The organism is Agromyces ramosus (assembly GCF_004216665.1).
Classification (GTDB): domain Bacteria; phylum Actinomycetota; class Actinomycetes; order Actinomycetales; family Microbacteriaceae; genus Agromyces; species Agromyces ramosus.
Window position 1 is genome coordinate 57,672 of record NZ_SGWY01000001.1, and the last position, 56,020, is coordinate 113,691.

At 71.4% G+C, this 56,020-nt stretch carries 56 protein-coding genes (2 of these 56 only partly in view); 17 read left to right on the forward strand and 39 right to left on the reverse strand.

Annotated elements, in window-relative coordinates; genetic code table 11:
- The 6 genes from recA to EV187_RS00270 all read right to left on the reverse strand — a co-directional run.
- On the reverse strand, positions 1-263 hold the 5' portion of the coding sequence (gene recA, locus EV187_RS00245) for a recombinase RecA (RefSeq protein WP_130351051.1). It extends 805 nt beyond the left edge of the window; 263 of the gene's 1,068 nt are visible here — the first part of the coding sequence; it begins with the start codon at positions 261-263; its stop codon lies beyond the left edge, outside the window.
- A gap of 262 nt (positions 264-525) precedes the next feature.
- Positions 526-756, reverse strand: coding sequence for a DUF3046 domain-containing protein (locus EV187_RS00250; protein WP_130351052.1), 231 nt, complete (start codon positions 754-756; stop codon positions 526-528).
- 64 nt (positions 757-820) lie between these two features.
- Positions 821-1,129: a helix-turn-helix domain-containing protein gene (locus EV187_RS00255; RefSeq protein ID WP_130351053.1), complete on the reverse strand. Its 309-nt coding sequence runs from the start codon at positions 1,127-1,129 to the stop codon at positions 821-823.
- 180 nt (positions 1,130-1,309) lie between these two features.
- The gene (locus EV187_RS00260; RefSeq protein ID WP_130351054.1) at positions 1,310-2,875 is read right to left on the reverse strand and encodes a tripartite tricarboxylate transporter permease; all 1,566 of its coding nucleotides are present in this window, start codon (positions 2,873-2,875) and stop codon (positions 1,310-1,312) included.
- A complete protein-coding gene (locus EV187_RS00265) occupies positions 2,868-3,458 on the reverse strand; it encodes a tripartite tricarboxylate transporter TctB family protein (RefSeq protein WP_130351055.1) in 591 nt (196 codons plus the stop codon). Before EV187_RS00265 ends, EV187_RS00260 begins: the two co-directional genes overlap by 8 nt.
- Complete coding sequence (locus tag EV187_RS00270) at positions 3,455-4,519, reverse strand: Bug family tripartite tricarboxylate transporter substrate binding protein (RefSeq protein WP_242609361.1); 1,065 nt, start codon at positions 4,517-4,519, stop codon at positions 3,455-3,457. The genes EV187_RS00265 and EV187_RS00270 overlap by 4 nt, the downstream gene beginning before the upstream one ends.
- Positions 4,520-4,719: 200 nt before the next feature.
- Here EV187_RS00270 and EV187_RS00275 point away from each other — a divergent pair, with 200 nt between their 5' ends.
- Together EV187_RS00275 and EV187_RS00280 are read left to right on the forward strand one after the other, a co-directional pair.
- Complete coding sequence (locus tag EV187_RS00275) at positions 4,720-6,336, forward strand: ATP-binding protein (RefSeq protein WP_130351056.1); 1,617 nt, start codon at positions 4,720-4,722, stop codon at positions 6,334-6,336.
- Positions 6,333-7,025, forward strand: coding sequence for a response regulator (locus tag EV187_RS00280; RefSeq protein WP_242609362.1), 693 nt, complete (start codon positions 6,333-6,335; stop codon positions 7,023-7,025). The genes EV187_RS00275 and EV187_RS00280 overlap by 4 nt, the downstream gene beginning before the upstream one ends.
- A 7-nt stretch (positions 7,026-7,032) precedes the next feature.
- Here the strand turns inward: EV187_RS00280 and EV187_RS00285 are convergent, their stop codons facing one another.
- The 9 genes from EV187_RS00285 to EV187_RS00320 form a co-directional block, all read right to left on the reverse strand.
- Positions 7,033-7,545 carry a CinA family protein gene (locus EV187_RS00285; protein ID WP_130351057.1) on the reverse strand — a complete coding sequence of 171 codons (513 nt, stop codon included), beginning with the start codon at positions 7,543-7,545 and terminating at the stop codon, positions 7,033-7,035.
- Positions 7,546-7,568: 23 nt separating this feature from the next.
- Positions 7,569-8,183: a CDP-diacylglycerol--glycerol-3-phosphate 3-phosphatidyltransferase gene (gene pgsA / locus EV187_RS00290; RefSeq protein WP_130351058.1), complete on the reverse strand. Its 615-nt coding sequence runs from the start codon at positions 8,181-8,183 to the stop codon at positions 7,569-7,571.
- Positions 8,184-8,249: 66 nt separating this feature from the next.
- On the reverse strand, positions 8,250-11,093 hold the full coding sequence (locus EV187_RS00295; protein ID WP_130351059.1) for an FtsK/SpoIIIE family DNA translocase: 2,844 nt from the start codon (positions 11,091-11,093) through the stop codon (positions 8,250-8,252).
- A 126-nt stretch (positions 11,094-11,219) separates the two neighbouring features.
- Entirely contained in the window at positions 11,220-11,711 is a 492-nt protein-coding gene (locus tag EV187_RS00300) for a GNAT family N-acetyltransferase (protein ID WP_130351060.1), read from the reverse strand.
- Between the two features lie 49 nt (positions 11,712-11,760).
- Positions 11,761-13,437 (reverse strand): ribonuclease J, encoded by a 1,677-nt coding sequence (locus EV187_RS00305; protein ID WP_130351061.1) that lies wholly within the window; start codon positions 13,435-13,437, stop codon positions 11,761-11,763.
- Between the two features lie 64 nt (positions 13,438-13,501).
- Positions 13,502-14,476, reverse strand: a complete 975-nt coding sequence (gene dapA, locus EV187_RS00310; RefSeq protein WP_130351062.1) for a 4-hydroxy-tetrahydrodipicolinate synthase — start codon at positions 14,474-14,476, stop codon at positions 13,502-13,504.
- 10 nt (positions 14,477-14,486) lie between these two features.
- Positions 14,487-15,188: a type IV toxin-antitoxin system AbiEi family antitoxin domain-containing protein gene (locus EV187_RS18915; RefSeq protein ID WP_423190861.1), complete on the reverse strand. Its 702-nt coding sequence runs from the start codon at positions 15,186-15,188 to the stop codon at positions 14,487-14,489.
- Between the two features lie 578 nt (positions 15,189-15,766).
- Positions 15,767-16,339, reverse strand: coding sequence for a dihydrofolate reductase (locus tag EV187_RS00315; RefSeq protein ID WP_130351063.1), 573 nt, complete (start codon positions 16,337-16,339; stop codon positions 15,767-15,769).
- Positions 16,336-17,145 (reverse strand): thymidylate synthase, encoded by an 810-nt coding sequence (locus EV187_RS00320; RefSeq protein ID WP_130351064.1) that lies wholly within the window; start codon positions 17,143-17,145, stop codon positions 16,336-16,338. Before EV187_RS00320 ends, EV187_RS00315 begins: the two co-directional genes overlap by 4 nt.
- Before the next feature lie 116 nt (positions 17,146-17,261).
- Here EV187_RS00320 and EV187_RS00325 point away from each other — a divergent pair, with 116 nt between their 5' ends.
- Genes EV187_RS00325 through EV187_RS00340 form a run of 4 tightly spaced genes read left to right on the forward strand, consistent with a single transcriptional unit; the run spans position 17,262 to position 19,530 of the window.
- Positions 17,262-17,702: a TlpA family protein disulfide reductase gene (locus EV187_RS00325; protein WP_130351065.1), complete on the forward strand. Its 441-nt coding sequence runs from the start codon at positions 17,262-17,264 to the stop codon at positions 17,700-17,702.
- Positions 17,689-18,147: a DUF4395 domain-containing protein gene (locus EV187_RS00330; RefSeq protein ID WP_130351066.1), complete on the forward strand. Its 459-nt coding sequence runs from the start codon at positions 17,689-17,691 to the stop codon at positions 18,145-18,147. The genes EV187_RS00325 and EV187_RS00330 overlap by 14 nt, the downstream gene beginning before the upstream one ends.
- Before the next feature lie 54 nt (positions 18,148-18,201).
- Positions 18,202-18,624: an OsmC family peroxiredoxin gene (locus EV187_RS00335; RefSeq protein ID WP_130351067.1), complete on the forward strand. Its 423-nt coding sequence runs from the start codon at positions 18,202-18,204 to the stop codon at positions 18,622-18,624.
- 9 nt (positions 18,625-18,633) lie between these two features.
- Positions 18,634-19,530: a TIGR01777 family oxidoreductase gene (locus tag EV187_RS00340; protein WP_341272739.1), complete on the forward strand. Its 897-nt coding sequence runs from the start codon at positions 18,634-18,636 to the stop codon at positions 19,528-19,530.
- Here the strand turns inward: EV187_RS00340 and EV187_RS00345 are convergent.
- Positions 19,505-19,945, reverse strand: coding sequence for a hypothetical protein (locus tag EV187_RS00345; protein ID WP_130351069.1), 441 nt, complete (start codon positions 19,943-19,945; stop codon positions 19,505-19,507). The two genes, EV187_RS00340 and EV187_RS00345, sit on opposite strands and share 26 nt — an antisense overlap.
- Positions 19,942-20,691, reverse strand: coding sequence for a 4-hydroxy-tetrahydrodipicolinate reductase (gene dapB / locus EV187_RS00350; protein WP_130351070.1), 750 nt, complete (start codon positions 20,689-20,691; stop codon positions 19,942-19,944). Before dapB ends, EV187_RS00345 begins: the two co-directional genes overlap by 4 nt.
- 68 nt (positions 20,692-20,759) lie before the next feature.
- Between dapB and EV187_RS00355 the strand changes: the two genes are divergently transcribed.
- Entirely contained in the window at positions 20,760-21,236 is a 477-nt protein-coding gene (locus tag EV187_RS00355; RefSeq protein ID WP_130351071.1) for a GNAT family N-acetyltransferase, read from the forward strand.
- Between the two features lie 50 nt (positions 21,237-21,286).
- On the opposite strand, the gene EV187_RS00360 is transcribed toward EV187_RS00355, so the two are convergent.
- The 11 genes from EV187_RS00360 to EV187_RS00410 form a co-directional block, all read right to left on the reverse strand.
- Entirely contained in the window at positions 21,287-21,889 is a 603-nt protein-coding gene (locus EV187_RS00360; protein WP_130351072.1) for a histidine phosphatase family protein, read from the reverse strand.
- 37 nt (positions 21,890-21,926) lie between these two features.
- On the reverse strand, positions 21,927-23,312 hold the full coding sequence (locus EV187_RS00365; protein WP_130351073.1) for a M16 family metallopeptidase: 1,386 nt from the start codon (positions 23,310-23,312) through the stop codon (positions 21,927-21,929).
- Positions 23,313-23,375: 63 nt separating this feature from the next.
- The gene (locus EV187_RS00370; protein WP_242609363.1) at positions 23,376-24,470 is read right to left on the reverse strand and encodes an aldo/keto reductase; all 1,095 of its coding nucleotides are present in this window, start codon (positions 24,468-24,470) and stop codon (positions 23,376-23,378) included.
- 278 nt (positions 24,471-24,748) lie between these two features.
- The gene (locus EV187_RS00375) at positions 24,749-25,567 is read right to left on the reverse strand and encodes an HpcH/HpaI aldolase/citrate lyase family protein (RefSeq protein WP_130351074.1); all 819 of its coding nucleotides are present in this window, start codon (positions 25,565-25,567) and stop codon (positions 24,749-24,751) included.
- Positions 25,564-26,085, reverse strand: a complete 522-nt coding sequence (locus EV187_RS00380; RefSeq protein ID WP_130351075.1) for a MaoC family dehydratase — start codon at positions 26,083-26,085, stop codon at positions 25,564-25,566. The genes EV187_RS00375 and EV187_RS00380 overlap by 4 nt, the downstream gene beginning before the upstream one ends.
- A gap of 10 nt (positions 26,086-26,095) precedes the next feature.
- The gene (locus EV187_RS00385) at positions 26,096-27,256 is read right to left on the reverse strand and encodes an acyl-CoA dehydrogenase family protein (RefSeq protein WP_130351076.1); all 1,161 of its coding nucleotides are present in this window, start codon (positions 27,254-27,256) and stop codon (positions 26,096-26,098) included.
- A gap of 8 nt (positions 27,257-27,264) precedes the next feature.
- Complete coding sequence (locus EV187_RS00390) at positions 27,265-29,292, reverse strand: acetyl/propionyl/methylcrotonyl-CoA carboxylase subunit alpha (protein ID WP_130351077.1); 2,028 nt, start codon at positions 29,290-29,292, stop codon at positions 27,265-27,267.
- 136 nt (positions 29,293-29,428) lie between these two features.
- Complete coding sequence (locus tag EV187_RS00395) at positions 29,429-30,877, reverse strand: cytochrome b/b6 domain-containing protein (protein ID WP_341272740.1); 1,449 nt, start codon at positions 30,875-30,877, stop codon at positions 29,429-29,431.
- A 168-nt stretch (positions 30,878-31,045) separates the two neighbouring features.
- On the reverse strand, positions 31,046-32,032 hold the full coding sequence (locus tag EV187_RS00400; RefSeq protein ID WP_130351079.1) for an electron transfer flavoprotein subunit alpha/FixB family protein: 987 nt from the start codon (positions 32,030-32,032) through the stop codon (positions 31,046-31,048).
- Between the two features lie 10 nt (positions 32,033-32,042).
- Entirely contained in the window at positions 32,043-32,819 is a 777-nt protein-coding gene (locus EV187_RS00405) for an electron transfer flavoprotein subunit beta/FixA family protein (protein ID WP_130351080.1), read from the reverse strand.
- Between the two features lie 179 nt (positions 32,820-32,998).
- Positions 32,999-33,562, reverse strand: coding sequence for a TetR/AcrR family transcriptional regulator (locus EV187_RS00410; RefSeq protein WP_130351081.1), 564 nt, complete (start codon positions 33,560-33,562; stop codon positions 32,999-33,001).
- 103 nt (positions 33,563-33,665) lie between these two features.
- Here EV187_RS00410 and EV187_RS00415 point away from each other — a divergent pair, with 103 nt between their 5' ends.
- On the forward strand, positions 33,666-34,397 hold the full coding sequence (locus EV187_RS00415) for an MBL fold metallo-hydrolase (RefSeq protein WP_130351082.1): 732 nt from the start codon (positions 33,666-33,668) through the stop codon (positions 34,395-34,397).
- 6 nt (positions 34,398-34,403) lie between these two features.
- Here EV187_RS00415 and EV187_RS00420 read toward each other — a convergent pair whose 3' ends face one another.
- The gene (locus EV187_RS00420) at positions 34,404-36,011 is read right to left on the reverse strand and encodes a carboxyl transferase domain-containing protein (RefSeq protein ID WP_130351083.1); all 1,608 of its coding nucleotides are present in this window, start codon (positions 36,009-36,011) and stop codon (positions 34,404-34,406) included.
- Between the two features lie 104 nt (positions 36,012-36,115).
- On the opposite strand from EV187_RS00420, the gene EV187_RS00425 reads away from it, so the two are divergent.
- Positions 36,116-36,754 carry a TetR/AcrR family transcriptional regulator gene (locus EV187_RS00425; RefSeq protein WP_130351084.1) on the forward strand — a complete coding sequence of 213 codons (639 nt, stop codon included), beginning with the start codon at positions 36,116-36,118 and terminating at the stop codon, positions 36,752-36,754.
- Positions 36,733-37,215: a GNAT family N-acetyltransferase gene (locus EV187_RS00430; protein ID WP_130351085.1), complete on the forward strand. Its 483-nt coding sequence runs from the start codon at positions 36,733-36,735 to the stop codon at positions 37,213-37,215. The genes EV187_RS00425 and EV187_RS00430 overlap by 22 nt, the downstream gene beginning before the upstream one ends.
- Before the next feature lie 9 nt (positions 37,216-37,224).
- Here EV187_RS00430 and EV187_RS00435 read toward each other — a convergent pair whose 3' ends face one another.
- From EV187_RS00435 to pdhA, 5 genes are read right to left on the reverse strand one after another with little or no spacing between them, the layout of a single operon-like run.
- Positions 37,225-37,782: a hypothetical protein gene (locus tag EV187_RS00435; protein WP_130351086.1), complete on the reverse strand. Its 558-nt coding sequence runs from the start codon at positions 37,780-37,782 to the stop codon at positions 37,225-37,227.
- Complete coding sequence (locus EV187_RS00440) at positions 37,779-38,087, reverse strand: 4a-hydroxytetrahydrobiopterin dehydratase (RefSeq protein WP_130351087.1); 309 nt, start codon at positions 38,085-38,087, stop codon at positions 37,779-37,781. The genes EV187_RS00435 and EV187_RS00440 overlap by 4 nt, the downstream gene beginning before the upstream one ends.
- Positions 38,088-38,114: 27 nt before the next feature.
- Positions 38,115-39,563, reverse strand: a complete 1,449-nt coding sequence (locus EV187_RS00445) for a dihydrolipoamide acetyltransferase family protein (protein ID WP_130351088.1) — start codon at positions 39,561-39,563, stop codon at positions 38,115-38,117.
- Positions 39,564-39,568: 5 nt separating this feature from the next.
- Positions 39,569-40,579, reverse strand: coding sequence for an alpha-ketoacid dehydrogenase subunit beta (locus tag EV187_RS00450; protein WP_130351089.1), 1,011 nt, complete (start codon positions 40,577-40,579; stop codon positions 39,569-39,571).
- A complete protein-coding gene (gene pdhA / locus EV187_RS00455; protein ID WP_130351090.1) occupies positions 40,576-41,724 on the reverse strand; it encodes a pyruvate dehydrogenase (acetyl-transferring) E1 component subunit alpha in 1,149 nt (382 codons plus the stop codon). The genes EV187_RS00450 and pdhA overlap by 4 nt, the downstream gene beginning before the upstream one ends.
- 166 nt (positions 41,725-41,890) lie before the next feature.
- Here pdhA and EV187_RS00460 point away from each other — a divergent pair, with 166 nt between their 5' ends.
- The 3 genes from EV187_RS00460 (at position 41,891) to EV187_RS00470 (ending at position 43,317) form a co-directional block, all read left to right on the forward strand.
- Positions 41,891-42,349: an Lrp/AsnC family transcriptional regulator gene (locus EV187_RS00460; RefSeq protein ID WP_130351091.1), complete on the forward strand. Its 459-nt coding sequence runs from the start codon at positions 41,891-41,893 to the stop codon at positions 42,347-42,349.
- A 99-nt stretch (positions 42,350-42,448) separates the two neighbouring features.
- On the forward strand, positions 42,449-43,102 hold the full coding sequence (locus EV187_RS00465; protein WP_130351092.1) for an ArsR/SmtB family transcription factor: 654 nt from the start codon (positions 42,449-42,451) through the stop codon (positions 43,100-43,102).
- 2 nt (positions 43,103-43,104) lie between these two features.
- Positions 43,105-43,317 carry a hypothetical protein gene (locus tag EV187_RS00470; RefSeq protein WP_130351093.1) on the forward strand — a complete coding sequence of 71 codons (213 nt, stop codon included), beginning with the start codon at positions 43,105-43,107 and terminating at the stop codon, positions 43,315-43,317.
- 81 nt (positions 43,318-43,398) lie between these two features.
- On the opposite strand, the gene EV187_RS00475 is transcribed toward EV187_RS00470, so the two are convergent.
- On the reverse strand, positions 43,399-45,687 hold the full coding sequence (locus EV187_RS00475) for a polyribonucleotide nucleotidyltransferase (RefSeq protein ID WP_130351094.1): 2,289 nt from the start codon (positions 45,685-45,687) through the stop codon (positions 43,399-43,401).
- Between the two features lie 411 nt (positions 45,688-46,098).
- Here EV187_RS00475 and EV187_RS00480 point away from each other — a divergent pair, with 411 nt between their 5' ends.
- Positions 46,099-46,290, forward strand: coding sequence for a DUF5302 domain-containing protein (locus EV187_RS00480; protein ID WP_130351095.1), 192 nt, complete (start codon positions 46,099-46,101; stop codon positions 46,288-46,290).
- Between the two features lie 26 nt (positions 46,291-46,316).
- On the opposite strand, the gene EV187_RS00485 is transcribed toward EV187_RS00480, so the two are convergent.
- On the reverse strand, positions 46,317-48,434 hold the full coding sequence (locus EV187_RS00485) for a glycosyltransferase (protein WP_165391055.1): 2,118 nt from the start codon (positions 48,432-48,434) through the stop codon (positions 46,317-46,319).
- A gap of 200 nt (positions 48,435-48,634) precedes the next feature.
- Between EV187_RS00485 and EV187_RS00490 the strand changes: the two genes are divergently transcribed.
- Positions 48,635-48,838, forward strand: a complete 204-nt coding sequence (locus tag EV187_RS00490) for a dodecin family protein (RefSeq protein WP_130351097.1) — start codon at positions 48,635-48,637, stop codon at positions 48,836-48,838.
- 90 nt (positions 48,839-48,928) lie between these two features.
- Here EV187_RS00490 and EV187_RS00495 read toward each other — a convergent pair whose 3' ends face one another.
- Positions 48,929-49,420 carry a hypothetical protein gene (locus tag EV187_RS00495; RefSeq protein WP_242609364.1) on the reverse strand — a complete coding sequence of 164 codons (492 nt, stop codon included), beginning with the start codon at positions 49,418-49,420 and terminating at the stop codon, positions 48,929-48,931.
- A gap of 235 nt (positions 49,421-49,655) precedes the next feature.
- On the opposite strand from EV187_RS00495, the gene EV187_RS00500 reads away from it, so the two are divergent.
- On the forward strand, positions 49,656-50,252 hold the full coding sequence (locus tag EV187_RS00500; RefSeq protein WP_130351098.1) for a DedA family protein: 597 nt from the start codon (positions 49,656-49,658) through the stop codon (positions 50,250-50,252).
- A gap of 73 nt (positions 50,253-50,325) precedes the next feature.
- Positions 50,326-54,186 carry a DUF3376 domain-containing protein gene (locus EV187_RS00505; RefSeq protein WP_130351099.1) on the forward strand — a complete coding sequence of 1,287 codons (3,861 nt, stop codon included), beginning with the start codon at positions 50,326-50,328 and terminating at the stop codon, positions 54,184-54,186.
- Positions 54,187-54,250: 64 nt separating this feature from the next.
- On the opposite strand, the gene EV187_RS00510 is transcribed toward EV187_RS00505, so the two are convergent.
- Together EV187_RS00510 and EV187_RS00515 are read right to left on the reverse strand one after the other, a co-directional pair.
- Positions 54,251-54,880, reverse strand: a complete 630-nt coding sequence (locus EV187_RS00510; protein ID WP_130351100.1) for an FMN reductase — start codon at positions 54,878-54,880, stop codon at positions 54,251-54,253.
- On the reverse strand, positions 54,877-56,020 hold the 3' portion of the coding sequence (locus EV187_RS00515) for an LLM class flavin-dependent oxidoreductase (protein WP_207221697.1). Its footprint extends 98 nt past the window's final position; 1,144 of the gene's 1,242 nt are visible here — the last part of the coding sequence; the start codon falls outside the window, past its right edge — the gene reads right to left on this strand; the stop codon is at positions 54,877-54,879. The genes EV187_RS00510 and EV187_RS00515 overlap by 4 nt, the downstream gene beginning before the upstream one ends.

The window sequence follows — 56,020 nt, forward strand, 5'->3', positions numbered from 1 at the left end:
CCGGCGCGCTGGGCGTTGGCGATCGCGTGCAGGGTGAGCGTGGTCTTGCCGGACGACTCGGGACCGTAGATCTCGATGATGCGACCACGGGGAAGACCGCCGACGCCGAGCGCGACGTCGAGCGCGATGGATCCCGTGGGAATCACCTCGACGGGAGCGCGGTCCTCGCTGCCGAGGCGCATGACCGACCCCTTGCCGAACTGGCGATCGATCTGGGCGAGTGCGGTTTCGAGTGCTTTCTCGCGGTCTACAGGTGATGGCATGTGCTGGCTCCCTCGTGCTCGATGCGGCTGCCTCTAGGCTGTCGTTCCACGTTGCGGGCCGTGACCCGCGGCGTCTCGCGACAAGGCGTCTGCGGTGTGTTCCGACGCTTCGACCGTATGGCCGCCCACCGACATCCGGAGCCCCGAGAGGTGGGATGTGGAAGGACGCGTCGTTCCTCCTGCTGTCGAGGACGAGCCTAGCCGAGCATCCGAACGGATGTTCGAAGACACGCCCGCGTGTCGAACACCTCTTCGGGCGCGGTCAGCCGCGACGGCCGGGCTCGCGTCGCCCCACGCCGTGTCGTCGCTCAGGCGGCACGTCGGTGGCCTCGCAGAGCGCGAGCCACACGTCTCGTGGCGCCACGCCGGCCGCGAGCGCCTCACGGGCGGTGCGGCCGCCCATCCCGGTGAGCACCAGGTCGTTGACCACGACGCTTCCGTAGCCGGCGCCGAACTCCTCGTCGACGGCGATCTGGAACTCGCTCAGCTTCATCGATCGTCTCCGGACATGCGATCGGCCGGTCCGAAGACCGGCCGACGCGTTGCAATGTACTGGGTCAGCGGACCATCATGTCCGCATCGAACTCCGCCACGAGCTCGTCGGGCAGGCTGTCGGGAACGACCGACAGGCCCTCGAGGACCGCGATGCGATCGCCGACCTCGTGCATGATGACGGAGATGGGGGTGTCGAGCGCTTCGGCGACCGACGCGAGGATCTCGGACGAGGCCTCCTTCTGGCCGCGCTCCACCTCGCTCAGGTAGCCGAGCGCGACGCTCGCCTTGGACGCGACCTGCCGGAGCGTGCGCCCCTTCTGCAGCCGGAAGTCCCTCAGCACATCGCCGATCTCTTGTCGAACCAGAACCATCGGAACCTCCTTCTCTCTGCCTTGCACTCCGCCGGAGTCGGAAACGGGAGCGTCAGTCTACCCGACTCTCCGGTCCCCTCTAATCTAGCGTGGCACACTGTGGCTTTCGTGTGAACTCGACACTTGTAACAGGGTGTTCACGAAGACTATTCCGCGTTCGGCTGCGTCGGCGCAGGCACGTCAGCGCCGACCCTTCGGCTCCTCGATCGCGGAGATCGCCGATGTGGGCACGAGCTTCGGCGACGCCTCGATCTTCGCCTTCCGGCGCTTCAGCCAGAGTCCAGTCGCGATGATGACCGCGAGCGCGCTGTAGGCGAAGATCGCGAACGGGCTGTGCACGAGGTACAGGATGTCGCCCTGGCTGATGGCCATCGCCTTCCGCAGCTGCTCCTCGGCCATCGGCCCGAGGATGCCGCCGACCACCATCGGGGCCACCGGATAGCCGTAGCGGCGCATGAGGAAGCCCACGACGCCGATGACGAGCAGGATCAGGATGTCGACGATGTTGAACCGCAGCGCGTAGGCGCCGAGGCCCGCGAACGCGAGGATGCCCGCGTAGAGATACGGCCGCGGGATCTGCAGCACCTTCGCCCACATGCCGACGAGCGGCAGATTGAGCACGATCAGCAGCACGTTGCCGATGTACAGGCTCGCGATGAGCGCCCAGACCAGTTCGGGCTGGTTCTCGAACAGCAGGGGTCCCGGCCGGATGCCGTACGACTGGAACGCGGAGATGATGATCGCCGCCGTCGCGGTGGTCGGCAGTCCGAGCGTGAGCAGCGGGACGAGCACGCCGGCCGCCGCGGCGTTGTTCGCCGATTCCGGGCCGGCCACGCCCTCGATGGCTCCGCGGCCGAACTCGGCCTTGGCGGGTCCCCTCGCAAGCCGTCGCTCGGTGGCGTACGAGAGGAATGTCGCGACGTCCGCACCGCCCGCGGGGATCGTGCCGATCGGGAACCCGATCGCGGTGCCGCGAAGCCACGGCTTCCACGAGCGCCGGAGGTCCTTGCCGGAGAGGTAGTTGCGCCAACCGCGCGTCACCGGGATGACCTGCACGGGCCCGTGCCGCATGCGGGAGGCGACGTAGAGCGACTCGCCGATCGCGAAGAGGCCCACGGCGATGAGGACGACGTCGATGCCGTCCGCGAGAGCGGGGACGCCGAAGGTGTACCGCTGCTGCCCGGAGAGCACCTCGGTGCCGACGAGACCCAGCAGCAGGCCGAGTCCGAGGGACGTCATGCCGCGCGACACGCTCGAGCCCAGCAGGGCGCCGACTGTGAGGAACGCGACCACGATGAGCGCGAAGTAGTCGGCGGGCCCGAGCTGCACCGCCAGCTGAGCGAGGGTCGGCGCGAGGAACGTGAGGAGCACCGTCGCGACGGTGCCGGCGACGAACGAGCCGATCGCGGCGGTCGCCAGCGCCGCCGCGCCACGGCCGGCCTTGGCCATCTTGTGGCCCTCCAGCGCAGTGACGATCGAGGCGGACTCACCCGGCGTGTTGAGGAGGATCGAGGTGGTCGAACCGCCGTACATGGCGCCGTAGTAGATCCCTGCGAAGAGGATGAGTGCACCGGTGGCATCGAGCGTGTACGTGAGGGGCAGGAGGAGCGCGACCGTCATCGCCGGGCCGATGCCGGGAAGCACACCGACGGCCGTGCCGATGAACACGCCGAAGAAGGCATAGAGCAGGTACTGGGGCTGCAACGCCGTTGCGAAGCCCTCGAGCAGCGCGTTGAGGCTATCCATTGAAGATCGGTATCCAGTTCAGGAGCGGGCCGGCGGGCAGCGAGAGCCCCAGCCAGACGCCGAAGACGAGTTGAGTCACGAGTCCGAGCCCCAGTCCGATGAGCAGGGCCACCCACCAGCGCTTGGCGCCGAGCGTGATGGCCGCGCCCCCGAACAGCACGGCGGCGGCGAACGGCCAGCCGGCCAGTTCGATCAGGACGACCAGGGAGAGGAAGCAGAGCATGAGCAGCAGGACGGTGCGCCAGTCGGTCTTCGCGTTCACATCGACGTCCTCGCCCTCGTCGGGCTGGCCGCGGTGCCCTCGGGCGATGTCGATGATCACCACGACCGAGGCGACGAGCAGGATCGCGCCGACGAAGTACGGGAAGAACCGTGGGCCGAGCACGCTCGCCGACCCGGGAGGCACCCTGATGAACCCGGCGCCGATGATGGCGTAGAGGCCGAGGGCCGCGCAGACCGAGGCGAAGACGTACTCGCCGACGATCCCGCGCCGGTTCGGGGCGGCCGCGGGAAGCGGCGCCGGAGCGCCGGAGGCCCCCTCCGGCGCCGGAGCGCCGGAGAGAGCCTCGTGATGGTCGGTCATGGTGCGACCAGGCCGATCGCCTGCAGGGTCTCAGTGACCTCGGTGATGTTGCCGTCGAGGAACTCCTGGAACTCCTCGCCGAGGAGGAAGGCGTCGTCCCAGCCGCGCTCCTCGAGGGTCTCGGCCCAGGCGCCCGAGTCGTGCATCTCGACCACGAGGTCTTGCAGCGCCGTGACATCGGCCTCGTCGATGCCGCCCGGCGCGATCACCCCACGCCAGTTCGTCAGCGTGACGTCGTAGCCCTCGTCGATGAGCGTCGGGGTGTCGGGCAGCAGGGCGGCGGGCTCCTCGGACGACACGGCCAGGGCTCGCAGCCCTCCCGCCTCGATCTGCTCGACGAACTCGCCGACCCCCGAGATGCCGGCCTGCACGGTGTTGCCGAGCAGCATCGTGACGGCCTCGCCGCCGCCTGCATTCGGGATGTAGTTGAGCGTCGACGGGATGTCGGCGGGGTCGACGCCCGCCTCCGTGAGCAGCATGCCCGCGAGGATGTGGTCGGCACCGCCCGCGGAGCCGCCCGTGACCGAGATCGCGGCACCTTCCTCGACGATCGCGTCGACGAGCTCCTCAACCGTCTCGTACGGGGACCCCTCCGGGACGACGATGACCAGCGGCTCCTCCGTGAGCCTCGCGATGGGCGTCATGTCCTCGATGCGCACCTCCGATGCGTTCGTTTCGACCGCGCCCACCATCACGAGGCCCATGACCATGAGCGTCGCCGGATCCCGCTCGTTCGCGAGCGCGGCGAGGCCCACCGTGCCGCCCGCGCCGGGGACGTTCTCCACGGGTGCGGACCCGACGATGTCCTCCTGGGTGAGTACCTCGGACATGGCGCGCGCGGTCTGGTCCCAGCCGCCGCCGGGGTCGGCAGGGGCGATGAGGTTCACGGAGTCGAGGGATGCCGTGGCGCCGTCCTCATCCCCGCCCGTGTCGCCTGTCGGCGCACAGGCGGCGAGGCCGAGCATCGCGACGATGCCGACGCCCGCGAGGGTGCCACGCCCCGCGTTCCGCCGCAGTCCAGTGGTTCCGGCCGACGTGTGCGGCCTGCTGTGAGATCGCAATTCTCCTCCTTGAGCGCCCGAGTTCATCCGCGGGCAGAACGATCGATGTGCGGATGACGCTAGGAGGATGTGCCCGCCCGTGGAAGGCTGCGGACATAAGGGTCGTACTGTTCATTTTAGTCGAATCGGTCATATTGGTCACCGGCATCGGGACGGCGGTCTGCACACCCGTGGGGCACACTTGAGGGGTGGGCCGGTCGATGAAGCTTGGCGCGCAGCTCCTGTTGCTGCAGGTCGCCATCGTGCTCACGACCGTGGTCGGCACCGGCGTCACGGCCGTGTGGCTGCAGGAGCAGCATCTGCGGGATGCGTACCAGGACCGCATGATCGCGGTCGCCCAGTCGGTCGCGGGACTGCCCGTGATCACCGAGGCATTCGACGACGCTGACCCCTCGGCGACGATCCAGCCCGTGGCCGAGGTCATCCGTCGCGCCTCCGACGTGACCTACGTCGTGGTGGCGAACGACCTCGGCATCCGCTACTCCCACCCGAACCCCGACCGCATCGGCGAGAAGGTGTCGACCGACCCGGCGATCCCGCTCTCGGGTGAGATCTACGTCGGCACGCAGACGGGCACGCTCGGCGAGTCATGGCGGGTGAAGGTGCCGATCTTCGCCGACGACGACGAGGTCATGGGCCAGGTCTCCGTCGGAATCCTCGAGACGGAGCTCCGCGCCGACTTCCTCGGCGGCCTCAGCGGGCTCCTCGCCGCGCTCGTCGTCGCCGCGGTGATCGGCGTCGTCGGGTCCGCATGGATCGGACGGGTCATCCGCCGTCGCATCTACGGACTCGAACCCGACGAGATCCGAGCGATGCTCGAGACCCGCGAGGCGATGCTGCACGGAATACGCGAAGGGCTCGTCGCGGTCGACGACGAGGGTCGCATCGTGCTCATGAACGACGCGGCCGCGCGGCTCTTCGACATCCCCGATCCCGCCGCCGTGCTCGGTTCGGAGGTCGACACGGTCCTCGACCGTGAACTCGCGCGATTCATCGCCTCGGGTGAGGACAAAGAGACGCCCGTGCTCTCGGGCGAGCGGGTGCTGCTCGTGCACAGCGACCGCGTGCGTGTCGAGGGCCGCGAGGTCGGGTCGATCGCGATCCTGCGCGACCGCACCGAACTCGAGACGATGCTGCGGGACCTCGAGGGCGCGCAGGGCCTCGCGGAGGGCCTGCGCGCCCAGTCCCACGAGTTCTCCAACAAGCTGCACGTCGTGAGCGGCCTCCTCGAGCTCGGCCATGTCGATGCGGCGATCGCGTTCATCGAGCGGGTCGGCAGCGGCGGGGCCCTCTCCCCACTGGACGAACACGCGGGCATCGCGGATGTCGAGACGGCGGCGCTCGTGCTCGCGAAACGATCCAGCGCCCAGGAACTCGGTCTCACCCTCGAACTCGACCCCGAGTCCCATCTCGACGCCCCCGACGGCGAGGTGCCTCGCACCGACCTGCTCACGGTCGTCGGCAACCTGCTCGACAATGCGATCGAGGCGGGCGTGCTCGGCGGACGGATCATTCTCTCCATACGCGACGACCTCGAGCCGGACGTCGTCGTGGTACGGGTCGACGACGACGGCCCCGGCATCCCCGTCGAGCGACGTGACGCGATCTTCGAGCCCGATGTGAGCGACAAGTCGCCCACGTCCGGTAAGGCCCGGCGCGGCATCGGCCTCACGATCGTGAAACGCGTCGCGGAACGACTCGGCGGTGCGGCGACGGTCGAGACCTCCCCCGCAGGCGGAGCACGGTTCACCGTGCGGCTGCCGTGGGCGCCTGCGCCCCACCCCGCGTCCGTCGTGACGGCCGGGAGGCGACCGTGAGCGACATCCGTGCCGTCATCGTCGACGACGACTTCGCCGTCGCGCACGTGAACCGCGCGTTCGTCGACGCCCAGCCGGGGTTCACCGTCGTCGCTGAGGCGCACACCGGCGCCGACGCGCTCGCTGCGATCGAACTCCACCGACCGCAGCTCGTGCTGCTCGACGTGTACCTGCCCGATCTCGGCGGGCTCGACGTGCTACGCCGCCTGCGCGCCGCCGGCAACGACGTCGAGGTCATCGCCGTCACCGCCGCGCGCGACCTCGACACCGTGCGGAGGGCTCGACTCCTGGGCGTCAGGCACTATCTCGTGAAGCCGTTCTCGGGGGCCAGTCTCGGCGAACGACTCGAGGAGGTGCGTCGCGGCATCGCCGCCGACCGTGCCGCTCCTCGCACCACCCTCGACCAGCGAGCGGTCGACCAGGTGCTCGGCTCGGCGACCACGCATCGAGCGATGCTGCCCAAGGGCCTGTCACCCGTCAGCCTCGAGCGCGTCGCCGCGGGGCTCGCCGGCTGCGACACGGATGCGTCGGCGGCCGAGATCGCGGAGCAGCTGGGGATGTCGCGAGTGAGCGCGCGTCGCTACCTCGAGCACCTCGTCGCGACCGGTGCCGCAGAGGTCTCGCCCCGATACGGCTCGGCGGGAAGGCCCGAGCATCGATACCGGATGCCGGCGGGTGCCCCCGGCTGATCCTGCGTCAGCCGCGACCGAGCCGAGCCAGGACCGCCTCGATGGCGGCATGAACCGTCGCCGCGCGAATCTCGGCCCGGTCGCCGTGGAGCTCGAGGGCGATCGTGTCGACATCGTCGCCCATGGCGACCCCGAGGAACACGGTGCCCGGCGATGCGCCGTCCTGGGGGTCGGGTCCGGCGACGCCCGTCGTCGCGACGCCGATGTCGGCAGGCCGGCCGCCGACCTCCAAGGTGCGCCGCACGCCCTGGGCCATCTGCCGCGCGACCTCGGGGTGCACAGCGCCCTCGCGGGCGAGCAGTTCGGCCGAAACCCCGAGTAGGGAGTGCTTCACCTCGGTGGCATAGGCGACCACTCCCCCGGACACCACGAGTGATGCGCCGGGGATGCGGATGAGCTCCGCGACGAGGAGCCCGCCGGTGAGCGACTCCGCCGTGGCGATCGTCAGCCGCCTCTCGGTCAGCGCACGGATGAGCAGACCGGCACGCTCGGGCACGGCGCCCCCGTGCGGCGGAGGCATCCGATCGTCCCCCACGGCCCCGGTCACGCGACCGCGTCGCCGCCGCTGCGACGATCGCGGGCGAGTTTCCTGGCGTCACGCAGGTAGAGGAGGCCCGACCAGACGGTGAGCGCGAGCGCGATCGCCATGGCGATCCAGTTGACCCAGAGGATCCAGTCGCCCACGAGGGTCCAGAGCGGCAGGAGCGCGAGCGAGATCGCGACCGACTGCGCCATGGTCTTTGCCTTGCCGCCGGATGACGCGGGGACGACGTTGCCGCGGCGCAGCTCGACGAGCCGCCACACGGTGATGCCCACCTCGCGCACCACGATGACGATCGTGACCCACCACCACAGCTCGCCGAGGATCGACAGGCACACGAGCGCGCCGCTCGTGAGGAGCTTGTCGGCGATCGGGTCGAGGATCTTGCCCAGGTCGGTGACCAGACCGCGAGAGCGAGCGAGCCACCCGTCGACCCAGTCGGTCGAGATCGCGACGATGAAGATGACGGCGCCCCACCACCGCATCGGGCCGTCGGCTCCCGCGTCGGCGAGGAGCAGCCAGAAGACGAGCGGGGCCATGAGGATGCGGACGACGGTGATCGCGTTCGGCAGGTTCCAGTTCGCCGACTGCTCACGGCTTCCGGCGGAGGAGGTCATTTCGACAGCCTAACGTCCGACCGCCCGCGCCGCTCCCGACCTGATCGTGGGAGTTCAACCTCCCGCTCAGTCGCGGCCGGTGAGCCCCCAGGCGTCCTCATCGGGGTCGGCCTCGACCTCAGGGAGCCCATGACTCGCGCGAGCGACCGCATCGTCGTCGTAGCGCGGATCGGGGTCGTACGTGCCGGTCGCGCCACCGTCGCCCCCGCCTCCGGGCGCCGCCGGCGCGGCCGGCTCCTCACCGCGGAGCCGGGCGAGCACGCCCGGAAGCTGCTCGGCGGTGACGAGCACGTCGCGCGCCTTCGAGCCCTCGGACGGGCCGACGATCTCGCGGGACTCCAGCAGGTCCATGAGTCGACCGGCCTTGGCGAAGCCGACGCGCAGCTTGCGCTGCAGCATCGAGGTCGAGCCGAACTGGGTCGACACGACGAGCTCGGCGGCCGCGAGCAGCAGCTCGAGGTCGTCGCCGATGTCGGAGTCGATCTCCTTGCGCTCGACGGAGGCGGCGACATCCTGCCGGTACTCGGGCCGGGCCTGCCGTGTGACGTGGGTGACGACCTTCTCGATCTCGGCCTCGCTCACCCAGGCGCCCTGCACGCGGATGGGCTTCGATGCGCCCATGGGGAGGAACAGGCCGTCGCCCTGGCCGATGAGCTTGTCGGCGCCGGGCTGGTCGAGGATGACGCGGGAGTCGGTGACGCTCGTCACCGCGAAGGCGAGCCGGCTCGGCACGTTGGCCTTGATCAGGCCGGTCACGACGTCGACCGACGGGCGTTGCGTCGCCAGCACGAGGTGGATGCCGGAGGCACGGGCGAGCTGCGTGATGCGCACGATCGAGTCCTCGACGTCGCGCGGGGCGACCATCATCAGGTCGGCGAGCTCGTCGACGACGACGAGGAGGTACGGGTACGGCTTCAGCCTGCGCTCACTGCCCGCGGGCAGCACGATCTCGTCGTTGACGACGGCCTTGTTGAAGTCGTCGATGTGGCGGAAGCCGAACGACGCGAGGTCGTCGTACCGCATGTCCATCTCCTTGACGACCCACTGCAGCGCCTCCGCCGCCTTCTTCGGGTTCGTGATGATGGGCGTGATGAGGTGCGGCACGCCGCCGTACGGGGCGAGCTCGACGCGCTTCGGGTCGATGAGCACCATTCGCACGTCGGCGGGCTTGGCCCGCATCAGCAGCGACGTGATCATCGAGTTCACGAAGCTCGACTTGCCCGAGCCGGTCGAACCGGCCACGAGCAGGTGCGGCATCTTCGCGAGGTTGGCCACGACGTAGCCGCCGCCCACGTCCTTGCCGACGCCGATGGTCATCGGATGCTTCGCGTTCACGGATGCGCCGGAGCGCAGCACGTCGCCGAGGGTCACGATCTCGCGGTCGGCGTTGGGGATCTCGACGCCGATGGCGCTCTTGCCGGGGATGGGCGACAGGATGCGGACCTCGTTCGACGCGACCGCGTAGGCGAGGTTCTTCGACAGGGCCGTGACCCGCTCGACCTTGACGCCCGGTCCGAGCTCGATCTCGTACTGGGTCACGGTGGGGCCGCGGGAGAAGCCCGTCACCTTCGCGTCCACCTGGAACTGGTCGAGCACGCCCGTGATCTGGCGCACCACGTCGTCGTTCGCGGACGAGCGCGCCTTCGCGGGGGCACCGGCCGCGAGGGTGGATGCGGCGGGGAGGTGGTAGGGCCGCTCGGGCTCGGATGCCGCGACGCCGGCGCCGCCCGCGGCACCCGGCGCGGCATCCGCTTCGCCGTCGCCGCCGCCGTCGAACACGGCCAGCACGTTCGTGGCCCCGCCGTCGTCGCCGCGGAGGCCGGTGCCGCCGTGCGGCACGTCGCCCGTGAATCGCTGCAGCGCGGACTCGGCGCGCTCCAGGTCGCCGAGCACCCCGGTGCCGTAGGCGCCCGCTCCCCCGACGCCCTCGATGGGCGATTCGAAGCCGCCGGCGGCCGAGCCGGGACCGAACACCTCGGTGATGCCGTCGACGCCGCCCGCGGCGAACGCCGGGTCCTCCTCGCGGTTCGAGTCGTTGCGCCGCCACCAGGGAACGAGCCCCGTGCGCTCGGGCTCATCGTCGAGCGCGTCGATGCCGTCGAGCTCGGTCTGCTCGGACCTGCGCCCCTTGCGCCGCGACGCCTTCTCGACGGGCTCGGGTCGCTCCTCGGGATCGGGCGCGCCGAACAGCCAGGCGTACAGGTCGCGGAAGCGGGACGGGATCCGGTTCGGCGGCGTCTTCGTGATGATGAGCAGAGCGAGCAGGAGCAGCAGGATGATGACGGCCGCCGCGCCGATCTCGGTGATCAGGAGGATGAGCGGCTGCGCGAGCATCCAGCCGAGGATCCCGCCGGCACGGGCCAGCACGGCCATGCCCTCGCGCGGCTCGGGCTGCCCGCCGAACAGGTGGCAGAGGCCCGACACCGTGAGCAGCAGCAGGCCGACGCCGATGCCGATGCGCGTGTTGTCGTGCACGGAACTGGGATGGCGGAAGAGCCACACCGCGAAGAGCAGCATGACCACGGGCAGCGCGAACGCGACCCGGCCGGAGAGCCCGCCGAAGGTCCACGAGTCGAGGGCCTGGGCGATGGGATCGTTGATGAGGAACCACTCGACGACGGCGCCGACGATCGCGAGCACGACGATGAAGAAGGGCAGGCCGTCGCGGCGCTCCTCCTTCGCGAGGGTCTCGGGGCCGAGCGCGCGGGCGGCCCCGCCCGTGACGTGCGCGAGCCCCATCCAGGCGCGCACGAGCAGCGGCGGCCGGTCGGGCGTGGCCGGCTTCGCCTTGGCGGCGGTCGATCCGCGTGCGGTCGACGCCGGGAGCTTCTTCGTGGGGGCCGTCTTGGAGCCCGAGCCGCGCGCAGGCGTGCCCGAGGCACGCCCGTTCGACCTGGTGCTCGTAGCCATGCCCCAACGTTACGGCCGACCGGCGACCGTCGCCGACAGGACGCGGCGAGTGTCTGCGATCGGCGAACCCGTGCTCGGGCGCCGTTCCGGGCTCGCGGATGCCGCGGCGCGACGCCTCCGGCGGGTTCAGCCGAGGATTCGCACCATGGTGTCGCGTCCGCCGCGGGTGCCGACCACGGCGAACCCCTCGGAGCGGTAGAGCGAGTGGGCGAAGTTGCCGTGTTCGACGCTGAGCGTGATGCGGGCGAATCCCGCCGTGCGCGCGGCATCCGTGAGCGCCCGCATCAGCGCCCGGCCGACCCCCTGTGCCCGCCACAGCGGACGTACGCCGATGATGAGCTCGGGCACCCCCGCGGCCACGAAGCCGTGCGCCGGCGTGTCGGCCGCGAAGAGGCGGTACCAGGCCGCGCCGATCGGCTTGGCCGCGCCGTCGACGGCGACGAATCCGGCATCCGCCGGTCGCTGCCAGCCGGTGAGGTAGGCGCGGTAGACCGGGTCGGCGAACACCGTCGGCTTGGGCCGGTTCGCCCCCGCCTGCCAGTTCGCCGCCTCGACCACCATGTCGCCGAGGAACGCGCCGTCGCTCGGCATGGCCGGGCGGATCGAGTAGTCCGCCATGGCCGGATGCTACGCCCGCCGTGTTACCGCGGTGTTTCCGTCGTGCGGTTCACGCCTCGATGACGAGCGGCACGAGCATCGGCCGGCGGCGCAGCCGTCGGTTCACCCACGTGCCGACCGTGCGACGCACGGCCTGCTGCAGCGCGTGCTGGTCGCGCACGCCGTTCTGCGCGGCCTCCAGCAGCGCCGCGGAGATCTTCGGCTTGACCTCCTCGAAGACGGCGTCGTCCTCGGCGAACCCGCGCGCGTGGATCTCGGGGCCGACGATGATCCGACCGGTCGAGGCGTCGACGACGATGATGACCGAGATGAACCCCTCCTCGCCGAGGATCCGGCGGTCCTTCAGGTCGGCGTCGGTGATCTCGCCGACCGTCGCGCCGTCGACGTAGACGAAGCCGAGGTCGAGCTGTCCGGCGACGCGCACCTCGCCGTCGCGGAGGTCGTACACGGTGCCGTTCTGGCCGATGAAGGTGTTCTGCTCGGGGACGCCGGTGTCCCGCGCGAGCTTGGCGTTCGCGAACAGGTGCCGGTACTCGCCGTGGATCGGCAGCACGTTCTTCGGCTTCAGGATGTTGTAGCAGTAGAGCAGCTCGCCCGCCGCCGCGTGGCCGGAGACGTGCACCTTCGCGTTGCCCTTGTGCACGACGTTGGCGCCCAGCTTCGTGAGTCCGTCGATCACGCGGTAGACCGCGTTCTCGTTGCCGGGGATGAGGCTCGACGCGAGGATGACGGTGTCGCCCTCGCCGATCTCGATCTGGTGGTCGCGATTGGCCATGCGCGAGAGCACGGCCATCGGCTCGCCCTGCGACCCCGTCGACATGTAGACGATCCGGTCGTCGGGGATGTCGCCGGCCTTCTTGAAGTCGATGAGAACGCCCTCGGGCACCTTGAGGTAGCCGAGGTCGGCCGCGATGGTCATGTTGCGCACCATGCTGCGGCCGAGGAGGGCCACGCGTCGACCGTTGAAGGCCGCCGCGTCCAGGACCTGCTGCACGCGGTGCACGTGGCTCGAGAAACTCGCGACGATCACGCGGCGGGGCGAACGGGCGATGACCTCGTCGAGCACCGGGCCGATGGACCGCTCGAGCGGCGTGAAGCCGGGGACATCCGCGTTGGTGGAATCGACCATGAACAGGTCGACGCCCTCCTGGCCGAGCCGGGCGAACTCGCGGAGGTCCGTGAGGCGCCCGTCGAGCGGCAGCTGGTCCATCTTGAAGTCGCCGGTCGCGAGCACGGTTCCCGCACGGGTCTTGATCGCCACGGCGAGCGCGTCGGGGATCGAGTGGTTGACGGCGATGAACTCGAGGTCGAACGGGCCGATGCGCTCGTGCTGGCCCTCGGACACCGTGAGGGTGTACGGCTGGATGCGATGCTCCTTGAGCTTCGCCTCGACCAGCGCGAGCGTGAGGGTCGAGCCGATCAGCGGGATGTCGGCGCGCAGGCGCAGGAGGTAGGGCACCGAGCCGATGTGGTCCTCGTGGCCGTGGGTGAGCACGACCCCGACGATGTCATCGAGGCGCTCGCGGAGGAACCCGAAGTCGGGCAGGATCAGGTCGACGCCGGGCTGGTGCTCCTCGGGGAAGAGCACGCCGCAGTCGACGATCAGGATCTTGCCGTCGATCTCGTAGCTGGTCATATTGCGGCCGACCTCGCCGAGGCCGCCGATGGGGATGATGCGGAGCGTGCCGGGTTCGAGCGGGGCAGGATCGATGACGACGTCGGGCATGGGCCCTCCTTACGTTGCGGTGTTCAGTTCATGCGGCCGTTCCGGCGGATGCCTCGGCCGTCGTTCAGCGTGTGGTGCCGGCGACCTTCGGCAGCGCGCCGCCGGCGGCGGCGTTGCGGTCGGGGCGGAAGCGGTGGAAGTCGGCGCCCGGGATGCCCTGCACGTGGTCGATCTCGTCCTCGATGAGCGCCGCCTCCCACTCCTCGGGACCGACGAGCGGCAGCCGCACGCGCGGGCTGCCGATGCGGCCCAGCCCGTGCAGGATGTACTTCGCGGCGACCGTGCCGGGCACGTGCGTCATGACGGCGCGCACGAGCGGCTCGAGGCGGCGGTGCTCGGCGGTCGCGGTCGTGAGGTCGCCGCGGTTCACGGCGTCGATGATGGTGCGGTACGGGGCCGGCGCGATGTTCGCGGTGACCCCGATGAGGCCGGTCGCGCCGATCGCGAGGTGCGGGAGCACGTTGGCGTCGTCGCCGGAGAAGTACATGAGGTCGGTCTGGTTGAGCACGCGGCTGACCTCGGAGAAGTCGCCCTTCGCGTCCTTGATGGCGAGGATGTTCGGGTGCTTCGCCAGGCGGAGGATCGTCTCGTACCTGATCGGCACGCCGGTGCGGCCCGGGATGTCGTAGAGGATGACCGGCAGGTCGGTGGCGTCGGCCACCAGCCGGAAATGCGTGAGGATGCCGGCCTGCGTCGGCTTGTTGTAGTACGGCGTGACGATCATGATGCCGTCGGCGCCGGCCTGCTCGCTGTGCTTGTAGAGCTCGATCGCGTGCGCGGTCTCGTTCGAGCCGCCACCCGTGATGATCTTCGCTCGGCCGGCCGCGACGTCCTTGCCGACCTCGACCAGGCGGATCTTCTCGGGGTCGGTGAGCGTGGAGGTCTCGCCCGTGGTGCCCGTGACGACGATGCCGTCGGCACCGGCACCGATCACGTCGTCGATGTGCTTCTCGACCCCGGGCCAATCGACCTCGCCGTCCGCCGTCATCGGCGTGACGAGCGCGACGAGCACCTGTCCGAAGGGGTTGTCCTGGGTCACGTCCCCAAGGCTATCGGGTCGCTCGCCCGCATCGCTCCCACTGGCGTCTGGCGGCCGATGGGTCGACGACGGCCCGGTTGCCGCCGGACGGATGTCGGGGCTGATGCAGCCTCACGTGCTCCCAATCACCCTCGAGCCTCCGCGCCGTCGCATTGGCGGGCAACTCGACGTGCAGGATGCCCGCGTCCTCTACGGGATCTCCGTGGAAGCGTAGGGCGCTCGCACACGCCAGCCGCCCGCCGATGCTGCATGCTCGCATCGCGTCGAGGTCTGTGCCGGGCAGCGCGTACCATGCCTGACGCACTCGGATCAGGCGACCGTGCGCGACGAGGTTGCGAACCGCCTCGTCGTCGAGTCCCATCCGACGCAGATCGGATCTGCGCGCGATCCCACCGAGGGCCTTCGTCTCCCGCTCGAATCTCACCACCCGAGTGTTGCCGTCGACGGTCCCCGGTGCTCGGGATTGCTCCACTTCGGAGAACGCCGACGCCGATGCGTCACCTGTGCAGGACGACTCCCTCGCGCCGTACCGATTGTTCGTGCCGCGCCCGCGCAGAAGCAGCCGCCGCCGCGATGCCCACCATGTCCAGCAACCCTGCGAAGCGAGTGCGCCCACTCCCTGACTCCTGAAAACAGGGACGGGGACCGACTCCGGGACACCGCGACGGGCATCTGAACACCGCGACGGGCATCTGAACACCAGGACGCGCATCTGAACACTAGGACGCGCATCGACTCCTGGATACGACAGGCACCGACTCCTGAATGCAAGGACAGGCACCGACTCCTGAATGCAAGGACAGGCATCGACGGCGACCTGCAGCCACGGCGCCTTCGTGCCGCAACTGCTTTGAAGCCGCGTCCTTGCTTTCAGGAGTCACGTGAGCCGGGAAGTACGGTGAGTCGCAGACCGGAGTCGCTGCGCCGGACGAGCGTGGCGAGTTGCAAACCGGAGTCGCTGCGCCGGACGAGCGGGGCGAGTCGCAAACCGGCGTCGCTGCGCCGGACGAGCAGGGCGAGTCGCCAACCCGAATCGCTGGCGCCGGACGAGCAGGGCGAGTCGCAACCCGAATCGCTGGCGCCGGACGAGCATGGCGAGTCGCCAACCCGAATCGCTGGCGCCGGACGAATGGCGCGAGTCCGCCGAGGCCCTTGCGTCGCGCGAGTCGGAGGGACGGGCGAGTGCCCGAGGAAGTCGCCCCAGCCGACGGGCGGGCGGGCGGGCAGGCGATTCCAAGGTGCGTGAGGCTGGTTCAGCCCCTGGGTCGCTCGCCGGAGGCCCCCGGCGGGTCAGGCGCGCAGGTAGCGGAGGAAGCGGTACTCGAGGCCCGAGCGCGAGGGCAGCCAGCCCGAGGGCGGGTCGACGTGGGCGAGCCGCCAGCCGGCGGGGTCGATCGGGGGCGCCGGGGTGTCGCCGGGCTCGGGCACGACCGCGCCGCCGCCGCCGGGCGTCCGCAGTTCCGTCACCTCGAGCCGGTCTGCCGTGGGCAGGACCTGCCCGAAGAGGTCGGCGCCGCCGATGACCCAGATCCACGGCGGGTCGCCGGCAGCGGCCAGTGCGAGTGCCTCGTCTACGGATGCCGCGCGCACCGCGCCGGCGGCCGTCCAGTCGTCGTGGTGCGTCACCACGATGTTGGTGCGACCGGGAAGGGGGCGGAACCGCGACGGCAGGGACTCCCACGTTCGGCGCCCCATGACGACGGGCGCACCGAGCGTGACCGCCTTGAAGTGCGTCAGGTCCTCGGGAACGTGCCACGGCATGCCGCCGTCACGGCCGATCACGCCCGCGGACTCCGCCCAGATCAGGCCGAGGCGCGGCCGGGCCGCAGGCGCCGGCGACGCGGCATCCGCACCGCGCGTCATACCGCGACGGCTGCGCGGATGGCCGGGTGATGCTGGTAGCCCTCCACGACGAAGTCGTCGAACTCGTAGTCGAAGATCGAGTCGGGCCTGCGCGCGAATCGCAGCGTGGGCGCGGGGAACGGGTGCCGGGAGAGCTGCTCGGCGACCTGCTCGACGTGGTTGTCGTAGATGTGGCAGTCGCCGCCGGTCCACACGAAGTCGCCGACCTCGAGCCCGGTCTGCTGGGCCACCATGTGGGTGAGCAGGGCGTAGGAGGCGATGTTGAACGGCACGCCGAGGAAGAGGTCGGCGCTGCGCTGGTAGAGCTGGCACGACAGGCGCCCGTCGGCGACGTAGAACTGGAAGAGCGCGTGGCACGGCGCGAGGGCCATGTCGGGGATGTCGGCGGGGTTCCACGCCGAGACGATGAGGCGACGCGAGTCGGGGTTCACGCGGATCTGCTCGATCACCTGGCTGATCTGGTCGATCGTGTCACCGGAGGGCGTCGGCCACGATCGCCACTGCACGCCGTAGACGGGACCCAGCTCCCCCGCGGCATCCGCCCACTCGTCCCAGATGGTGACGCCGTGCTCGCGCAGCCACCCGATATTGGACGAGCCCTGCAGGAACCACAGGAGCTCGTAGGCGATCGACCTGAAGTGCACCCGCTTCGTCGTGACGAGCGGGAAGCCCTGCGAGAGGTCGAACCGCAGCTGGCGACCGAACACGCTGCGGGTGCCGGTGCCAGTGCGATCGGTCTTCTGCGTGCCGTGCTCGAGCACGTCGCGCAGGAGGTCTTCGTAGGGTGTGGGGATCGTCTCGGCCATCGGGTCGATGCTAACCCCGACCGGCGACGTGCGGGGCGGATGCCGCGGGCGAGCCGCCCGGCGTCATCCTCCGTCACACGGCCCACGCGGCCGGGGCGCCGCCGTAGCATCGCGGCATGGACTGGCTGCCGGCGCTCATCGCCGCGGTCGCGCTGCCCGCCGGCGCGGCGACGATCGGCCTGGCCTGGCGGGCGCGCACCGGCCGGATCCGGGCGACGCGCGACGAGTCCGCCACAACGGCCCTCGGGCTCGACTCGGATGCGCTCGGCACTGCCGCGACACTCGTGCAGTTCTCGACCGCCTACTGCAGCCGCTGCCCCTCGACCGCGCGGCAGCTCGCCGCGATCTCCGCCGACTACGCGGGCGTCCGGCACGTCGAGGTCGACCTCACCGACCGCCCCGACCTCGCCGACCGGTTCCACGTCCTGCAGACGCCGACGACGCTCATCCTCGACGCCCGCGGCGAGGGGACGGCGCGCATCGGCGGCGTGCCCCGGGCTCGCGACCTCCGCGACCGCCTCGACATCCTCACCGGGAGTTCCCATGCCACGTCCTGAGCCCGCCGGCATCGATCCGCGAGGACCGCGCTTCACGGCGGCCGTCACCGCGTTCCTGCTGCTCGTGATCGCGGTGCTCGGCTTCGGCGGCGCCGCCCTCGCCGCGTGGGTGCTGCTCGCCATCGTGAGCGCCGTCTTCGCGTGGAGCGCGATCGCCGGCGTGCGGCGCAACCCGTTCGGGCTGATCTTCGCGCGCCTCGTGCGACCGCGACTCTCGCCGCCCGACGAGCTGGAGGACCCACGGCCGCCGACGTTCGCCCAGGGCGTCGGCTTCGCCGTGACGATCGCGGGCGTCATCCTCGGGGCTGCTGGCGTCGCCGCCGCGGTGCCGATCGCCGCCTCGCTCGCGTTCATCGCGGCCTTCCTGAACGCCGCGTTCGGGTACTGCCTCGGCTGCCAGCTGTACCTGCTCCTCGTGAGAGCCCGCGTCATCCCCAGGACCTGACCGCCGCGGCATCCGCCGGGCTAGGCTGGGAGCCCGGCTCGAGGAGGAGGATCCATGGCAATCACGAGTGAATCGACGACGGTCTGGACCGGCACGCTGTTCGAAGGGTCCGGCAACGTCGCGCTCGACTCGTCGGGCCTCGCGACGTTCCAGGTGAACTGGGATGCCCGGGCCGTGGGCGTGGCGAACACGACGAATCCCGAGGAGCTGCTCGCCGCCGCGCACTCGTCGTGCTTCTCGATGGCGCTCTCGCTCGCGCTCGCCGAGGCGGGCTATCCGCCCGAGAGCATCCAGACCACCGCCGCCGTCACGTTCGAGGCGGGCAAGGGGGTGCTCGGCAGCCACCTGCTCGTGAGCGCTCGCGTGCCCGGAATCTCCGAGGCGCAGTTCGAGGCGATCGCCGAGGAGGCGAAGGTGAACTGCCCCATCTCGCAGGCCCTCTCCATCCCGATCACGATCGAAGCCGAGCTCGCCTAGACCGTGCGGGTGCTCATCGCCGGCGCATCCGGCTTCCTCGGAACCGCCCTCGTCGAGCGCCTGACCGCCGACGGACACGAGGTGGTGCGCCTCGTGCGGCGTCGCGCGCTGGGCCCCGAGGAGGCATCGTGGTCGCCCGGGGCGGGCATCATCGACTTCACGGTGATGGACCGCGTCGACGCGGTGGTGAACCTCTCCGGCGCCTCGCTGGCGCGCCTGCCGTGGACGAGGGGCTACCAGGGCGAGATCGTCGACTCCCGCGTCACGGCGACGCGCACGCTCGCCGACGCGATGCGCAAGGCGCGGCGCCCGCCGGCGGCCTTCCTCAGCGCCTCGGCGGTGGGATACTATGGCGACCGCCCCGGCGAGCTGCTCACGGAGTTCTCGAGCGCCGGCTCCGGCTTCCTCGCGGAGGTGGTCGCACGGTGGGAGGGCGCGGCCGCGCTCGCACCCGACGACACGCGCACCGTCGTCTTCCGCACGGGCATCGTGGTCGGGCACGGTGGCGCGATGCAGCGCATCGGCATGCTCACGCGCTTCGGGCTGTCGAGCCGCCTCGGCACCGGCGGCCAGCACTGGCCCTGGATCGCACTCGACGACGAGATCTCGGCCATCGCGCACCTGCTCACCTCGAGGCTGTCGGGGCCCGTCAACCTCGCCGGTCCGACGCCCGCGACCGCCGACCGCGTGATGACCGCGATGGCCGAGCGGATGCACCGGCCCTACACGTTCACCGTTCCCGAGCGGATGCTGGGGCTCGCGCTCGGCCGCGCCGCCGACGAACTGCTGCTGTCGAGCCAGAAGGTGCGCCCGCAGCGACTCATCGACGACGGCTTCCGCTTCGAGCACGTCACCGTCGAGTCGGCGCTCGACGCGATGCTCAGCGTTCCGCGCGCTCGAGCGTGATCGCCCGGCGCACGGCTCCGCGAGCGCGTCGACGGTCGCCCGCCGCGTCATAGGCGAGGCCGAGACGCAACCACGCGCGCCAGGAGTCTGGCTCGGCCTCGGTCGCCGCGCGGAACTCGGGGAACGCGGCATCCGCGGCCGCCCGCTCGGGCCGCCCGCTCGGCTTGACCGGGATGCCGAGGTCGAGGCCGCCCTCGGCCTCGAGTCGGCGCACGAGGGCCTGCGAGCGCACGCCGAAGGCGAGCTCGCGCCACAGCGCCCAGAGGGCGATGACCGGAAGCACGATGAGGGCGATGCCGATGCCGACCGCCGCGGGCTCGCCGGTGGCGATGAACTGCACGGCACGCCACCCCACGAGCGCCACGTAGAGCACGAGGAGCGCGGCCATCAGGATCGCGCCCGCCTTGGTGGTCATGACGCGTCCGGGAGGCCCAGGTCGAGCAGCGCGTCGAGTCCGACCACGACGCCGGTCGCCGCCGGCGCCCGCCGCAGCGCGAGCAGGATGCCCTGCTCGTACGCCGACGACGACACGGTGGAGTGCGAGATGGTGAGCGTCTCCCCTTCGCCCCCGAGCACCACGCGCTGCTCGGCGAGCACGCCCGTGAGTCGCAGGCTGTGCACGGGAATGCCGGAGACGAGCTGTCCGCGGGCACGCTGGTCGGCGTGCGGGGCCGCCACCGGTCCGACCGTGGCGCGTGCGTCGCCGATCAGCTCCGCAGTGCGCACCGCGGTGCCGGACGGGGAGTCGACCTTGCCGGCGTGGTGGGCCTCGACGATCTCGATGGAGTCGAAGTAGCGGGCCGCGAGCGAGGCGAAGGCGGTGCCGAGCACGCTGCCGATGGAGAAGTTCGGGATGAACAGCACGGGGCCCGCGTCCTCGTGGCCGCGCATGAACTGGGCGATCTCCGCGATGCGCTCGCTCGACCAGCCCGAGGTGCCGACCACGATCGGGATGCCGGCGCCGGTGGCGAACTCGACGATGCCGGCGCTCGCGGCGGGAAGCGTGACGTCCAGCGCGACATCCGCCCCCAGCATCTCGTCGAGGCTCGAGCGCGAATCGAGCGCCGCGTGCAGTTCGAGGTCGTCGGATGCCTCGATGAGCTCGATCGCCAAACGCCCCATCTTGCCCGTGGCCCCGGCCACGGCGACCCGTATCGTCACGTGCTTCACCCTAGCAACCGGGTGCCGCGGCGACCGGCCCCCGGTCGCCGTCCGCCTAGGCTTGCCGCATGCGATTCCGAGAGGTGGACGTCACCGGCGCCGAGGCGCTGACCCTGCTGGATGCGTACTTCGCCGAGCGTGCGGCGGGCTTCCCCGCGGCACAGGGCGCCTACCGTCCGACCTACCCGATGGCGGAGCAGTTCACTCCGCCGGCCGGCGTGTTCCTCGTGGTCGAGGACGACGGCGGAGTGATCGGATGCGGCGGCGTGCGCCGCATCCAGCGGCGGCCCGAGACGAACGAGGTGCGGTTCGAGGTGAAGCACCTGTGGCTCGCGCCCGCCGCACGCGGGCGGGGTGCCGGGCGACTGCTGCTCGAGGAGCTCGAGCGTCGCGCGGTGGAGTTCGGGGCGCAGGAGCTCGTGCTCGACACCAACGCCAGCCTCGAGGCCGCCGGTGGCCTCTACCGCTCGAGCGGCTACGGGGAGATCGAGCCGTACAACGCCAATCCCAACGCGACGCACTGGTTCGGCAAGCGCGTCGGCTGAGCGGGCCGGCGCGTCGACGGACGGAGAGCGGATTCCGGGCGGGCCGCGCGTCAGAGCGCGTACGGCTCGGCCATCCCCGTCCGCATCTCGAACGGCAGGTGCGCCAGGTCGTTGTGCACGAGGAGGCTCCACGGCCGCCCGGTCTTCTGGGTGAGCACCGTGAGGCCGCAGTTCGCCTGGTTGATCGAGAGCCAGCGCCAGTCGGGTGCCCCGAGCGCCTCCCGGACGAGCCAGGCGATCACGAAGTTGTGGGTGATGAGCAGGTCGTGCCGGTCCTCCCGGTGGGAACGCAGGAACTCCGCCGCCGCGTCGGCCATCTGCGCGCTGCCGGCCTCGATCTCGGCCTCGGTCACCGAGCCGAAGAAGGGGTCGTAGACCTTGGGCGTCTCGGGCGCGGGCCCCGACGGGATGCAGTCGAAGAGCAGTGCGGAGGGCTCGGGCTTCAGCGCGGGCATCTTCGCCGCGATGATCGCCGCGGTCTCGGTGGCCCGCTGCAGCGGCGAGTGCCAGGCGTTGTCGAACGGGATGCCGCCGAGCCGCTCGGCCAGCAGTTCCGCTTGGCGCCGCCCGCGCGGCGAGAGCGGGCCGTCTGGCATGCCGTGCTCGGCGTCGAGCTGCTCGCCGTGTCGGACGAGGTAGAGGTGGTGCGGCACTGGGTCTGCTCTCCTGGGTCTGGTCGATGGTCGGACGTCAGGCGACGTCGATGCGGGGGGCGATCTCGTCGACCGCGCCGTGCAGCGCCGCCTCGTCCGTCGCACCCACGGCGACGAGCGAGAACGGGCGGGCGACGAGGTCTGCCGCGAGCGCCTGGACGTCGTCGACGGTGACGAGGGCGATGCGGCGCAGTGCCTCGTCGAGGTCGGCGAACTCGCCGAGCGTGAGCTCGGCCCGGCCGAGGCGGGACATCCGGGTGTCGGAGTCCTCGAGGGCGAGTGCCGACGCGCCGGCCAGCTGGCCGCCCGCGCGGCGCAGTTCGTCGGCTGTGACGCCGTGCTCGGCGACCCGCTCGAGCTCGGTGCGCATGAGCGCGGCCACCGTGCCGGCCTTCGCGGGCGCGCACCCCGCGTACATGCCGAACAGGCCCGCGTCGGAGTAGCCGGGCGCGAACGAGTACACCGCGTAGGCGAGCCCGCGGCGCTCGCGGACCTGCTGGAACAGCCGCGACGACATGCCCGAGCCGAAGATGGCGTTGAGCACGCTCATGGTGGAGCGCCGGTCGTCGGTGGCGACGAGTCCGGGGACGCCGAGGAGCAGGTTGACCTGCTCGGTGGGGCGCGCCACGACCGTGAGCGCGGGCCCGGCGGCCAGGCGCGCGGGCCCGGTGTCGCGCCGCTCGACGGGGGCGCCCTCGACCGAGAGGTCCCAACCGTGGCGCGTCAGGGCGCCGGTGAGCTCCGCGACGAGCCGGTCGTGGTCGACCGCCCCGGCGACCGTGACCACGAGGTCCTGCGGGCGGTAGTTCGCGCGGTAGTGCGCCAGCACCGCCTCACGGGTGGCGGCACGGATGGTCTCGGGGTCGCCGCCGATCGGGCGGCCGAGCGGATGATCCCCCAGCACGGCCTCGAAGAAGCGCTCGTTCGCGACGTCCGCCGGGTCGTCGCCGGCCATCGAGAGCTCCTCGAGGATGACGCCGCGCTCGTTGTCGAACTCGACTGGGTCGAGGAGCGACGAGGTGAACATGTCGGAGAGCACCTCGACCGCCATGGGCAGGTCGCGGTCCTGCACCTTCGCGTAGTAGCAGGTGTACTCCTTCGCGGTGAGCGCGTTGTGCTCGCCGCCGACCGCGTCGAAGGAGATGGCGATGTCGAGCGCCGTGCGACTCGAGGTGCCCTTGAACAGGAGGTGCTCGAGGAAGTGCGTGGAGCCGTAGGTCGCGGGATGCGCGGCGTCCGCGTGATGCTCGTCACGGGAGCCCACGGCCACCCAGAAGCCGACGGTCACGCTCCGGGAGCCTGGAACCTGCTCGCTCAGGACTCGGACTCCCGAAGGGAGCACGCTGCGCCGAACTCGCGCGTCGCCCGCTGCCGTGAAGGAGAGCTCGGCCTGGCCGAGTGGGAGGTCGACGGCGCCGTTCATCCTGCCCAGCCTATGCCACGCGCACGCGAACGGGCAGGCGTCGACGGCGCGGCGCGGCGCGCGTCAGGCCGAGGCGCGGTCGAGCTCGACGAGCTCCGAGCGATGCAGGTCGACGGATGCCGCGGCCATCAGCGCCTCGACCTGGTCGGGCTTCGTCGCGCTCGCCACCGGCGCGGCGACCGTGGGCTTCGCGAGGAGCCACGCGAGCGCGATCGTCGCCGGCTGCACGCCGTGCGCGAAGGCGATCTCGTCGAGCGCGGTGAGCACGCGGTGGCCCCTGCGCCCGAGGTGCCGCGCGAGGCGCTCGCCGCGCGCGTCGCGGCGCACCTCGGAGCGTCGGCGCACCTGTCCGCCGAGGAATCCGTTGGCGAGCGCGAAGTACGGCAGCACCGCGAGTCCCTGCGCGTGCGCGACGAGCTCCCGCGCACCCTCGAACGGCCGGCGCTCCATGAGGTTGTACCGCGTCGTGAGCAGCTCGAACCTCGGCAGGCCGTTCGCCGCGAGGACGCGGGCCTCGATGAGCCGCTCGGGCGAGAAGTCGGAGGCGCCGATCGCGCGGACCTTGCCGGCTGTGATGAGCGCGTCGACCGCGCCGAGGCTCTCCTCGAGGGGGACCGCGGGGTCGTCGCCGTGGAAGAACAGCACGTCGATGCGGTCGGTGCCGAGCCGCAGCAGCGAATCGTCGACCGCGTCGCGGACGTCGACCGGCGAGAGACCGCGGTGATCGGGGTGCCGACCCACCTTGGTCATCACGCACATCCGGTCGCGCGTGCGGCGCGACCGCATCCACGATCCGATGATCGACTCGCTGCGCCCGGCCGCGTAGCTGTCGGCGGTGTCGAGCAGGTCGCCGCCCGTGCCCGCGAACCGGTCGAGCACCGCGAACGCCTCGTCGGAGCCCAGCGTCCAGCCGAACGTGCTGCCGCCGAGGGCGAGCGGATGCGCCGCGATGCCGGTCTCCCCGAGCGTCGACCGCACGGGAACCGTGATGGGCCCGGAGAGCGTGTTCGACTCCACGGTCTCCACGCGGAGCGCCGGCGTCGACGACGCCATCACGCTCCGGGAATCGACCTCCATCGTGCCCGCCATGACCTCATCGGTGAGCGTCGCCCCCGCGACGCTCGCCTCGTCGGCGCGGTAGCTGTGCCGTCGTGCCACGCGCTCCTCCTCCCCAGGATTTGGATTCGAGAATACGTCCTCGGGGTACGTGTACCCCGGACGGCACGATGAACCGTTACCGAATCGTTTGCGATGGCGCACCGCGTGTCCCCCGAACGGACGACATTCAGCGTGGTATGGCCCCTGATCGGGGGTATTCCGACCGCGGAAACCATCGAGTACCAGGTTCGGCATGGCGTGGGATGCGGGCACGCCCGTGCACGAGACGGCCGTTCGACGCCGAGTCGCGCGGCCCGCACGTGGGGAGGATCAGAGGGTCAGCCGCGGCCGGCTCGCCGCACGACCGCCTCGGCCTGGCGCAGGAGCGGCGCGTCGACCATCGCGCCGCGGAACGCGAACACGCCGGGCTCCGTCGCCGCGGCCGCGAGCACGGCGCGAGCCCACTCGAGCCGTGCCGCGTCGGGGCGATACGCCTCGCGCACGACGGACACCTGCGACGGATGGATGCACGCCGTCGCCGCGAAGCCGACCGCTGCCGCGTCCTCGGCCTCCGCGCGCAGTCCCGCGACATCCGCGATCTCGAGGTGCACCGTGTCGATGGCCGCCACGCCGTGCGCGCCCGCCGCGAGCAGCACCTGGGACCTGGCGTACGTCGCGACGTCGCGGTAGCGACCGTCGGCGTGACGGCTCGACGACCCGCCGAGCGACGCCACGAGGTCCTCCGCACCCCACATGAGCGCGGAGACGTTGGGCAGTGCCGCGACCTCGGCGGCCGCGAGCACGCCGCGGGCGGTCTCGCAGAGGGCGAGCACCTCGAAGTCCTCGAGGTGCACGAGGTCGGCGGTGCCCTCGCACTTGGCGAGCATCACGGTGCGGTACTCCGTCGCAGCGAGCGCCGCGACGTCGTCGGCGAAGTGCGCGGTCGACGCGGGGTTCACCCGCACGATCACCCGTTCGGGGTCGAGCGTCGACGAGACGAGCGCGAGCCGGGCGGCGTGCTTCGCGTCATCGGCGACGGCGTCCTCGAGGTCGAGGATCACCGCGTCGGCACGTTCGGCGGCCTTCGCGAAGCGGTCGGGCCGGTCGGCCGGGCAGAAGAGCAGCGCGGGGCCGAAGCGGAATGGCGGATGCGTCATCCGCTCGCCTCGCCGCCGACGCCGGCCTGGCGCTCCCCCGCCTCGCGCATCCACACCAGCATGGTGCGCGACGCCGTCGCGACCACGACGCCGTCCTGGTTGCGCGCCGTGTGCGCGAGCACGACGACGCCCTGGCCCGGACGCGACGCCGACTCGCGCTTCGACTCGACGACGCTCTCGCCGTAGAGGGTGTCGCCCGCGAAGACGGGGTGCGGGAACGCCACCTCGCCGAAGCCGAGGTTGGCGACGAGCGTGCCCTGCGTGAGCTGGCCGACCGACTGCCCGACCAGGGTCGACAGCGTGAAGAGCGAGTTCACGAGGCGCTGTCCGAACGGCTGGCCCGACGACCATGCCGCGTCGAGGTGCAACGGCTGCGGATTCATCGTGAGCGTCGTGAACAGCACGTTGTCGGCCTCGGTGACCGTGCGCCCGGGGCGATGCAGGTAGCGCACGCCCTCCTCGAACTCCTCGAACCAGAGTCCGCGCTGCACCACGTCGCGCATCGGGGCATCCGTCATCGTGAACCTCCTAGCCGATGCCCAGCTCACGCGCGATGACCATGAGCTGCACCTCGTTCGTGCCCTCGCCGATCTCGAGGATCTTCGAGTCACGGTAGTGCCTCGCGACGAGGCTCTCGTTCATGAAGCCCATGCCGCCGAAGATCTGGGTGGCGTCGCGGGAGTTGAGCATGGCGGCGTCGCTCGAGACGAGCTTCGCCATCGCGGCCTCCTTCTTGAACGGCAGGCCCGCATCGACACGTCGGGCCGCGTCGTGCCAGGCGAGGCGCGCGGTGTACACGCGAGCCTGCATCTGGGCGATCGTGAAGGCGACGTACTGGTGCGACGCGATGGGGACGCCGAAGACGTTGCGGGTCTTGGCGTAGCCGAGCGCCTCGTCGAGACAGCCCTGCGCGACGCCCGTGGCGAGCGCGGCGATGGCGATGCGGCCCTCGTCGAGCGTGCGCAGGAAGTTGGCGAATCCCCGACCGCGTTCGCCGAGCAGGTTCGCGGCGGGGACTCGCACATCATCGAACGTGAGGGGGTGGGTGTCGGAGGCGCGCCAGCCCGACTTGTCGTACCCAGGCGCCACGGTGAACCCGGGCGTGCCGTTCGGCACGATGATCGTCGAGAGCTCCTTCGACACCGAGCCGTCGGGTCGTTCCCGCTCGCCGGTCACGGCCGTCACCGTGACGAACCTCGTGATCGGGGTGCCCGAATTGGTGATGAACTGCTTCGACCCGTTGATGACCCACTCGTCACCGTCGAGCACCGCCGTCGTGCGGGTGGCGCCGGCATCGGACCCGGCCTCGGACTCGGTGAGGCCGAACCCGGCGAGCGCGCGTCCCGCGACGAGGTCGGGAAGGTACTCGGCCTTCTGCTCGTCCGTGCCGTGACGGTAGATCGGCATGGCGCCGAGGCCGACAGCCGCCTCGAGGGTGATCGCGATGGACTGGTCGACCCGGGCGAGTGCCTCGATCGCGAGGCACAGCGCCATGTAGTCGCCGCCCTGGCCTCCGTGCTCCTCGGGGAACGGGAGGCCGAAGAGGCCGAGTTCGCCCATCTGGGCGACGACGTCCATCGACAGCGTGTGGGTGCGGTCGGCTTCGTACGACTGGGGGGCGACCACGGTGTCGGCGAACTCGCAGACCATGTCGTACAGCTGCTGTTCCTCGTCGGTCAGGTCGTGCATGGTGCTCCTCATTCCTGGTGGGATGCGTTCGCGACGGCGTCCTCGTGGGGACCGTCGATGGACTGCGGGTCGGATGCCGCGGGGTGCGGCTCGATGCGTGCGACCGCCTGGTCGCGGCTCACCAGGTCGCCCACGGCGACGCTGAGCCGCACGGTGCCGTCGAATGCGGCGACGACGCGATGCTCCATCTTCATCGCCTCGATGGCGACGATGGCGTCGCCCTCCTCGACGGTGTCGCCGTCCACGGCGAAGACGGCGGTGACGGTTCCCGGCATGGGTGAGCGGAGGTCGGGCTCGGCGGCGAGGCCGCCGCGTTCGGTCGCCGCGCGGCGATGCTCGGCGTGGGTGCGACGGTCGATGCGCACGAAGGCGGCCGACTCGCCATCGCCGTGCACCCAGACCGAACCGTCGTCGCCGACACGTACGACGGTGTCGTCGGGGCCGGCGGGTTCGGCGCCGTCGGGCCCCGCCATGACCGTGCGCACGTCGTGCGGATGATCGCGCGGGGCGAGCAGCATCTCGGACGGGCGCACGGATCCCGAGCGCCAGCCCGTGGAGGACTGCCAGGCCGTCGGTCCGGCCGCGATGGACGCGAGCCGGTCGGCGACCTCGTCGTGCGCGAATCGGCGGGCTGCCGCATCGACGAGCGACGGCGGCCAGCCGGCGAGGTCTCCCTCGGGCATCCGGTCGATGAGCCCGGTGTCGAGGTCGCCGGACCGCACCGCAGGATCGGCGAGCAGGCGCCGGAGGAAGGCGATGTTCGTGTCGACGCCGAGCACGACGGTGTCGGCGAGTGCGCGGTCGAGTCGCTCGATGGCCTGCGCGCGATCGGAGCCGTACGCGATCACCTTGGCGATCATCGGGTCGTAGTGCGCCGTGATCTCGAGGCCCTCGTCGATGCCCGCGTCGACTCGCACGCCCTCGCCGGCCGGGGCGCGCCACGCGAGCACCGCACCGGTGGACGGGAGGAAGCCGCGGTGCGGCGTCTCCGCGTAGACGCGGGCCTCGACCGCGTGCCCCTGCAGCCGGATGTCCTGCTGCGAGAAGGCGAGCGGCTCGCCCGCGGCGATCCGGAGCTGCTGCTCCACCAGGTCGATGCCCGTGACGAGCTCCGTCACGGGGTGCTCGACCTGGAGCCGGGTGTTCATCTCGATGAAGAAGAACTCGTCGGGCGCGGCATCCGAGACCAGGAACTCGACCGTGCCGGCGCCGAGGTAGTCGACGCTGCGGGCGGCGTCGCACGCGGCCTGTCCGATGCGCGCCCGCGTCGCGGCGTCGAGGAGCGGCGAGGGCGACTCCTCGATGACCTTCTGGTGCCGGCGCTGGAGCGAGCACTCGCGCTCGCCGAGGTGCACGACGGCGCCGTGGGCATCGGCGAGCACCTGCACCTCGATGTGGCGCGGCCGCTCGATGAGTCGTTCGATCAGCAACGTGTCGTCGCCGAAGGCGGCGAGCGCGATGCGGCGGGCCGCGGGCAGCGCGGCGGCGAGTTCGTCGGCATCGCGGGCGACCTGCATGCCCTTGCCGCCGCCGCCCGCCGACGGCTTCACCAGCAGCGGGAAGCCGACGGACTCGGACGCGGCGAGGAGGGCCGCGTCGTCGAGTGCGGCGTCGGCGACACCGGGAACGGTCGGCACACCGGATGCCTCGACGTGTCGCTTCGCGCGGATCTTGTCGCCCATCACGTCGAGCGCTTCGATGCCCGGACCGACGAACACCAGGCCCGCACCGCGGCACGCCTCGGCGAACCCGGCATGCTCCGAGAGGAATCCGTAGCCCGGGTGGACCGCCTCGGCGCCGGATTCGCGGGCGGCTGCGATGATGCGCTCGGGGTCGAGGTAGCTCTCGGTCGCCGGCGCCGGACCGATGCGCACGGCCTCGTCGGCGAGCCGCACGTGCGGCGCATCGGCGTCGGCATCGGAGTAGACGGCGATCGAGCGGATGCCGAGGCGGCGCAGCGTTCGGATGACCCGAACGGCGATCTCGCCGCGGTTGGCGACGAGCACCCGGTCGAAGGGGCGCGTCGCGGCAGGCATCGATTCCGATGCCCGATCGTTCGGGCTCGTGAGCGTGACCATCCGCGCCTCTCTGCGACGTCGTCCGCGCGCCATCCAGTTAGCGCGCACTAACTGGAATAGATGTTAGCGCCCACTAACTGAAATGACAAGGGCGCTAGCGGCCGACCTTGCCGAACGCACCGGCGATCGGCGCGAGCAGCGTCGGGCGGGCGGCGATCCACGCCGCCGCGATGACCACGAGCGAGGCGACGAAGATCCAGAAGCCCAGCCAGCCGTCGGTGTCCTGAGCCGCGTACATGTGGTTGAGGTTGCGCAACACCCCGGTGAGGAAGACGAGGGTGACGTGCACCACGATGAATGCGACGAAGTACAGCATCACCGGGAAGTGCACGGCACGCGCCCATTCCACGGGATAGATGCGATTGAGGGCGGTGGCGTTCTTCGGCCACAGCCCCGACATGCGCACTCCGGTCACCGCCGCGAGCGGCGCGGCGATGAAGATCGTCGCGAAGTAGGTCAGCACCTGGAGGCTGTTGTAGTTGACCCAGCCGTTCTCGAGCGGCCAGTCCAGCGACAGGTACTGCAGGCCGGCCGAGACCGCGTTCGGAACGACCTCCCAGCTCGTCGGCACGACGCGCATCCACTGGCCCGTCGCGAACAGCAGGACGACGAAGATGAGCCCGTTCACGAACCACAGGATGTCGAGCGACTGGTGGAACCACAGGTTCAGGGTGATCTTGCCCTGCCCGCCCTTCGCCCACCGGGGGGTCCAGTACGCCGCCGGCCGCTTCTCGGTGCGCACCTGCAACCCCGAGCGGATGATCAGCACGATGAGGAAGACGTTGAAGAAGTGCTGCCACCCGAGCCACGCCGGCAGGCCCACGGGGGCGCCCTCGGGCAAGGGAGTCTCGCCGGGGTAGGTCACGAGGAAGTCCTGCATGAAATCGAGCCCGAGGAACCACCGCGTGAGCTGCACGACGATGGTCGCGGCGCCGATGATCGCCAGGACGCCGACGACGGATGCGCCGACCCACTGCCTGCGGGTCAGCAGTCCGTACCGCTTCGTTGCCGGAGCCGATGGTGTGCTCGCCGGTGCGGCCGGCGCGACGGGCTCGGCGGGCACCGCGGGCTTCGCAGGCGCGGCGGGCTTCGCAGGCGCGGCGGGCGTCGCTTCGACGGACGCCGCGGGGGAAGGTGCGGCGGCATCCGGCACGACGGGCTCGACGAGCGGTTCGGCTGCGACGGGCGCCACGGGCGCGGACGCGGCGACCGGTGCGACCGCCGAGGGCGCGGGCCACGGGTCTCCACCGGGGATCCGCGGCAGTCCGCGGCGAAGTCCGCCGCCGATCGCCTGGGATGATGCGGCGCCGGCGCCGGCGGGTCGCGGTGCGACCGGCGCCGGCGCGGTCGGCGCGGCCGTCGGCGCGGAGGTCGACTCGACGATGGTCGCGGGCTGCGGGACGGCCGCGGCATCCGTCACCGCCACGTGCTCGGTACTGGCCGCGACGCCGGCCTCAGGCCATGGCGGGCCGCCCGCGACCCGCGGAAGCCCGCTTCGGAGCCGGCGACCCGATGCCGGTGGGGCGACGACGGCAGGAGCCACCGGCGTCGACGCAGCTGGTGCCGAGCCGATCGGCGCCGCAGCGGCCTCGGGCGTTCCGGCCGGCGCAGCGTCGGGTGTACCGGGCGCTTCGCCGGGTGGAGGCCAGGCGTCACCGCCACGCTGGCGGGGCAGACCCCTGCGCAGGTTCCCCACGTGGGCGGCCACCGGTCACCGCTTCCGCTCGGCGAGTGCGCTGATCAGCTGCGGCACGACGGTGAAGACATCGCCCACGACCCCGAAATCGGCGACCTCGAAGATCGGCGCGTCGGGGTCCTTGTTCACGGCGACGATGTTCTTGGCGGTCTGCATGCCGGTGCGGTGCTGGATCGCGCCCGAGATGCCGAGCGCGATGTACAGCTGCGGCGAGACCGAGACCCCCGTCTGCCCGACCTGGTGATTCGCGGGGATGTAGCCGGCGTCGACGGCCGCGCGCGAAGCGCCGATCGCGGCGCCGAGCGCGTCGGCGAGATCCTCGACGAGCGCGAACTTCTCGGTCGAGCCGAGGCCGCGACCGCCCGCGACCACCCTCGTCGCTCCCCGCAGCTCGGGTCGGCTCGACGTCTCGGTCACGGCCTCGACCGACTCGATGGCCGCGGATGCCGCTCCCGACGGCGACACGTCGAGCGACTCGATGGCGACGGGCCGCGCCTCGGCGCGGGCATCGACGGCGCCCTGGCGCACGGTCACCACGAGCGGTCCGAAGGTCGCCGCGGAGTCGACGTTGTACGCGCCGCCGTAGACGGAGTGGTGGGCGACGATGCCCTCGTCGTCGCGCGAGACGCCGATCGCGTCGACGGCGATCGCAGCGCCCGAGCGGGCTGCGAAGCGGCCCGCGACATCCCGGCCGTCGATCGAGTTCGAGATGAGCACCGCGTGCGGGGCGACGACCGCGGCGGCGGCGGCGAGGGCGTCGACCTGCGGGACGGTCAGCTCGGCGTGCGTCGAGGTCGTCTCGACGACCAGCACCGTTGCGGCACCGAGCGCGGCGGCCTGCTCGGCGAGCGCCGGCGCCTGGCCGGGTGCGACGACGGCGAGCGCCACGGGCGTGCCGATGCGCGAGGCGGCGCCGAGGAGGCCGGCCGCGCTCGTCGCGAGTTCGCCGTTCGGCGTGGTCTCGAGCACGACGAGGATCGCGTCTGCGGGGTGGTCGGTCATGCTCGTCCTCTCAGGCCAGCCGGTTCTCGATGAGGAACTCGGCGATCCTCGTGCCGCCGTCGCCCGCATCGATGATCTTGACCCCAGCCGCGCGCGGAGGCTTCTCGGCGATGGCGGTCATGATCGACATGGCGACCGAGAGATCCTCCGGTTCGATGCCGAGATCTGCCGCACTCAACGTCTCGAACGGCTTCTTCTTCGCGGCCATGATGCCCTTGAAGTTCGGCAGTCGAGCATCGGGGAGCGCCTCGGTGATCGAGATGACCGCGGGCAGCTCGGCCTTCACGCGGACGGTGGCGCCGTCGATGTTGCGCGTTCCCGACACCGAGCCGGCCGCGATCTCGACCGATGAGAGGGCCGTGGCGTTCGGCACGTCGAGCAGCTCGGCCAGCATGGCGGGAACCACGCCGCCGCTGCCGTCGGTCGAGAGGTTGCCCGCGATGACGAGGTCGAACCCGGTGCGTCGGATCGCCGCGGCCAGGGTGCGTGCCGTGAGGCCCAGGTCCGCGGCCGCCAGGCCGGGGTCCGTGATGTGCACGGCCGAAGCCGCGCCCATCGCCAGGCCCTTGCGGATCGTCGCCGCCGCGCTCTCGGCCGCCATGGACATGACGACGATCTCGGCGTCGTCGTGCGAGTCGGCATAGGCGAGTGCGACCTCGAGGGCCCGCTCACCGATCTCGTCGAGCACGGCCTCGCTCGCGGCGCGATCGGCGAGTCCCGTCTCGAGGTCGAGCCTGCGCTCCCCGTACGTGTCGGGGACCTCCTTCACGATGACGACAATCTTCATCGGGCCCGGGTCCCGCGCGTGCTCATGATCATGGCCTTTCGCGCCTCTCTGCGACGTTGCCTCGCGCTCACCGTCAGCGCGCAGGAACCGGATCCGATGTTAGTGCCCACTAACTGAAATGGCAAGCAGCCCCCGACCAGGCTCCCCACCTCGCTCACCGACGCGGCTCCCCACTGCGCTCACCGACCCAGGGCGAGCGCACCCGTGAGGCTCGCGATGCCGAACTCGAACGCGCGGTCGACCTCGCCGCCGAGCCGGAACGCACCCGAGAGCTCCATGCCGACGAACCCGTTCAGCCAGGCGGTCACCGTGCGCGCCGCATCGAGGGCACGATCGTCGCCGGCGAGCTGTGCCGCGATGCCGATCACCGCGGCACTCGCCCGCGCGAGCGACTCGGCGTCGAGGTCGAGGTCGGCGCCCGGGCTGAACACGAGCCCGAACGCGACCGGCCGTTCGCGGGCGAACGACCTCGCCGCGCGCGCGAGCGCCGCCAGCGCCTGTCGCGGGTCGGGCTCGCCCGTCGCCGCGGCATCGAGCCGGTCGCCGAGCTCGAGCACGGTCGCGTCGGCGATGAGCGCGACGAGCTCCCGGCGGTTGCGCACGCGCTTGTACAGCGACGGCGCCCGAACGCCCACGCGCTCGGCGACCGCCTGCATGGTGAGGCCGTCGAGCCCGTGGGTCTCGAGCAGGTCGCGCCCGGCGTCGACGATGGCCCCGAGCGACGTGCGTTCCGGTGTCGGCATCGGTGCCCCCTTCCCCTCGATCGATCCTAGGCTATTGACCGTAGCCATGATAGCTATGTATCATAGCTATCAACCGCATCGACACACGCAATCGAGGATCACCATGAAGCTCGGCCCCTCCCTCCACCGCATCGGCAACGACATCGTCGCCGCCTACCTGGTCGACACCCCCGAGGGCGTCACGGTCATCGACGCCGGGCTCGCCGGACACTGGAACGACCTCGTGTCCGAGCTGGCCGGCATGGGCCGTTCCCTCGACGACATCCGCGGCGTCGTGCTGACGCACGGCGACAGCGATCACATCGGCTTCGCCGAGCGGCTCCGCAGCGAGCAGGGCGTCCCCGTCTACGTGCACGAGGCCGACGCCGCCCGTGCCCGCGGCGAGGTTTCGACCAAGCCCGCGTGGGGTCGGCTCAGGGTCGGCCCGACGACGCGGTTCCTCTGGTACGCCGTGCGCAAGAACGGCCTGCGCACCACGCCCGTCGCCGAGGTCGTCGCGGTCCACGACGGCGACGTGCTCGACCTTCCGGGCTCGCCCCGCATCATCGGGCTGCCGGGTCACTCCCCCGGCAGCATCGCGATCCACGTGCCCGCGGCCGACGCCGTCTTCGTCGGCGACGCGCTGACCACCCGGCACGTGCTGACGGGCCGGCACGGTCCGCAGCCCGCGCCGTTCACCGACGACCCCGAGGGCGCACTCGAATCGCTGCAGCGCCTCGTCGGGGTCGACGCGACGTGGGTGCTGCCCGGCCACGGCACGGCCTGGAACGGCGGCGTCGACGCGGCCGTGCGCGAGGTCACCCGCGCGGCGGCGGCAGCGGCATCCGGTTCCTGAGCCTCGTCACATCCGGAACAGGCCGAATGCCGGCTCGGGCAGGGGCGTGCGGCTCGCGAGCTCGAGCGCCATGGCGAGCACCGTGCGGGTGTCGGCCGGGTCGATGATGCCGTCGTCCCAGAGCCGCGCCGTCGAGTGGTACGGGCTGCCCTGGTGCTCGTACTGCTCGCGGATGGGGGCCTTGAACGCCTGCTCCGCGTCATCCGACCATTCCTCGCCCCGCACCGCGAGCTGGTCGCGCTTCACGGTCGAGAGCACGGATGCCGCCTGCTCGCCGCCCATCACCGAGATGCGCGCGTTCGGCCACATCCAGAGGAACCGGGGCGAGTACGCACGACCGCACATGGAGTAGTTGCCGGCGCCGAAGGAACCGCCGATGACGACCGTGAGCTTCGGCACGCGCGTCGTGGCCACGGCGGTGACCATCTTCGCGCCGTGCTTGGCGATGCCGCCGGCCTCCGCGTCGCGTCCCACCATGAACCCCGAGATGTTCTGCAGGAACACGAGTGGGATGCCGCGCTGGTCGCACAGCTCGATGAAGTGCGCGCCCTTCATGGCGGATTCGCTGAACAGCACGCCGTTGTTCGCGATGATGCCGATCGGATGCCCGTCGAGGTGCGCGAACCCGGTGACCAGCGTGTCGCCGTACTCGGGCTTGAACTCGGAGAACTCGCTGCCGTCGACGAGCCGGGCGATGACCTCGTGCACGTCGTACGGCTGCTGCACGTCGACCGGCACGACGGCCGTGAGCGACGACGGGTCGACGGCCGGCGGGCGCGACTCGCGCACCGCCCACGCCCGCTCGGGCGGCACGGGCAGCGTCGCCACCATGTCGCGCACGAGCTCGAGGGCGTGCTCGTCGTCGTCGGCGAGGTGGTCGGTGACGCCCGACACCCGCGAGTGCAGGTCGCCGCCGCCGAGCTCCTCGGGGGTGACGACCTCGCCGATCGCCGCCTTCACGAGAGGCGGGCCGCCGAGGAAGATGGTGCCCTGGTCGCGCACGATCACCGTCTCGTCGCTCATCGCGGGCACGTACGCGCCGCCGGCCGTGCACGAACCGAGCACCGCGGCCAGCTGCGGGATGCGCATCGACGAGAGCTGCGCCTGGTTGTAGAAGATCCGCCCGAAGTGATCACGGTCGGGGAACACCTCGTCCTGCTTCGGCAGGAAGGCGCCGCCCGAGTCGACGAGGTAGACGCAGGGCAGCCGGTGCTCCTTGGCGACCTCCTGGGCGCGGAGGTGCTTCTTCACGGTCATCGGGTAGTAGGTGCCGCCCTTGACCGTGGCGTCGTTGCAGACGACCATGACCGGCCGGCCCTGCACGAGGCCGATGCCCGTGATGATGCCGGCACCCGGGGAGTCGCCGCCGTACAGTCCCTCGGCCGCGAGCGGCGAGAGCTCGAGGAACGGGCTGCTCTCGTCGAGCAGTCGGTCCACCCGGTCGCGTGGCAGCAGCTTCCCGCGGGCGACGTGGCGTTCGCGGGAGCTCTCGGGGCCGCCCCGTGCCGCGGCGGCGAGCCGGTCGCGCAGCTCCTGCACGAGCCCGGCATGCTCGGCGGCGTTGCGTCGCCCCGTCTCGCTCGATGGGTCGATGCCCGTCGTGAGGGTCGTCATCCGCTCCGCCCGTCTTCGTCGACGGCGCGCCCCCTTGTGTCAGGCCCGCCATTTCGGTTAGTGTGCACTAACTCGATTCCCGATGTTAGCGAGCACTCACCGACATGGCAAGCACCCTCGACGAGGCCGACGCCGCCGCGATCGCCGACCTCTCCCCCCGCACCGAGCGGGGACGGCTGAAGGCCGACCGGCGCGCCGCCATCCTGCGCGCGGCGGCGACGCTGTTCGCCGAGCGGGGTTACGCGGGCGTCACGATCGAGGACCTTGGTGCTGCCGTGGGGGTCAGCGGCCCGGCGGTGTACCGGCACTTCCCGGGCAAGGCCGCGGTGCTCGCCGCCATCCTGCAGGGCGCGAGCCGCACGCTCCTCGACGGCGCCGAGCAGGTGCTCGACTCGTCCCCCGACCCCGACCACGCGCTCCGATCGCTCATCCGCTTCCACGTCGACTTCGCGCTCGCCGAGGCCGACGTCATCATCGTGCAGGACCGCGAGCTCGAACAGCTCGACCGCGGCGCACGGCACGAGGTGCGCTCGCTGCAGCGGCGCTACGTCGAGCACTGGGTCAACACCCTCTCCCGACTCCGGCCCGATCGGGCCGAGACGGAGCTCAGGTTCCGGGCACACGCCGCCTTCGGACTCCTGAACTCCACCCCGCACAGCGCCCGCATCCCCGGGCGCCGACCGGCCGACGGCACCATCCGCGGCATCCTGGAGGAGATGACATGGGCCAGCCTCATGTCGTGACCCTGCGCGCGACCCGCGACGGGGATCTCGATGCACTCTTCGCGTTCGAGCAGGACGAGGTGGCGGTGCGCATGGCCGCGTTCACGCCGCCCGACCCGTCCGATCGCGCCATGTTCGACGCGCACTGGCGGCGCCTGCTCGCCGATCCGTCGATCGACGCCCGCACGGTCCGCGCCGACGGGAAGATCGTCGGCAGCGTCGCCCGGTGGTACGAGGACGACGCCGCCGAGGTCACCTACTGGATCGACCGGGCGCACTGGGGCGAGGGCATCGCGACCCGCGCGGTGCGGCTCTTCCTCGATGCCCTGCACGAGCGTCCGGTGCGCGTGCGCGTGGCGGCCGACAACGCCGCGTCGATCGCGGTGCTCGAGAAGCTCGGCTTCGAGCGGATCGCCTCCGAGGTGAGCTACGCGAACGCGCGTGGAACCGAGATCGAGGAGCTCGTCTACCGGCTCGCCTGAGCCGGTGCCTCACATGCCCGGGTGGCCGCTGCAGTCGACGCTCGCGCCGCGGGCGGTGTCGCCCTCGGCGAAGTCGCCGTCCGACGCCAGGTGCTTCCCGCCGTAGAACGACGAGCAGGCCAGCCCGTCGCCGGTGGGAGCGGTGGCCGTGAAGGTCCATGGTGCGGATGCCACGGCGTCGCCGCAGTTCGTCTGGAGCACCGTGACCACGGGGCCGGTCGCGGTGACCGTGCGCACCTCGGGCCCGCCCTCGGGACGGAACGCCGAGAACGTCATCTCGATCGGCGTCACCGCGTCGTCGGCCGTCACCACGAACACCACCGCCCCGGGGCTGTCGGGCTCGAACTCGCAGTCGCCCGGATCGGCGGGGACCACCGACGGCGCGCGGGACGACGCGACGGGCGTCTCTGAGGCCTCGGACTCGGGCGTCGCCGTGGCCGACGCCACCGGGTTCGTTGCCGGTGCGAGCGGCGAGGCCGAGGGCGGCACGTCGTTCGCGCAGCCGGCCAGGAGCACCGCAGCGGCGACGGCGACCGCCCAGGCGAGCGGCGCCCGGCCGCGCGTCATGCCGGCTCCGCGCCGAGGGCGGCCGCGACCGCCCCGATGCGCAGCGCCAGGTCGACGTCACGCTGCGTGACGCCGCCCACGTCGTGCGACGTGAGCGCGAACTCCACCCGACCCCATCCGAGGCGCACGTCGGGGTGGTGGTTCGACTCGTCGGCCACGAGCGCGACGGCGTCGAGCACCCGCACGGCGCTCGAGAAGTCCGCGGTCGTGAAGGCCCCGACGAGGTGGCCCTGGGCGTGCCGGAAGGCCGTGCCCGCGAGCGCGTCGCCCGTGTCGGCCGGCGAGAGGATGCTGCGTGGGTCCATGCGCCCATCCTCCCGCCGATCGCGGCATCACGCCATGGTCAGCGCGAGGCCTGGCTCACGCAGGATCCGGCCGATGTCGGCGAGGAACCTCGATCCCTGCTCGCCGTCGACGAGCCGGTGGTCGAACGACAGGCTCAGCGTCATCACCTCGCGCAGCGCGATCTCACCGCGGTGCTCCCAGGGCTGCCTGCGCACCGCGCCCATCGCCAGGATCGCGGCCTCGCCGGGGTTGAGGATCGGCGTGCCCGCGTCGATCCCGAACACGCCGATGTTCGTGATCGAGATGGTGCCGCCGGTCAGGTCGGCGGGCGGCGTGCGTCCGGCACGTGCCGTGTCCGCGAGCGCGGCGATCGCGTCGGCGAGCTCGATGAGCGTCATCCGCTCGGCGCCCTTCACGTTCGGCACCACGAGTCCACGGCCGGTCGCCGCGGCGATGCCGAGGTTCACGCCGCCGTACTGCACGATCTCCTGCGCCTCCTCGTCCCAGCGCGAGTTCACCTCGGGCGTGCGGCGCGCGGCGATGCAGACCGCCTTCGCGACCACGGTGAGCGGGGTCACCTTGTGCCCGGCGAAGGCGCGGTCGTCACGGATGCCGCGGAGCAGCTCCATGGTCGCGGTGACGTCGATCGTGAGGAACTCGGTGACGTGCGGCGCGGTGAACGCGCTGCGCACCATCGCCGCCGCGGTGTGCTTGCGCACGCCCTTGATCGGCAGGCGCGTCTCGACCGGGCGGTCGGCGCCCGCCTGCGCGGTCGCCGTCCGAGCGTCGGCGCGCTCGCCGGCCTCGGCGTGCACCACGGTGCCGGATGCCGCGGCCTCCACGTCGGCGCGGGTGATGAGCCCGCGCTCGCCCGTGCCGGTGACGTCGGCGAGGTCGATCCCGAGGTCGCGAGCGAGCTTGCGCACGGGCGGCGTCGAACGGGGACGCTCCGGCGCTCCGGTCGTGAGCGGGGCGCCGGCCTGCACGGTGCCGGCGCCGGCACCGGCGCTCGCGGGCGGCGCGGCATCGGCGTCGACGTCGGCGGCCGTCCCGGGCACGAGGTCGGCGAGGAGGGCGGCGCGGCGGGCGCGGCGCTTCGGTCCGCCCTCATCGCGGGCGCCGTACCCCACGAGGTTGGGCCCGGGCGCGGCGTCGCGCTCCGGAGCGGGGGTCGCGTCGACGGCCGCCGCGGCGGGCGTCTCGACCGCGGCTTCGGTCGCGGCATCCGTCGGAGCCGGCGCACCGGTCCCTGCGGCGTCGCCCGTGTCGCATGAGAAGAGGGGCTCGCCGACGTTGACGGTCTCGCCCTCGGCGGCGTGCAGCGCGGTGATGACCCCGGTGTACGGCGACGGCAGCTCGACGACCGCCTTCGCCGTCTCGACGTCGGCGATGATCTGGTTGAGCTCGACGTGGTCGCCCACGGCGACGCGCCAGGCGACGATCTCCGACTCGGTGAGGCCCTCACCGAGGTCGGGCAGCGGGAACTCCCTGATCATGCCGCTCACGCCTCCACCCCGCTGAGCGAGTTCGGACGGCCGAGCACGCGATCGACCCCGTCGAGGATGCGGTCCAGGTCGGGCAGGTGGTGGCGCTCGAGCTTCGCGGGCGGATACGGGATGTCGTGCCCCGTGACGCGCACGGGCGCCGCCTCGAGGAACTCGAAGCAGCGCTCGGTGACGCTCGCCGCGAGCTCCGCGCCCACGCCGCCCTGCTGGCCCGCCTCGTGGGTGATGACCAGTCGGCCCGTGCGGCGCACGGATGCCTCGACCGTCGCGTAGTCGACGGGTGCGAGCGACCGCAGGTCGATCACCTCGACCGAGACCCCGTCCTCCGCCGCGGCGATCGCCGCGTCGCGCGCGGTCTGCACGAGCGCGCCGTACGTCACGAGCGTGACGTCGGTGCCGGGGGTCACGACCGACGCGACGCCCATGGGCTTGGCGTCGGCGAGGCTCGCCGACTCGTCGACCTCGCCCTTCACGTGGTAGCGCCGCTTCGGCTCGAAGAACAGCACCGGGTCGTCGCTCGCGATCGCCTGCTGGATCATGACGTAGGCGTCGGCGGGGTTCGAGCAGGCGACGACGCGCAGGCCCGCGGTGTGCGCGAAGTAGGCCTCGGGCGACTCGGAGTGGTGCTCGGCCGCCCCGATGCCGCCGCCGAACGGCACGCGGATCGTGATCGGCATCCGCACGTTGCCGCGGGACCGGTAGTGGAGCTTCGCGACCTGGGCGACGATCTGGTCGAAGGCGGGGTAGATGAACCCGTCGAACTGGATCTCGACGACCGGACGGAATCCGCGGTACGCGAGCCCCACGGCGGTGCCCATGATGCCGGCCTCCGACAGCGGGGTGTCGACGACGCGGTGGGCGCCGAACTCGGCCTTGAGTCCGTCGGTGACGCGGAAGACGCCGCCGAGCGAGCCGATGTCCTCGCCCATCAGCACGACCTTCTCGTCGGCGGCGAGGGCGCGACGAAGGCCGGCGTTGAGGGCCTTCCCGAAGGTGAGCGTGGTCATCGTGCGCCTCCCTCGGCGCCGGATGCCGCGGCATCCGCATCGTCGAACATGGCCAGGTACCGGGCGTAGTGATCCCGCTGGCGCGCCAGGTGGCTGTTCGGCTCGGCGTACACGTGATCGAACACCGTCATCGGCTCGGGGTCCGGGATCGTCGTCACGGCGGCGCGCAGCTCGGCGGCCGCGCGGCCCGCCTCCTCGGCGACCTCGCGCTCGAGCGCGTCGGCGTCGACGCCCATGCTCGTGAGCAGGGCGAGCAGTCGCGTGATCGGGTCGCGCGTGCGCCACTCGGCGAGCTCGTCGTCGGTGCGGTAGCGCTTCGGGTCGTCGGCGGTGGTGTGCGGGCCGAGCCGGTAGGTGACGGCCTCGATGAGCGTCGGGCCCTCGCCGCGGCGGGCGCGGTCCAGCGCGATCCGGGTCGCGGCGAGCACCGCGAGCACGTCGTTGCCGTCGACGCGCACGCCGGGCATGCCGAAGCCGTCCGCACGGCGGGCGAGCGGCTGCTTGGACTGCAGGCCGACCGGCTCCGAGATGGCCCACTGGTTGTTCTGGCAGAAGAACACGACCGGCGCGTCGAAGCTCGCGGCGAACACGAGGGCCTCATTCACGTCGCCCTCGCTCGTGGCGCCGTCGCCGAAGTACGCCACGCTCGCGGCATCCGACCCCTCCCAGGCGGCGCCCATGGCCCAACCGGTGGCGTGCAGCGCCTGGGCGCCGATGATGATCTGGGGCACGGCGATGCCGTGCTCGGCGGGATTCCAGCCGGATGCCGCCGACCCCCGCCATACCGTGAGGAGCTCGGCGGGTCCGACGCCGCGGCACCAGGCCACGGCATGCTCGCGGTAGCTCGTGAACACGAAGTCGTCGTCGCGGAGTGCCCGCGCGGAGCCGATCTGCGCGGCCTCCTGCCCTGCGAGCGGCGGCCAGAGTCCGAGTTCGCCCTGGCGCTGGAGCGCGGTGGCCTCGGTGTCGAGGCGGCGCACGATCGACATGTCGCGATACAGGCGGGAGAGGGCGTCGGCATCGACGTCGGCGACCCAGCGGTCGAACTCGGGGTCGGCTCGGCGCTCGCCCGTGGGGGTGACGAGCTGCACGAAGTGGTCGGGCCGTGTGAGGAGCCCGGTGGCGTCTCGGTCGGATGGGGTCATCGTCGATCCTCGCTGTCGGCGGGCACGCCTCGTGAGCTGCCCGCACCCGGCGACTCTGCCGGATACCGTGAGCGTACGTCGATCGGTCACTCAGCTCAAGTATCTCTGGACGCGTTGAGCATGTTGCCAAGTGCATACCATTCAACCGGTGCTATCGTGTGGCGATATGAACGGCTACGACGCGGTCGACCGAGCCCTCCTCGTGGCACTGGCCGCCGACCCGAGGGCGACGGTCGTGGCGCTCGCCGACCGGCTCGCCATGTCCCGCAACACGGTGCAGGCGCGGATGTCGCGCCTCGAGGCATCCGGCGCGTTCCTCTCGTTCGAGCGCAGCATCGATCCCGTGCCGCTCGGCTTCCCGCTCGAGGCATTCGTGTCGGTGCACGTGCGCCAGAAGGAGCTGTCGGCGGTCGTCGACGAGATCGCCGAGATCCCCGAGGTGATCCAGGCGCACGGGCTCTCCGGATCGGTCGACCTGCTCGTGCGGGTCGTCTGCCGGGATGCGCACGACCTGTTCCGGATCGACGGCGAGATCCTCGCGATCGAGGGGGTCGAGCGAACCGAGACCTCGCTGGCGATGGGCGAGCTCATCCCGTTCCGACTGGGGCCGCTGCTCGATCGGTGAGCGAGGCCGGCGACCGCTCGCCGCCGCCAGTACAGGTTGCAAACAACTCATTGCAAAGAAACCCTTGCAACTTTTTCTTTGCAGCGGTATCTTTGCAACATGGATGAAACGAGCCCCGACGACCTCCAGGCGCAGCCGAGCAGCCTGCGTCACCCCGGCGTCGACCACGTGATCACGACCGACAGCCTGAAGTCGCTCGCGCACCCGTTGCGCGTGCGCATCTACGACGAGCTCTCGGCGTACGGCCCGCTGACCGCGAGCGGGCTCGCCGAACGGCTCGGCGAATCGAGCGGGTCCACGAGCTACCACCTCCGCCAGCTCGAACGCACCGGCCTCGTGCGCGAGGACACGACGCGCGGGAAGGGCCGGGAGCGGTGGTGGGAGCGCACCCCGGGCTCCATCGCGATCCCCGACGCCCGCTCGCTGCCGCCGGGCAGTGCCGAGCGCCTCGCGGTACGACTGGTCGAAGACGAATGGCTCCGGACTCGAGACCAGAACTTCCACGAGTTCCTCTCCGAGGGCGACGCCGTCTTCGGCGACGAGTGGCTCGACATCGCGACGAGCGACACCATCAACCTGCGCCTGACGCCCGAGCAGCTCACGGCGCTCGTCGCCGACATCGACGCCGTGCTGATCCGGTACATCGACGCGTACAAGCGCACCCCGACGCCGGGCTCCCGCCCGGTGCAGATCCAGATCAACGCCTTCCCGCTCGTTCGCGGGGAGCCGACCGACGACACGACGAAGGGATGACGATGAACTCCGCACTCCTCTCCCCCCGCACCGGATTCCTCGCCGACTGGGCGGTACGGAGCGGCCTTGGCCTCGCGAGCTGGGGGCTCCAGCGAGCCGCCCGCCGCAACGACCGCGACCGGCTCCTGCGGCGGCTCGAGGCCCGGGCCGCGGCGGAGGCCGCCCTGGCCGAACGGGATGCGGCGCACCGCGCCTCGACCTACGGCCTCCTGTAGGAGCCACCGCGACGACGACCACTCCAGACGACGGATGCCCCGCCCGAACGAATCGGGCGGGGCATCCGTCTGCGAAGCGGACTACGCGCCGACGTCGGCGCCCTCCGCGGGCGCGTCGGCGTGCGTGCCGGCCGAGTCGCGGCCCTCGGTGTCGGCGTCCTCGGCCAGCACCGGCGCGAGCGACAGCTTGCCGCGGTCATCGATCTTCGTGATCTCGACGAGGATCTTCTGGCCGACGCCGAGCACGTCGTCGACGTTCTCGACGCGCTTGCCGCCGGCGAGCTTGCGCACCTCGGAGATGTGCAGCAGGCCGTCCTTGCCGGGCAGCAGCGAGATGAAGGCGCCGAACGCGGCGATCTTCACGACGGTGCCGAGGAACTGCTCGCCGACCTCGGGGTTGGTCGGGTTGGCGATCGCGTTGACCTGGGCACGGGCGGCCTCGGCCGACGGGCCGTCGGTCGCGCCGATGTAGACGGTGCCGTCCTCCTCGATGGAGATCTCGGCGCCGGTCTCGTCCTGGATCGCGTTGATCGTCTTGCCCTTCGGGCCGATCAGCTCGCCGATCTTGTCGACGGGGATCTGCACCGAGATCACGCGCGGGGCGGTCGGGGCCATCTCGTCGGGACCGTCGATCGCGGCGTTGAGCACGGCGAGGATCGTCGTGCGGGCGTCCTTCGCCTGCGTCAGCGCACCGGCGAGCACCGAGGCGGGGATGCCGTCGAGCTTCGTGTCGAGCTGGATCGCGGTGACGAACTCGGAGGTGCCGGCGACCTTGAAGTCCATGTCGCCGAGCGCGTCCTCCGCGCCGAGGATGTCGGTGAGCGCCGCGTAGCGGGTCTCGCCGTCGACCGTGTCGGAGATGAGGCCCATCGCGATGCCCGCGACGGGAGCGCGCAGCGGCACGCCCGCGTTCAGGAGCGAGAGCGTGGATGCGCAGACCGAGCCCATCGAGGTGGAGCCGTTCGAACCCAGCGCCTCCGAGACCTGGCGGATGGCGTACGGGAACTCCTCGCGCGTGGGCAGCACCGGCACGAGCGCGCGCTCGGCGAGTGCGCCGTGCCCGATCTCGCGACGCTTCGGCGACCCGACGCGACCGGTCTCACCGGTCGAGTAGGGCGGGAAGTTGTAGTTGTGCATGTAGCGCTTCTTGGTGACCGGGCTCAGCGAGTCGATCTGCTGCTCGAGCTTCAGCATGTTCAGCGTGGTGACGCCCAGGATCTGGGTCTCGCCGCGCTGGAAGATGGCCGAACCGTGCACGCGGGGCACGACCTGCACCTCGGCGTCGAGCGGCCGGATGTCGGCGAGCCCGCGGCCGTCGATGCGCACGCCATCGGCGAGGACCCGCGACCGCACGACGTGCTTCGTGACCGACTTGTAGGCCGCGGAGACCTCGGCGTTGGCCGACTCGGGGAGCTCCCCGGCCTCGACCTTCGCCGCGACGTGCTCCTTGACGCGCGCCTTGAGGGCGTCGTCGGCGTCCTGGCGCTCGACCTTGCCGGCGATCTGGTAGACGCCCTTGAGCTCCTCGAGCGCGAACGCCTCGACGACGCCCTTCACCTCGGGCTGGTAGGGCGGGAACGTCGGGTAGTCGGCGGTCGGCTTCGCGGCGGTGGCCGCGACCGACTGCTGCGCCTCGACGAGCTGCTTGATGAACGGCTTGGACGCCTCGATGCCCTGCGCGATGACGGTCTCGTCGGGCTTGACCCCGCCCGCCTGGATGAGGTTCCAGGCGTTGTCGGTGGCCTCGGCCTCGATCATCATGATCGCGACGTCCTGCGAGCCGTCGGCCTCGGTCACGACGCGACCCGCGACGACCATGCTGAACACGGCCTCCTCGATCTGCGAGTACTTCGGGAACGCGACCCACTGGCCGTCGATGAGGGCGACGCGCACGCCGCCGACCGGACCGGAGAACGGGAGGCCCGACAGCTGCGTCGACAGGGAAGCGGCGTTGATCGCCAGCACGTCGTAGTACTCGTCGGGTTCGATGGCGAGCACGGTGACGACGACCTGCACCTCGTTGCGGAGGCCCTCGACGAACGAGGGGCGCAGGGGGCGGTCGATGAGGCGGCAGGTGAGGATCGCCTCGGTCGAGGGGCGGCCCTCGCGGCGGAAGAACGAGCCGGGGATGCGGCCCGCGGCGTACATGCGCTCCTCGACGTCGATCGTGAGGGGGAAGAAGTCGAAGTGCTCCTTCGGCTGCTTGGAGACCGAGGTCGCCGACAGCAGCATGGTCTCCTCGTCGATGTAGGCGACGGCGGAGCCCTGCGCCTGCTGGGCGAGACGGCCGGTCTCGAAGCGGATGGTGCGGGTGCCGAACCTGCCATTGTCGATGACGGCTTCGGCGAACGTGATCTCAGGACCTTCCAAGAGGTCTTCTCCTTTGTTTTACGTCGCACCCCGTGCGGGCACGACTCATACGTCAGGAGCAGGAACAGGCATTACGAAACGCATCAGGCGATACGCTCACGCTGGCCACCAGTAGAAGTCCACCATTCGCGAGGCGATTGGTGATCCACCACAGGGGACCAGCTTCCTGCCGGCCTGCTCCGAAGTGCTCGAGTGAGCACGGTGCTCGATATGCAGTTGTGCTGCTCGCGACGCGGCACGCGTCGAGCCGCGTTGCGGTACCTCGATCAGCGGCAACCCATCGGGCAACCGATCCCAGCCTAGCAGAGCGGGCGTTTTCGCCCGGTGAACGGCGGATGTCGCGTCGGCGGTCGGCGTGCCGGGGTACCCGCGCGCGACCCCGGTCGGGGCATCCGTGGCAGACTCGGAGGCATGACTTCCGACGAGCAGAGCACCACTGGCCCCTCCGAGGAGACGAAGCGCAAGTTCCGCGAGGCCCTCGACCGCAAGAACAAGGCCTCGAAGCAGCGCGAGGGCGAGTCCCACCTCGACGGCGGCGGCGGCGCCCAGCACACGCAGGGACCCGCCGACCACAAGCGCGAGTTCCGGCGCAAGTCGGGCTGAACCGCCCGGCGCATCGGTGACGCGGCTCAGCGGGTCCGCGTCGCCGACGACGTCGCGACAGGAACGAGATCGGGCCGCTTCGGCTCACGGCCATCACCGGCGGCACGCCCGCGCAGTCGCCTGAGCAGCCACGGGGTCGCGTGCCTGGCGAGCCATTCGGCGTCGCCGACGTGGCGGTCGCCGGCACCGTCGTCGTGCACGGCACGCTCGAGTGCGTCCAGCTCGGTCGCATCGGGCACGCCGAGCACGTGCGCCGCCGCGTACGCGAGCGTGCGATGTCCGGCCGAGTTCAGGTGCACGCGGTCCTCGGCCCACACCGTCCGGTCCACGAGCTCCGCGCGGGTGCGCACGTCGAGCAGCATCGCCCCCTGCTCGTCCGCGATCGCCGCGAGCCGCTCGGCGAACGCCGAGAACCGAGCGTCGTAGAGCCGCGATGCGGGTCGGTCCGGCATGAACGGCGTCACGAGCAGCACGTCGGCGCCGGTCGCCCGCACCGAGGCGACCGCATCTCCGAGCCGCGCGGCCAGCCCTGCGGCATCCGCCCGGAAGCCGACGAGGTCGTTGGCCCCGATGAGCACGCTCACGAGGTCGGCCCCCTGCGCGATCGCGAGCGGCAGCTGCACGTCGACGGCATCGGCCACCTTTCGGCTGCGGACGGCGACGTTGGCATACGCGACCGGGTCCTGCCCGGAGCTGGCGAGGGCGAGGAGCATCGCGAGGCGGTCGGCCCACCCGCGGTACTCCCCCGCCGACATCCGCGAGCCGTCGCAGAGCCCTTCGGTGAGCGAGTCGCCGACGGCGACGTACCGGCGCCACGGGGGCGGTGCGACCGCTCCGGCCGAGGCAGCGGATGCCGCGAGCCGACGATCGGCGGCACCGCCGCCGCCACCCGCCCGGTCCGCCGTCGCCGCCGGTGGGAGCGCCCCTGCCGGAGGCGCCGCCGGCGGAGCCGCGGCCGCCGCGGTCGGCATCGCGGCCGCCGAGGCGCGGCGGGCGGATCCCCCGCCCGCCCGAGCCGCGGCGACCCGGTCGGAGGCGGCGATGACGTCCTCGTAGTGGCCGAGGAGCTCGTCGCCGAGCACGTCCCAGCCGCGTCCGCGAACCGCGAGCCGGGCGCGCATCCCGAAGGCCCGGCGCTTCGCATCGTCGCCGACGAGGTCGCGCACGCGCTCACGGAGGTCCTCGAGGTCTCCCGGGCGGTACAGCCAGCCGTCGACGCTGCTGCGGACGAGGTCGACCGGCCCGCCCCGGCCGGTGGCGACCACCGGCACCCCGCTCGCGAGCGCCTCCTGGATGGTCTGCCCGAACGTCTCGCTCTCGCCGGGGTGCACGAACACGTCGAGGCTCGCCATCGCCTCGGCGAGCGCATCGCCGCCGAGGAACCCGGTGAAGCGGGCGTCGGGGAGCAGCCGCTCGAGCGCGGGACGCGACGGACCTTCGCCGATGACGACGAGGCGCGTGCGCGGCAGGCCGGCGAGCGCGCGCAGGTCCTCGACCTGCTTCTCCGGTGCGAGCCGCCCGACGTAGCCGACGATCACCTCGCCCGGCTCGGCCACGCTGCGACGCCATCCCTCGCTCCGGCGGGCCGGCGCGAACCGCTCGGTGTCGACACCTCGGCGCCAGAGCCGCATCCGCTCGCCCTCGACGCCGGCCGACCCGAGGCGCTCGATCGCGGAGCTCGACGGCGCGAGCGTGAGCGAGGCGCGGCGGTGGAGCCGGCCGAGATGGCGCGTGAGTGCGGGCGCCGCGCCCGGAACGCCGTACCGCTCGGCGTACGAGGGGATGTCGGTCTGGTACACCGCGACCGAGGGGATCCCCAATGCCTCCGCGGCCGCGAGCCCCCGCCAGCCGAGCACGAACGGCGAGGCGAGGTGCACGACCTCGGCGCCGTGCTCGCGCATGACCGAGGCGAGCCGGTGGGCGCTCGCGAGGGTGACGCGCACGTCGGGATAGCTCGGAAGCGGCACCGACGGGAGCAGCACGGACCGTGCGCCGTAGAGCGATCCCTCGATCGGTCCCGATCGAGGGGCGACGACGAGGGCCTCGTGGCCGCGTCGCTCGAGGTGGCGGAGCACCTGCAGGAGGGAGTGCGTCACGCCGTTCATGTGCGGGAGGAACGATTCCGCGAGGAGTGCGACCTTCACGAGTCCAGCGTGGATGCCACGACCACGCCGCGACGACCGGAACGGGCCGAGGCGCCGAGGGTTCACCGAGTCGTCGGATGCCGTTCGCCGCCCGGTCGCCGGGGCGTCGGCTCGCGGCATCCGCCCGTCAACCCCTCGCGTTCGCGGCACGAACGGAGGACGATGGGCCCGAGGTACACGACTGTTCGAGGAGGAACACGATGTCATCCGTCGCAAGGGTCACCACCATCACCGTCCGCTCCGAGAAGAGCTTCGAGGACGCGGTCGCCACCGGCATCGCTCGCGCCGCGCAGACGTTGCGCCACGTGAGCGGGGCCTGGGTCAAGGAGCAGAAGGTCGAGGCGAGTGAAGGCCAGATCACTGCGTGGTCCGTGACGCTCGAGGTCAGCTTCGTGCTCGAGTGAATCGACTCCGGGCACACGCCCGGCACGACGAACGGGGAGGTGCGATGCACCTCCCCGTTCGTGCTTCCCTTCTCGTGGTCGAGTCGGCGCTCAGGCGCTGAAGGTACCCGTCAGTGCGAGGGATGCACCGCTCGTGAGGTCGTCGATGATCACGTCGGACCAGGTCACCGACACGAGGGTCGACCTCTGGCCACTGGGGCAGTCGAGCACCGACGCGGCGTCCGGCGGGTCGACCGTGAGCGTGCCGACGAGGTTGCCGTTCTTCGCCGCCGTGAACTCGTCGCTCTCGGAGACATCCGAGGAGATCGTCGTCTTCTTCGGGTCGCTGGGCACCTTGCCGCCGTTGTTGACGCACTGGTACAGGGCGTCGAGGTGCGCGGTGACCTGGATGGTCTCCACGGCCCCGGCCTCGAGGCCGGCCTCCTTGAAGTCGACGACGAGGGAGACCCCGTCGAGCGACGCGGTCGTGGCGTTGCGGATGAAGTGCGGGCTTCCGGCGACCGCGGGTGAGGCGCCGGCGAGGGCGAGTGCGACGGCCGCGAGGGCGGCGGTCGCAGCCGCGGCGATTCGTTGGATGGACATGGTGGTTCCTTCCGATCGGGTTGTCGAACCGGTGGCTCGGCTGAGCGGGTCGCGAAACCTCGTGACCTGCCCCCGATCGGTGTGCGCGCGGCATTCGCGGCCATCGGCCGCGCCCCCGCTGCACACCGTACTCGCCGGTCCGGTGGGCGGGAAGGCATAGCGAGCATTTCTCACCTTAACGGGGGGTACGTGCGGGGGTCGCTCCCCGTTCACCCGCACCGGGTAGAACGAGCACGTGGACGACGAGTGGATCACGGCCCTGGCCGAATCCGCATGGCTGGTCCCAGCGCTCTTCGCGTTCGTCGTCGGCGATGCGTTCCTGGTCGTGCTGCCGAGCGAGACGGCGGTGGTGGCGCTCGGTGCGCTGTGGGCCACCACGGGTTCGCCGCCCCTCCTCGCCATCGCTCCGGCCGCGGCCGCCGGCGCCGTGGTCGGCGACGGCCTGTGCTACCTCATCGGTCGGCGTATCGGACTCGACCGGTGGCGATGGCAGCGCGAGGGGCGGATCGCCGTCGCCGTCGCCGGGATCCGCGGCACGGTGCAGCGGCGGACCGCCGTGCTGGTGTTCACGGCGCGGTACGTGCCCTTCGCCCGGATCGCGGTGAACCTCGCCGCCGGGGCGGGACGTGTCTCCCTGCGCCGGTACCTGCCGCTCTCGTTGGCGGCCGGCACGGCGTGGGCGGCCTACAACGTCGCGATCGGTGCGGTGGTCGGCAGCGCCCTCCCGGACGACCCGCTGCTCGCCATCGCGATCTCCGTCCCGATCGCCATCGTGCTCGGCCTCGCCGTGGACCGAGTCGTGGCCGGGCTGGACCGTCGGCGTCAGTGCTGACACTGACGTGGCCCCCTCCCCGCCTCCCTACAATGTCGACGTTTCCTCATGTACCTCATGGGAAGGGTCGATCATGGCTGAGCCGAAGTCGGTACCGGGATACATCGAACTTCGCCTGTACGAGGGTGATTCGTTGTCGGAGTTCCGGCCGCTCTCGCTTCCGACGACGAGCGGCGTCAGGGCCGATCACGACGACGGGCTGGAGCCATGGCATGGACGGGCCCTCCGGGTCGCCCTGGCGATGAAGGGCGGACTGAGCCTCGCGGTGTGGATCGGCGGAGCCATCGCGGAACTCGATGTGCTGCGGCGCATCCGCATCTACCGTGATGGAACACGCCCCAGGGCGCTGCTCTACCACATCGGCCACCGGGTCGACATCGCCGGGGAGTCCGCTCCGCTCGTCGCCCGCGCCGAGTACTACGCTCGATACCTCGCGACCCGCGGGTACGACCACGTGGAGTTCGACGTGCTCGCCGGGGCCAGCGCCGGCGGGCTGAACGGGGTGCTCTACGCGACCGCCCAGCGCGCCGGCGTGGGATTCGACTCCACGCTCGACACCTGGCTCACGACCGGCTCCGCGTGGGGCCTCCTGCAGACGGGTCGCCCGGGGCGGTTCGACTCCGTGATGCGCGGCGACACCTATTTCTGGCCCGAGGTCTCGACGGCGATCGACACGATCGCGCGAGACAAGGAATCGTGCGAGCAGCTCCGAGCGTCGCAGGTCGTGGTCGACCTCTCGGCGACGCTGATCGACGCGGTCGACAGCTCCGACCGCACGACCAGCGAAGGACGTGCGCAGTTCCGCTTCGTGGGCGACGACGACGACGTCATCGCCGATCGAGCCGTCCCCAGGTTCAAGCCCGGCCAGGACGACTACGCAGCGGATGTCGCCCGTATCGCGTACGCGGCGCGAACCACGTCCTCGTTCCCGGCCATGTTCGAACCCGCCCTCATCTTCTCCGGTTCGACCGAACTGGAGGCCGAGCATGGCTGGGAGCAGCCCATCGGCGTGGGTACCGTGCGTGCCATCGATTCGCCTGACATGCGGATGGTGTTCAACGCCCACAGGACCGATGCGACCACCCATCCGTTCCGGGTCGTGGACGGCGGGCTCCTCGACAACATCCCCATCGACCGAGCCCTCAACGCCGTGCGGGACCTTCCCGCCGAGGAGCACATCAGTCGGGCCATCATCTACCTCGACCCCTCGCCCAAGGAGACGGCGGCGCTCTTCCGACGCCCCACCGCGTACGAGGCCGCCCGCCCGACGCTGACCTATTGGAAGGAGCGCGGCCGCAGGCGCTTCCAGGGCGAGACGCAGTCGACGCGCACCGACGTCGCGTCGCGCCTCGGTGCCACGGTGCTCGCGTCGCTTCGCAAGCGCTCGGTCCGGGAGTCGCGCGATGAGGAGATCGAAGAGGTCGACCTCGTGCGCTCGGCGATCTCGGTCGTCAAGGCGAGGAACGAACTCCTCGCGGTGCGCATGGACGGCTCGGCCCCGACCGGCGACGAGCTCGACCTGTCGAAGCGGGCGTACGCGATCTATCGGGCGACGAGCGACCTCGAGCTGCTGACCCCGGCGCTCGTGCACCCGGGCGAGTGGCTCCTGGGCACCGACCTCCCCGAGCGCCCGGAGCTGATCGCCGTCGACCGCCTCGGCATGGTGCACGTCGAGACCGCGTTCCGCGCGACCGCCGATTCGCTGCAGCAGGGCAACGACGTGTCCGATCCTCAGGAGCGGATCCTCCACGGTCGGCAGTCCCTCGTCGACGCCTGCCTCACCACGTTGAGTTGGATCCGCGCGATCGAGAACACCGCATTCCAGGAGGGGGTGCTGAGTGTGCTCGACGACAGGATCGAGGGCAAGGCCGACGTTCGGAGGAGGCGCGGGATCCGCGAGAACCTCAACACGATCATGCGCGCGGCGCGGGCGGACCGCGATGCCGCGATCCTGGCGACGCTCCGTCGCCTCCAGAGCAGCATCCGGGGTCGTTCCCTGACGACCGACGGCGCCCAGGCTCTCGATCGGTGGTGGATCAGCCAGGACACCGAGGCGTCCAAGGACCTGACCCAGCGGTGGCGAGACCTCGACGCGATCGTCGAGGAGTTGTTCCAGATCTCATCGGAGATGGAGACCATGCCCGCCACCGCCGTGCGCTGGAGCAGGACGCCGTGGTCGCAGCTTCGGCGAGGCGAGACGACCGATGGCTTCGCGTGCCAGCTTCCGCTCATCTTCGGCGGCAACGGCATCCCCCAGCCGATCTCATCGGTGCGCTTCCACCGGATCGGCTCGGACGTTCGGCCGGCGAAGCCGACCGAGTACCGGAAGCTGCTGGAGGATCAACTGCTCCGCGGCTACCGCGGCGCGCTCGCACGCCCGCTCGACGAGCTCGATGCCGTCACGGTGCACAACTATCTCGAAGAGGCGACGCTGCGGTCGAATGCGAAGCTGGCGGGCCTTCGCACCGCGAACCTGGCCGGATTCCTGAGCGCCGACTGGCGCCTGAACGACTGGTGGTGGGGGCGGCTCGATGCAGCCGCCGGCATCGTCGAGTTCCTGAATGCGCTTCCCATGGCGCCCGAGAAGCGCGCAACCGGCGACGCGGACGATCCGGAGCCCAGTCATCTCAAGTTCGTGCGCATCCCGAAGGCGGAAGAGGTACTCGACCACGTGCACGACGCCATACTCCGGCAGCTGGACGGTGTCGCGAACTCCCCGCTCCGGTCGACGCGAACGGCACGGGCCGGACGCATGAATGGAGGGACGGCTCGAGCCGCGGATCCCGCCGAGCTGCGCGCACGGATGGTGCGCGGCACGCAGGGACTCGACTCGCTGTCGGACTCCTATCGGGTTGCGATCGCCTCCCGCACGCTGCGGGCCGCATCGTCGGCGCTCGTTCGAGGCACCGGCCGAGCCTCGGTGCCTCGCTTCGCGCACTGGATCCTCCGACCACTCGCCGCGATCGCGCCTTCCACCATCTCGCGGCCCCGACTGGTGCTGCTCTTCGCGTTCCTGGTCAGCGGTGCCCTGCTCGTCTGGCCGACCACCGTCTGGCCACTCCCCGTGCGGACCCGCGACGACTCGACCACGCTCGCCTCCACGATCGTCGCGATCTCGGTGGTCCTCCTGGTCTGGATCAGGCTGGTCGCCGCGGTCCGGTCGAAGCGGAGCAGGCTGCGCCGCATCCTCGAGCACACCACGACGAAAGTGCGCACGCGCGCCGTGATCGGCGCGGCCGAGCGTCGTGCTCACCCGGGCCGCGTGGCGCTGGACATCGCAACCATCGTCACCGGCGCGGCTGTCATCGCGGTGGAACTGATGTACGGCATGGGGACGGTGCTGTTCTGGGCAGCGCTCATCACCTTCCTCGGGGTCGCGGCCGCGGCGATCCGCGCATCGCAGACCGTTCCGGCCACACTCGCTCGGCGGAGCGGGTCGAGTGTCTACGCGGCGATCGGTGCACTCGTGTTCGTCGGGGCGACGATCGCCCTGCGCGCGATCGTCAAGACCCCGGACCCCGACGCGCTCGGGGAACAGGCGCTGTGGCATGCCGTCGGTGCCGGCGCGATCGGGTTCGCGATCGCGGTGACGATGCTCGCCGGCTGCTTCGCCCGGCCGCGCCTGCTGTTCGCGCCCGTGGTGCTCGTCGCCCTCACGGCGGCCGCCACCGCCATGCTCGTGACCTTCGCGTTCGCCACCTTCACGGCGCCCGTCCGCCAAATCGCCGAGGTCCTGGCGGTCGGCTGGGTCGCCGGGACGGTGCTCTGGTGGTCACCGTGGTGGCGAGGGCGTGGGACGGACCCGGTGGACGCCCCGTCCGATGCGGCGATCGACCTCGACTGGGACCCCGTCGTGGAGCGCGCGACGTCGCCGGTGGGAGCGCGCGTGCGCCGTCGCCGGCCGTCCGCCGCGCGGGCACCGGCGCCGGCCTGACGCCGAGATGACGGATGCCACGTCGCGAACAGGTCGCGACGCGGCATCCGCTCTCGAACCGGGGCTACTCCCCCGCCAGCCCGCCGATGAGGTGGCCGAGCGGGCGGTCGAGCGCGAACGGGTCGTTCACGCGGTCGGCACGGTCGGTCCGCTCGACGAGGTCGGCGAACTCCCTCGCACCGCGAAACACGCGGTCGGGCAAGGAGCGCACGCCGTCACCGGCGCCGCCCCAGTCGCCGGTCGCCGCGAAGACGCCCGTGGTGACCGGGATCGCGTGCAGGTAGGTGAACAGGGGCCGGATCGCGTAGTCGATCGCGAGCGAATGCCGCGGCGTGCCACCGGTGGCGCCGATGAGGACCGGCAGGTCGGTGAGCGCCTGCGGGTCGATCACGTCGATGAACGACTTGAACAGGCCGGCGTAGCTCGTGGTGAAGATCGGCGTGACCGCGATCAGCCCGTCGGCCGTCGACACCGCGTCGAGCGCCTCCTCCAGCTTCGGCGGGGCGAAGCCCATGAGGAGGTGGTTGGTGATGTCGTGCGCGAGGTCGCGCAGCTCGAAGGTCTGCACCTCGACCTCGACACCGCGCTCGCGCAGGATGTCCACGGCATCGGCGGCCAGGCGGTCGGCCAGCTGTCGGGTGGAGCTCGGCGTGCTGAGACCGGCCGAGACCACGACGATGCGCTTGGCGGTCATCGCACGACCGCCTTCCTGGTGGCGGCGGGGCCGAACGCCGCGCCGGGCTGCACGCTCGAGTCGCCCGACGCCGACCCGGCCGTCGGAGCGTCCTGGTACGGCGACCCGACGGTGAGGTTGTCGCCCCGGTTGGCATTCGGGGTCGCCTGGCGAGGCGCCTGGTCGCCGTACTTCGCCCGGACGAGCGATGCGTGGGTGGGGGCGTCCGGCACGTCGGCCGGACGGTCCTTGGCGAACTCGGCGCGGAGCACCGGCACGACCTCCTCGCCGAGCAGGTCGAGCTGCTCGAGCACGGTCTTCAGCGGCAGTCCGGCGTGGTCGAGGAGCCAGAGCTGGCGCTGGTAGTCGCCGACGTAGTCACGGAAGCCCAGGGTGCGGTCGATGACCTCCTGCGGGCTGCCCACCGTGAGCGGGGTCTGCTGGCTGAACTCCTCGAGGCTCGGGCCGTGGCCGTACACCGGGGCGTTGTCGAAGTACGGACGGAAGTCCCGGACCGCGTCCTGGGAGTTCTTGCGCATGAACACCTGGCCGCCGAGTCCGACGATCGCCTGTGCGGCCGTGCCGTGCCCGTGGTGCTCGAAGCGCTGGCGGTACAGCGCGATCATCCGCTGGGTGTGCGACGCGGGCCAGAAGATGTGGTTCGCGAAGAAGCCGTCGCCGTAGAAGGCGGCCTGGTCCGCGATCTCGGGGGTGCGGATCGAACCGTGCCAGACGAACGGGGGAACCCCGTCGAGCGGGCGCGGTGTCGAGGTGAAGCCCTGGAGCGGCGTGCGGAACTCGCCCGACCAGTCCACGACGTCCTCACGCCAGAGGCGGTGGAGCAGCTCGTAGTTCTCGACGGCCAGGGGCAGGCCCTGCCGGATGTCCTTGCCGAACCACGGATAGACCGGGCCGGTGTTGCCGCGCCCGAGCATCAGGTCGGCGCGACCGCCCGACACGTGCTGGAGCATCACGTAGTCCTCGGCGAGCTTCACCGGGTCGTTCGTGGTGATGAGGGTCGTGGCGGTCGACAGCTGCAGCGTCGACGTCTGCCCGGCGATGTAGGCCAGGGTCGTCGTCGGCGAGGACGACCAGAACGGCGGATTGTGGTGCTCACCCAGCGCGAAGACGTCGAGGCCGACCTCCTCCGCGTGCTTGGCG

Coding starts and splice junctions, on each gene's coding strand:
- EV187_RS00445 (WP_130351088.1), bottom strand. CDS start 39,563: ATGATCAGGGAGTTCCCGCTGCCCGACCTCGGTGAGGGCCTCACCGAG.
- EV187_RS00265 (WP_130351055.1), bottom strand. CDS start 3,458: ATGACCGACCATCACGAGGCTCTCTCCGGCGCTCCGGCGCCGGAGGGG.
- EV187_RS00480 (WP_130351095.1), top strand. CDS start 46,099: ATGACTTCCGACGAGCAGAGCACCACTGGCCCCTCCGAGGAGACGAAG.
- EV187_RS00325 (WP_130351065.1), top strand. CDS start 17,262: ATGGACTGGCTGCCGGCGCTCATCGCCGCGGTCGCGCTGCCCGCCGGC.
- EV187_RS00380 (WP_130351075.1), bottom strand. CDS start 26,085: ATGACGGATGCCCCGATGCGCGACGTGGTGCAGCGCGGACTCTGGTTC.
- EV187_RS00430 (WP_130351085.1), top strand. CDS start 36,733: ATGGGCCAGCCTCATGTCGTGACCCTGCGCGCGACCCGCGACGGGGAT.
- EV187_RS00300 (WP_130351060.1), bottom strand. CDS start 11,711: ATGGCGGACTACTCGATCCGCCCGGCCATGCCGAGCGACGGCGCGTTC.
- EV187_RS00275 (WP_130351056.1), top strand. CDS start 4,720: ATGAAGCTTGGCGCGCAGCTCCTGTTGCTGCAGGTCGCCATCGTGCTC.
- EV187_RS00405 (WP_130351080.1), bottom strand. CDS start 32,819: ATGAAGATTGTCGTCATCGTGAAGGAGGTCCCCGACACGTACGGGGAG.
- EV187_RS00335 (WP_130351067.1), top strand. CDS start 18,202: ATGGCAATCACGAGTGAATCGACGACGGTCTGGACCGGCACGCTGTTC.
- EV187_RS00465 (WP_130351092.1), top strand. CDS start 42,449: ATGGATGAAACGAGCCCCGACGACCTCCAGGCGCAGCCGAGCAGCCTG.
- EV187_RS00285 (WP_130351057.1), bottom strand. CDS start 7,545: ATGCCTCCGCCGCACGGGGGCGCCGTGCCCGAGCGTGCCGGTCTGCTC.
- EV187_RS00410 (WP_130351081.1), bottom strand. CDS start 33,562: ATGCCGACACCGGAACGCACGTCGCTCGGGGCCATCGTCGACGCCGGG.
- EV187_RS00295 (WP_130351059.1), bottom strand. CDS start 11,093: ATGGCTACGAGCACCAGGTCGAACGGGCGTGCCTCGGGCACGCCTGCG.
- EV187_RS00400 (WP_130351079.1), bottom strand. CDS start 32,032: ATGACCGACCACCCCGCAGACGCGATCCTCGTCGTGCTCGAGACCACG.
- pgsA (WP_130351058.1), bottom strand. CDS start 8,183: ATGACCTCCTCCGCCGGAAGCCGTGAGCAGTCGGCGAACTGGAACCTG.
- EV187_RS00470 (WP_130351093.1), top strand. CDS start 43,105: ATGAACTCCGCACTCCTCTCCCCCCGCACCGGATTCCTCGCCGACTGG.
- EV187_RS00415 (WP_130351082.1), top strand. CDS start 33,666: ATGAAGCTCGGCCCCTCCCTCCACCGCATCGGCAACGACATCGTCGCC.
- EV187_RS00375 (WP_130351074.1), bottom strand. CDS start 25,567: ATGACGCATCCGCCATTCCGCTTCGGCCCCGCGCTGCTCTTCTGCCCG.
- EV187_RS00425 (WP_130351084.1), top strand. CDS start 36,116: ATGGCAAGCACCCTCGACGAGGCCGACGCCGCCGCGATCGCCGACCTC.
- EV187_RS00440 (WP_130351087.1), bottom strand. CDS start 38,087: ATGGACCCACGCAGCATCCTCTCGCCGGCCGACACGGGCGACGCGCTC.
- EV187_RS00460 (WP_130351091.1), top strand. CDS start 41,891: ATGAACGGCTACGACGCGGTCGACCGAGCCCTCCTCGTGGCACTGGCC.
- EV187_RS00435 (WP_130351086.1), bottom strand. CDS start 37,782: ATGACGCGCGGCCGGGCGCCGCTCGCCTGGGCGGTCGCCGTCGCCGCT.
- EV187_RS00315 (WP_130351063.1), bottom strand. CDS start 16,339: ATGACGCGCGGTGCGGATGCCGCGTCGCCGGCGCCTGCGGCCCGGCCG.
- EV187_RS00390 (WP_130351077.1), bottom strand. CDS start 29,292: ATGCCTGCCGCGACGCGCCCCTTCGACCGGGTGCTCGTCGCCAACCGC.
- EV187_RS18915 (WP_423190861.1), bottom strand. CDS start 15,188: ATGCGCGTCCTGGTGTTCAGATGCCCGTCGCGGTGTTCAGATGCCCGT.
- EV187_RS00365 (WP_130351073.1), bottom strand. CDS start 23,312: ATGAACGGCGCCGTCGACCTCCCACTCGGCCAGGCCGAGCTCTCCTTC.
- EV187_RS00305 (WP_130351061.1), bottom strand. CDS start 13,437: ATGCCCGACGTCGTCATCGATCCTGCCCCGCTCGAACCCGGCACGCTC.
- EV187_RS00355 (WP_130351071.1), top strand. CDS start 20,760: ATGCGATTCCGAGAGGTGGACGTCACCGGCGCCGAGGCGCTGACCCTG.
- EV187_RS00510 (WP_130351100.1), bottom strand. CDS start 54,880: ATGACCGCCAAGCGCATCGTCGTGGTCTCGGCCGGTCTCAGCACGCCG.
- EV187_RS00420 (WP_130351083.1), bottom strand. CDS start 36,011: ATGACGACCCTCACGACGGGCATCGACCCATCGAGCGAGACGGGGCGA.
- EV187_RS00345 (WP_130351069.1), bottom strand. CDS start 19,945: ATGACCACCAAGGCGGGCGCGATCCTGATGGCCGCGCTCCTCGTGCTC.
- EV187_RS00255 (WP_130351053.1), bottom strand. CDS start 1,129: ATGGTTCTGGTTCGACAAGAGATCGGCGATGTGCTGAGGGACTTCCGG.
- EV187_RS00320 (WP_130351064.1), bottom strand. CDS start 17,145: ATGGCCGAGACGATCCCCACACCCTACGAAGACCTCCTGCGCGACGTG.
- EV187_RS00250 (WP_130351052.1), bottom strand. CDS start 756: ATGAAGCTGAGCGAGTTCCAGATCGCCGTCGACGAGGAGTTCGGCGCC.
- EV187_RS00450 (WP_130351089.1), bottom strand. CDS start 40,579: ATGACCACGCTCACCTTCGGGAAGGCCCTCAACGCCGGCCTTCGTCGC.
- pdhA (WP_130351090.1), bottom strand. CDS start 41,724: ATGACCCCATCCGACCGAGACGCCACCGGGCTCCTCACACGGCCCGAC.
- EV187_RS00260 (WP_130351054.1), bottom strand. CDS start 2,875: ATGGATAGCCTCAACGCGCTGCTCGAGGGCTTCGCAACGGCGTTGCAG.
- EV187_RS00330 (WP_130351066.1), top strand. CDS start 17,689: ATGCCACGTCCTGAGCCCGCCGGCATCGATCCGCGAGGACCGCGCTTC.
- EV187_RS00505 (WP_130351099.1), top strand. CDS start 50,326: ATGGCTGAGCCGAAGTCGGTACCGGGATACATCGAACTTCGCCTGTAC.
- EV187_RS00490 (WP_130351097.1), top strand. CDS start 48,635: ATGTCATCCGTCGCAAGGGTCACCACCATCACCGTCCGCTCCGAGAAG.
- EV187_RS00385 (WP_130351076.1), bottom strand. CDS start 27,256: ATGCACGACCTGACCGACGAGGAACAGCAGCTGTACGACATGGTCTGC.
- EV187_RS00495 (WP_242609364.1), bottom strand. CDS start 49,420: ATGTCCATCCAACGAATCGCCGCGGCTGCGACCGCCGCCCTCGCGGCC.